Origin of the sequence: Streptomyces flavidovirens DSM 40150, assembly GCF_000429085.1 — a bacterium.
Lineage (GTDB): Bacteria > Actinomycetota > Actinomycetes > Streptomycetales > Streptomycetaceae > Streptomyces > Streptomyces flavidovirens.
The window spans coordinates 1-57501 of sequence record NZ_AUBE01000020.1; the positions used below are offsets into that span (position 1 = coordinate 1).

The 57501-nt window shown below is 70.3% G+C and carries 49 protein-coding genes, 3 pseudogenes and 1 riboswitch (1 of these 53 only partly in view); of the genes and pseudogenes, 18 read left to right on the forward strand and 34 right to left on the reverse strand.

Features of this window, described 5'->3' with window-relative positions; translation table 11 throughout:
* Positions 1-200: 200 nt before the first annotated feature.
* Positions 201-605: pseudogene (locus tag G412_RS35600) on the reverse strand (transposase); the annotation flags it as partial.
* Positions 606-923: 318 nt separating this feature from the next.
* Here G412_RS35600 and G412_RS0122915 point away from each other — a divergent pair.
* From G412_RS0122915 to G412_RS38390, 3 genes and pseudogenes are all read left to right on the forward strand, one after another.
* The gene (locus G412_RS0122915; RefSeq protein ID WP_078607263.1) at positions 924-1457 is read left to right on the forward strand and encodes an HNH endonuclease signature motif containing protein; all 534 of its coding nucleotides are present in this window, start codon (positions 924-926) and stop codon (positions 1455-1457) included.
* A 57-nt stretch (positions 1458-1514) separates the two neighbouring features.
* Positions 1515-2438, forward strand: coding sequence for a transposase family protein (locus G412_RS0122920; protein ID WP_208857921.1), 924 nt, complete (start codon positions 1515-1517; stop codon positions 2436-2438).
* Positions 2439-2548: 110 nt separating this feature from the next.
* Positions 2549-3046 (forward strand): annotated as a pseudogene (locus G412_RS38390) (ISAzo13-like element transposase-related protein); the annotation flags it as partial.
* Here G412_RS38390 and G412_RS35605 read toward each other — a convergent pair.
* The 3 genes from G412_RS35605 to G412_RS0122940 all read right to left on the reverse strand — a co-directional run bounded on the left by G412_RS35605 (position 2985) and on the right by G412_RS0122940 (position 9079).
* On the reverse strand, positions 2985-4790 hold the full coding sequence (locus G412_RS35605) for a type I restriction-modification system subunit M (RefSeq protein WP_244283194.1): 1806 nt from the start codon (positions 4788-4790) through the stop codon (positions 2985-2987). The pseudogene G412_RS38390 and the gene G412_RS35605 sit on opposite strands and share 62 nt — an antisense overlap.
* Positions 4791-5525: 735 nt before the next feature.
* The gene (locus G412_RS35610; RefSeq protein WP_051338551.1) at positions 5526-6917 is read right to left on the reverse strand and encodes a class I SAM-dependent RNA methyltransferase; all 1392 of its coding nucleotides are present in this window, start codon (positions 6915-6917) and stop codon (positions 5526-5528) included.
* Positions 6918-7027: 110 nt separating this feature from the next.
* Positions 7028-9079, reverse strand: a complete 2052-nt coding sequence (locus G412_RS0122940; RefSeq protein ID WP_028814134.1) for an APC family permease — start codon at positions 9077-9079, stop codon at positions 7028-7030.
* A 175-nt stretch (positions 9080-9254) separates the two neighbouring features.
* Between G412_RS0122940 and G412_RS39780 the strand changes: the two genes are divergently transcribed.
* The 3 genes from G412_RS39780 to G412_RS0122955 all read left to right on the forward strand — a co-directional run bounded on the left by G412_RS39780 (position 9255) and on the right by G412_RS0122955 (position 10870).
* Complete coding sequence (locus G412_RS39780) at positions 9255-9386, forward strand: hypothetical protein (protein ID WP_425274502.1); 132 nt, start codon at positions 9255-9257, stop codon at positions 9384-9386.
* A gap of 138 nt (positions 9387-9524) precedes the next feature.
* The gene (locus tag G412_RS0122950; protein WP_028814135.1) at positions 9525-10196 is read left to right on the forward strand and encodes a potassium channel family protein; all 672 of its coding nucleotides are present in this window, start codon (positions 9525-9527) and stop codon (positions 10194-10196) included.
* Positions 10193-10870, forward strand: a complete 678-nt coding sequence (locus G412_RS0122955) for a potassium channel family protein (RefSeq protein WP_028814136.1) — start codon at positions 10193-10195, stop codon at positions 10868-10870. The genes G412_RS0122950 and G412_RS0122955 overlap by 4 nt, the downstream gene beginning before the upstream one ends.
* Positions 10871-10943: 73 nt before the next feature.
* Here G412_RS0122955 and G412_RS0122960 read toward each other — a convergent pair whose 3' ends face one another.
* From G412_RS0122960 to G412_RS0122995, 8 genes are all read right to left on the reverse strand, one after another.
* Positions 10944-11729 carry a DUF3159 domain-containing protein gene (locus G412_RS0122960; RefSeq protein ID WP_028814137.1) on the reverse strand — a complete coding sequence of 262 codons (786 nt, stop codon included), beginning with the start codon at positions 11727-11729 and terminating at the stop codon, positions 10944-10946.
* 3 nt (positions 11730-11732) lie between these two features.
* Positions 11733-12131: an OB-fold nucleic acid binding domain-containing protein gene (locus G412_RS0122965; protein ID WP_078607267.1), complete on the reverse strand. Its 399-nt coding sequence runs from the start codon at positions 12129-12131 to the stop codon at positions 11733-11735.
* A 128-nt stretch (positions 12132-12259) separates the two neighbouring features.
* On the reverse strand, positions 12260-12943 hold the full coding sequence (locus tag G412_RS0122970) for a response regulator (protein WP_028814139.1): 684 nt from the start codon (positions 12941-12943) through the stop codon (positions 12260-12262).
* Entirely contained in the window at positions 12940-15549 is a 2610-nt protein-coding gene (locus G412_RS35615; protein WP_078607269.1) for a DUF4118 domain-containing protein, read from the reverse strand. Before G412_RS35615 ends, G412_RS0122970 begins: the two co-directional genes overlap by 4 nt.
* Positions 15550-15628: 79 nt before the next feature.
* Positions 15629-16363 (reverse strand): ABC transporter ATP-binding protein, encoded by a 735-nt coding sequence (locus G412_RS0122980; protein WP_028814140.1) that lies wholly within the window; start codon positions 16361-16363, stop codon positions 15629-15631.
* Between the two features lie 307 nt (positions 16364-16670).
* Positions 16671-17444: a DUF3710 domain-containing protein gene (locus G412_RS0122985; RefSeq protein WP_028814141.1), complete on the reverse strand. Its 774-nt coding sequence runs from the start codon at positions 17442-17444 to the stop codon at positions 16671-16673.
* Position 17445: 1 nt separating this feature from the next.
* Positions 17446-17961 carry a dUTP diphosphatase gene (dut, locus tag G412_RS0122990; protein ID WP_028814142.1) on the reverse strand — a complete coding sequence of 172 codons (516 nt, stop codon included), beginning with the start codon at positions 17959-17961 and terminating at the stop codon, positions 17446-17448.
* The gene (locus G412_RS0122995; RefSeq protein WP_051338561.1) at positions 17958-18500 is read right to left on the reverse strand and encodes a PaaI family thioesterase; all 543 of its coding nucleotides are present in this window, start codon (positions 18498-18500) and stop codon (positions 17958-17960) included. The genes dut and G412_RS0122995 overlap by 4 nt, the downstream gene beginning before the upstream one ends.
* A gap of 124 nt (positions 18501-18624) precedes the next feature.
* Here G412_RS0122995 and G412_RS0123000 point away from each other — a divergent pair, with 124 nt between their 5' ends.
* The gene (locus G412_RS0123000) at positions 18625-19083 is read left to right on the forward strand and encodes a DUF3093 domain-containing protein (RefSeq protein ID WP_028814144.1); all 459 of its coding nucleotides are present in this window, start codon (positions 18625-18627) and stop codon (positions 19081-19083) included.
* Here the strand turns inward: G412_RS0123000 and G412_RS35620 are convergent.
* The 4 genes from G412_RS35620 to G412_RS0123020 form a co-directional block, all read right to left on the reverse strand.
* Entirely contained in the window at positions 19080-19952 is an 873-nt protein-coding gene (locus G412_RS35620) for a hypothetical protein (RefSeq protein ID WP_037649621.1), read from the reverse strand. The genes G412_RS0123000 and G412_RS35620 overlap by 4 nt on opposite strands.
* A gap of 11 nt (positions 19953-19963) precedes the next feature.
* Complete coding sequence (locus G412_RS0123010) at positions 19964-20260, reverse strand: DUF4193 domain-containing protein (RefSeq protein ID WP_028814145.1); 297 nt, start codon at positions 20258-20260, stop codon at positions 19964-19966.
* 393 nt (positions 20261-20653) lie between these two features.
* On the reverse strand, positions 20654-21895 hold the full coding sequence (locus tag G412_RS0123015; RefSeq protein ID WP_028814146.1) for a sensor histidine kinase: 1242 nt from the start codon (positions 21893-21895) through the stop codon (positions 20654-20656).
* Between the two features lie 6 nt (positions 21896-21901).
* Complete coding sequence (locus G412_RS0123020) at positions 21902-22555, reverse strand: response regulator transcription factor (protein WP_028814147.1); 654 nt, start codon at positions 22553-22555, stop codon at positions 21902-21904.
* Between the two features lie 301 nt (positions 22556-22856).
* Between G412_RS0123020 and G412_RS40280 the strand changes: the two genes are divergently transcribed.
* Positions 22857-23030 (forward strand): hypothetical protein, encoded by a 174-nt coding sequence (locus G412_RS40280; protein WP_167546483.1) that lies wholly within the window; start codon positions 22857-22859, stop codon positions 23028-23030.
* A gap of 92 nt (positions 23031-23122) precedes the next feature.
* On the opposite strand, the gene G412_RS0123030 is transcribed toward G412_RS40280, so the two are convergent.
* Positions 23123-23923: an inositol monophosphatase family protein gene (locus G412_RS0123030; RefSeq protein WP_028814148.1), complete on the reverse strand. Its 801-nt coding sequence runs from the start codon at positions 23921-23923 to the stop codon at positions 23123-23125.
* 21 nt (positions 23924-23944) lie between these two features.
* A complete protein-coding gene (locus G412_RS0123035) occupies positions 23945-25075 on the reverse strand; it encodes a ferrochelatase (RefSeq protein ID WP_028814149.1) in 1131 nt (376 codons plus the stop codon).
* 109 nt (positions 25076-25184) lie between these two features.
* On the opposite strand from G412_RS0123035, the gene G412_RS0123040 reads away from it, so the two are divergent.
* Entirely contained in the window at positions 25185-26441 is a 1257-nt protein-coding gene (locus G412_RS0123040) for an MFS transporter (protein ID WP_028814150.1), read from the forward strand.
* On the forward strand, positions 26392-27729 hold the full coding sequence (locus G412_RS0123045; protein ID WP_028814151.1) for a D-arabinono-1,4-lactone oxidase: 1338 nt from the start codon (positions 26392-26394) through the stop codon (positions 27727-27729). The genes G412_RS0123040 and G412_RS0123045 overlap by 50 nt, the downstream gene beginning before the upstream one ends.
* Positions 27730-27755: 26 nt before the next feature.
* On the opposite strand, the pseudogene G412_RS41095 reads toward G412_RS0123045, so the two are convergent.
* Positions 27756-28471: pseudogene (locus G412_RS41095) on the reverse strand (hypothetical protein).
* On the opposite strand from G412_RS41095, the gene G412_RS39790 reads away from it, so the two are divergent.
* Together G412_RS39790 and sepH are read left to right on the forward strand one after the other, a co-directional pair.
* On the forward strand, positions 28401-28547 hold the full coding sequence (locus G412_RS39790; protein WP_157839151.1) for a hypothetical protein: 147 nt from the start codon (positions 28401-28403) through the stop codon (positions 28545-28547). The pseudogene G412_RS41095 and the gene G412_RS39790 sit on opposite strands and share 71 nt — an antisense overlap.
* A gap of 513 nt (positions 28548-29060) precedes the next feature.
* On the forward strand, positions 29061-30131 hold the full coding sequence (gene sepH / locus G412_RS0123055) for a septation protein SepH (RefSeq protein ID WP_028814152.1): 1071 nt from the start codon (positions 29061-29063) through the stop codon (positions 30129-30131).
* A gap of 83 nt (positions 30132-30214) precedes the next feature.
* Here the strand turns inward: sepH and G412_RS0123060 are convergent, their stop codons facing one another.
* The gene (locus G412_RS0123060; RefSeq protein ID WP_028814153.1) at positions 30215-31042 is read right to left on the reverse strand and encodes a sulfurtransferase; all 828 of its coding nucleotides are present in this window, start codon (positions 31040-31042) and stop codon (positions 30215-30217) included.
* 246 nt (positions 31043-31288) lie between these two features.
* On the opposite strand from G412_RS0123060, the gene G412_RS0123065 reads away from it, so the two are divergent.
* Complete coding sequence (locus tag G412_RS0123065; RefSeq protein ID WP_078607271.1) at positions 31289-32068, forward strand: VOC family protein; 780 nt, start codon at positions 31289-31291, stop codon at positions 32066-32068.
* On the opposite strand, the gene G412_RS35630 is transcribed toward G412_RS0123065, so the two are convergent.
* The 4 genes from G412_RS35630 to G412_RS35635 all read right to left on the reverse strand — a co-directional run bounded on the left by G412_RS35630 (position 32040) and on the right by G412_RS35635 (position 38234).
* Entirely contained in the window at positions 32040-32732 is a 693-nt protein-coding gene (locus G412_RS35630) for a thymidine kinase (RefSeq protein ID WP_051338552.1), read from the reverse strand. The two genes, G412_RS0123065 and G412_RS35630, sit on opposite strands and share 29 nt — an antisense overlap.
* Positions 32733-32784: 52 nt before the next feature.
* Positions 32785-33972, reverse strand: a complete 1188-nt coding sequence (locus tag G412_RS0123075; RefSeq protein WP_028814155.1) for an alkaline phosphatase family protein — start codon at positions 33970-33972, stop codon at positions 32785-32787.
* Positions 33972-34559, reverse strand: coding sequence for a DUF5998 family protein (locus tag G412_RS0123080; protein ID WP_028814156.1), 588 nt, complete (start codon positions 34557-34559; stop codon positions 33972-33974). The genes G412_RS0123075 and G412_RS0123080 overlap by 1 nt, the downstream gene beginning before the upstream one ends.
* A 63-nt stretch (positions 34560-34622) precedes the next feature.
* Positions 34623-38234, reverse strand: a complete 3612-nt coding sequence (locus G412_RS35635) for a GNAT family N-acetyltransferase (RefSeq protein ID WP_051338553.1) — start codon at positions 38232-38234, stop codon at positions 34623-34625.
* A 144-nt stretch (positions 38235-38378) separates the two neighbouring features.
* Between G412_RS35635 and G412_RS0123090 the strand changes: the two genes are divergently transcribed.
* Positions 38379-38660, forward strand: coding sequence for an HPr family phosphocarrier protein (locus G412_RS0123090; protein WP_028814157.1), 282 nt, complete (start codon positions 38379-38381; stop codon positions 38658-38660).
* A gap of 190 nt (positions 38661-38850) precedes the next feature.
* Here the strand turns inward: G412_RS0123090 and G412_RS0123095 are convergent, their stop codons facing one another.
* The 4 genes from G412_RS0123095 to G412_RS0123110 form a co-directional block, all read right to left on the reverse strand.
* Positions 38851-39558, reverse strand: a complete 708-nt coding sequence (locus G412_RS0123095) for a GntR family transcriptional regulator (protein WP_028814158.1) — start codon at positions 39556-39558, stop codon at positions 38851-38853.
* A 176-nt stretch (positions 39559-39734) separates the two neighbouring features.
* Positions 39735-40565 carry a M23 family metallopeptidase gene (locus G412_RS0123100; protein WP_028814159.1) on the reverse strand — a complete coding sequence of 277 codons (831 nt, stop codon included), beginning with the start codon at positions 40563-40565 and terminating at the stop codon, positions 39735-39737.
* A gap of 12 nt (positions 40566-40577) precedes the next feature.
* A riboswitch (cyclic di-AMP (ydaO/yuaA leader) is annotated at positions 40578-40745 on the reverse strand.
* A gap of 223 nt (positions 40746-40968) precedes the next feature.
* Positions 40969-42336, reverse strand: coding sequence for a M16 family metallopeptidase (locus G412_RS0123105; RefSeq protein WP_028814160.1), 1368 nt, complete (start codon positions 42334-42336; stop codon positions 40969-40971).
* 20 nt (positions 42337-42356) lie between these two features.
* On the reverse strand, positions 42357-43745 hold the full coding sequence (locus G412_RS0123110) for a M16 family metallopeptidase (protein ID WP_028814161.1): 1389 nt from the start codon (positions 43743-43745) through the stop codon (positions 42357-42359).
* Positions 43746-43959: 214 nt separating this feature from the next.
* On the opposite strand from G412_RS0123110, the gene G412_RS0123115 reads away from it, so the two are divergent.
* On the forward strand, positions 43960-46413 hold the full coding sequence (locus G412_RS0123115) for a DNA gyrase/topoisomerase IV subunit A (protein WP_028814162.1): 2454 nt from the start codon (positions 43960-43962) through the stop codon (positions 46411-46413).
* 107 nt (positions 46414-46520) lie between these two features.
* Here G412_RS0123115 and G412_RS0123120 read toward each other — a convergent pair whose 3' ends face one another.
* A complete protein-coding gene (locus G412_RS0123120; protein WP_028814163.1) occupies positions 46521-47591 on the reverse strand; it encodes a CobW family GTP-binding protein in 1071 nt (356 codons plus the stop codon).
* A 128-nt stretch (positions 47592-47719) separates the two neighbouring features.
* Between G412_RS0123120 and G412_RS35640 the strand changes: the two genes are divergently transcribed.
* Together G412_RS35640 and G412_RS0123130 are read left to right on the forward strand one after the other, a co-directional pair.
* Positions 47720-49435, forward strand: a complete 1716-nt coding sequence (locus G412_RS35640) for a sensor histidine kinase (RefSeq protein WP_078607273.1) — start codon at positions 47720-47722, stop codon at positions 49433-49435.
* Positions 49432-50109, forward strand: a complete 678-nt coding sequence (locus G412_RS0123130; RefSeq protein ID WP_028814164.1) for a response regulator — start codon at positions 49432-49434, stop codon at positions 50107-50109. Before G412_RS35640 ends, G412_RS0123130 begins: the two co-directional genes overlap by 4 nt.
* Before the next feature lie 110 nt (positions 50110-50219).
* Here the strand turns inward: G412_RS0123130 and G412_RS0123135 are convergent, their stop codons facing one another.
* The 3 genes from G412_RS0123135 to G412_RS0123145 form a co-directional block, all read right to left on the reverse strand.
* Entirely contained in the window at positions 50220-51812 is a 1593-nt protein-coding gene (locus G412_RS0123135) for a solute symporter family protein (RefSeq protein WP_028814165.1), read from the reverse strand.
* Complete coding sequence (locus G412_RS0123140; RefSeq protein WP_078607275.1) at positions 51809-52294, reverse strand: DUF485 domain-containing protein; 486 nt, start codon at positions 52292-52294, stop codon at positions 51809-51811. Before G412_RS0123140 ends, G412_RS0123135 begins: the two co-directional genes overlap by 4 nt.
* Before the next feature lie 289 nt (positions 52295-52583).
* On the reverse strand, positions 52584-54704 hold the full coding sequence (locus G412_RS0123145) for a DNA gyrase/topoisomerase IV subunit B (RefSeq protein WP_028814167.1): 2121 nt from the start codon (positions 54702-54704) through the stop codon (positions 52584-52586).
* Between the two features lie 431 nt (positions 54705-55135).
* Between G412_RS0123145 and G412_RS0123150 the strand changes: the two genes are divergently transcribed.
* A complete protein-coding gene (locus G412_RS0123150) occupies positions 55136-55366 on the forward strand; it encodes a DUF7455 domain-containing protein (protein WP_028814168.1) in 231 nt (76 codons plus the stop codon).
* 108 nt (positions 55367-55474) lie between these two features.
* Here the strand turns inward: G412_RS0123150 and G412_RS0123155 are convergent, their stop codons facing one another.
* Together G412_RS0123155 and G412_RS0123160 are read right to left on the reverse strand one after the other, a co-directional pair.
* Complete coding sequence (locus G412_RS0123155; RefSeq protein ID WP_028814169.1) at positions 55475-56305, reverse strand: serine protease; 831 nt, start codon at positions 56303-56305, stop codon at positions 55475-55477.
* A gap of 153 nt (positions 56306-56458) precedes the next feature.
* A protein-coding gene (locus tag G412_RS0123160; RefSeq protein WP_028814170.1) for an RNA polymerase sigma factor crosses the window boundary here: on the reverse strand, positions 56459-57501 show its 3' portion. The gene runs 535 nt beyond the window's last position; the window shows 1043 of its 1578 coding nt (coding positions 536-1578); the start codon falls outside the window, past its right edge; it ends in the stop codon at positions 56459-56461.

Sequence of the window (57501 nt, forward strand, 5' to 3'; positions counted from 1 at the left end):
CGCATGCCTAGCCTCGAAGTTTCGTGACGGTCCGCCGGCGGAGTCGGTGGACCGTTTTCGTGCTGTGAACTGAGGCTGTGCAGGCTGAGATCCCGAGTGTCGTCTCGGGCGGACGCCGGGTTCCACTGCTCCGGGGTGGAGGGTTCTTTCGCAGGGACGGGTGAATCTGCTGATCAGCCGAGGTTCGGGAGGAGTGCGAGTCAGCCGAGAGCTGCGGTAATGTGGCTGGTCCAGGGCCAGTGCCGGGCCAGGCGGAGGATCCGGCGGCGGCCGGTGGTCACGAGCTGTCCAGCCGTGCTGAGCAGACGAAGCCGCAGGCGGCGGGGCTCCCAGAGTATGGCTTCGCCGGCCAGCGCGAGCATGGGCATCCAGGCCAGCAGGTCGAGACCGATCTGCACGATCTCCAGCCAAACCCGGTTTTGTGCCATGCGCTTGAGGGGCAGGTTGCGCAGACCGGTGGCCCGGGCGGCCCGGATGCGGTCCTCGGCCCTGGCCCGCAGCCGGTGACGGAGCTCGAGCTCGGCGATCGGCCGGCCGGGCGTGTTGGTGGCGAAGCAGGTGAGCCTCATGCCGTCCGCGTCCGTGAGCCTCAACTGGGCCCCAGCCTTCTTGTAGGTGCGAGAGGTCCTCGTGCAGGGAGTAGGCCATGGCCCAGTCGCTCGTCTGGTAAGAGTCGGCCGGCAGGACTCCTTCACGGAGTCCCACAGCCGCTTTGCGATGGGGTGCCAGGGGCGATCGCGGCCGGTATCTCCGTGGGTCGGCGACGCCGCGAGTCACGGACTGGACACCGTTACCCTTGCGCTCTCGGGGTGGGCGAGGTCGGTCTCGCGGTTGGGTACAGGGCAATGCCTCAGCCACCCCTCTGACGCGCAAACGGGCTTGATTTGGGCCTCGTTGTCAGTGGTGCGCGCTAGCCTCACGGCATGGCACAAGGGCGGATGGCTGTTCCCGCAGGGGTGAAGCGTGCAGTGCTGGTTGAGGCAGGGCATCGATGTGCGATCCCTACCTGTCGGGCCAGTACAACGGAGTTCGCGCACATCAAGCCGTGGAGAGTGGTGCGCGAGCACAGGTTCGAGAATCTCATCGCGCTATGCCCCACCTGTCACACACGCTTTGACAAGGGAGAGATCGACCAGAAGGCGATGGCCCAGTACAAGGCCAACCTTGGGATCATCAACGGCCGCTACGGAGAGATCGAGCAGCGAGTGCTCACCCTGTTTGCTGAGAACCCAGACATCAACTCCGTTCCGATGCCGGCTGCCTCCGACGTCATGATGATGCACTTGGTGAAGGACGGTCTGTTCACGCGAGGCTTGAGATCCAACCTCGGAATCCTTATTCCCAACGGCGCAAACGCCGTGATCGACTTCGCGGGCGGAACGCAGGAGTTCTACAGCATCACAGAGAAGGGCCGCGACGTTGTGGCCAGACTCGTCGAGGCACGCTCACTGAGCTGACATCAGAGCGAACCACTTACGAGTTGGTGCGTGATAGCGGGTGGGCATGCTCTGCTGGTGAAGGGCACGGTGGATCGTTCGGTTCTGGCACATCCGTTGTTCACGGGGATCTCGTGGGCTCATTTGTCTTCTCTGACAGTGGAGTTGGCGGGGTCGTGGGTGGCAGAGGTCGAGGGCCGTCGGCACCAAACGCGGGGCGGTGCGAGGAAGCGGGCGCCGGGGGCTGGGGCTCGTCATCGGCTGGTGTTCGTGGACCGGGTGGTGGCCACGCTGATCCACTTGCGCCATGACCTTCCGCACGCGGTGCTGGCCTTGATGTACGGAGTGGACCGCTCCACGGTCACCCGGGCGGTGGGTGAGGTACGTGGTCTCCTGGCCGGGCGGGGGTTCGCTGTCCCGGACCGGCCTGGTGTGCGCCTGCGCACTTTGGAGGATGTGTTCGCGTACGCCCAGGCCGAAGGTGTTGAGCTGCTTCTGGATGCCACCGAGGTTCAGGTCCGCCGCCCGGCGGCAGGCCGCGGCGGCCGGCGGGCGTTCGTCTCGGGCAAGAAGAAACAGAACACGATGAAGGCGACGGTCATCGCCGACGACCAGGGCCGCACTCTGTGGACGGATGCACTGCGGCCGGGCCGGATGCACGACGCGACTGCCGCCCGCACTGCCGGAATCGGCAGATGCTTCGACCACTTCGACCAGGTCCGCGTCCTCCTCGACGACGGCTACCTCGGACTGAGCAAAGATCACCGGGGCCAAGCCCTGACCCAGCCCCGCAAGCTACGGCCAGGCGCAACCCTGCCCTTCCTCGAACACAACGAACGCCGACGACACGAGCACTCCTCGCAGCGGATCACCGTCGAACACGCCCTCGCCGACCACAAACGCTGGAAACAACTCCAGCGCTGGACCCACCGCCGCGACCGCCTCCCCGACACCTACCAAGCCATCGCCACCCTGGTATCCGACCGCACCGCCACCGCCTGACGCAGGACATGAGCAGGGCAAACACGTCTCACCCGCTATCACGCACCAACTCGTTAGGGCTCGCAGAGAATCAACGTGTTGCTTCCCATGGGCGAGCTCGTTCACGTGGTATGCGCATACCTGACGAGACTCGAGATCAACTCGCCATCAAGTTCGGGGTGTTGTTCCCGCATCTGGACGAGCGGCAGCGGCGGCTGGTGATGGGGGCCGAGGCTCGGATCCTTGGCCACGGCGGTATCCGGGCGGTCGCGCGGTCGGCCCAGGTCAGCGAGACGACGGTCCGGAAGGGGGTGGACGAGTTGGAGGCCGGCGAGGCCCCCTTGGGACGGGTACGTAGGCCCGGTGGTGGTCGGAAAAGGGCCGTGGACCTTGATCCGGGTCTGCGGCCCGCGCTGCTGGGACTGGTGGAACCTGACGAGCGGGGCGATCCGACCTCGCCATTGCGCTGGACGGTGAAGTCGACCAGGAATCTCGCGGCCGAGCTCACCCATCGAGGGCACAGGGTGAGCGCGGACACGGTTGGAGACCTGCTGCGTGAGGAGGGCTTCAGCCTGCAGGCCGGCGCCAAGATGCTCGAGGGCAAGCAGCATCCGGACCGTGACGCCCGCACTTGGGGTGCACATCCCAGCCGAAGGGGACGATCTCGGTATCGCGCAGGGGGACATCGGGCTCTGGCTCACCCTTGTTCTTGCCGGACTGGAAGCGGCAGATGTCGGCGTTCTGATCGCGCTCGCCGAGGGTCTGCCACAGAGCCTTGCGCTGCGCAGAGGTCAGGCTGATGCCGCGCGAACCGAGGTGCTTGCCCAGGTCGTTGAGAAAGTCCTCGCGGTTGAGGTACTGGCCCCCGTTGAAGGACTTCAAGGCGCCGATGAGGCCGTCGAGGGTGCCGAGGATCTTGTGCTCAGCGACGAGGGCGACACGCTCGGGTGTGGTCTCGAAGTTCCGCCGCAGTGGGCGCTCGACGGTGATCTGCCAGAAGGCGAAGTCGAGATTGTCGAAGATCTTGGAGGTGTCCGAGGACTCCATGTCCGCGTACTGCTGCAACACGCGCTCACGGGCGGCCTCGTCGATCTCGACTCGCTTGGAGCCCAGGGACGGCATCTTGGCACCCAGGGCGGTGGCGTCGATGAGCTGCACTTTGCCTTTGCGCTCAGGGCGCTTCTTGTTGTCGAAGATCCACAGGTAAGTGGGAATGCCGGTGTTGTAGAACATGTCGTTCGGCAGCGCGACGATGGCTTCGATCAAGTCGTTCTCCAGCAGCCATCCCCGGATGTTGCTGGAGCCGCTCCCGGCGCCGCCGGAGAACAGCGGGGAGCCGTTTAGGACGATGCCGGCGCGGGCTCCGCCGTCCTGGCTGTCAGCGGGGTTCATCTTGGCGATCGCGTGTTGGACGAACAGCAGGGCGCCGTCGGAGGTCGGGGGCAGGCCAGCCCCGAAGCGACCGGTGAAGCCCCTCTTGTGTTCCTTCTCCACGTCCTCGGCGATGTTCTTCCAGTCCACGCCGTAGGGCGGGTTGGAAAGGATGTAGTTGAACCTGTCGTCCGGGAACAGGTCCTTGGTCAGGGTGTTGCCCAGCGCAATGTTCTGGGGGTTCTGGCCCTTGGCGAGCATGTCGGAGCGGCACATGGCGTAGGACTCGGGGCGCAGCTCCTGCCCGTACAGGAGGAGCTCGGCGTCCGGGTTCATGCGGTGCAGGTGCTCCTCTGCCACGCTGAGCATGCCGCCGGTACCGACGGTGGGGTCGTAGATGCTGCGGATGGCATCGCCGGACAGCGCGTTGTCGTCCTCGGCGAACAGCAGGTCCACCAGCAGGTTGATCGCGTCGCGGGGGGTGTAGTGGTCACCGGACTCGGCGTTGGACGACTCGAAGTCCATGAAGATGAGGTGCTCGAACAGCTCGCCCATCTTGGAGTTCGGCACGGCCTCGGGAGACAGGTCCAGGTCGCGGAACTGGCGGACGATCGTAGCGAGGATGCCCCCCTTCCTCATGCGTTCGATGTGCTGGGGAAGATGGAAGTTCGCGAAGACGTCGATGTCGTTGCTGAACCCGCGTACGTACTCCAGCAGGTTGTCGGCCATGTCATCGCCGGAGTCGTACACAGAGGCCAAGGTGTGCTTCGTCGTGTTGTAGAACTTCACACCGCCGGTGGCCGACTTGATCGCCTTGACGCGCAGCACCTCGCTCGGCTCCCGAGCGATGATCGCGGCAACCTCATCTCGGTGGGGTGCCATGACGCACTCCAGGCGACGGAGGATCGTCATCGGCAGGATGATGTCACCCGCCTTGTTGCGGGCATAGACACCGCGCAGAGTGTCGGCAACGGCCCAGACGTCCTTCTTTAGGTCGACCACTTGCGTTGTTGTCCTTCCTGACACGGATGCAGCGGAGCACCTGATGAGAGGCTGACCAGTGACCACGCTGGTCCACACACGGAAATGTAGATGGTGCCACTGACAGGCCCGAAGCCATTCAACAAGTAGCGCCTGCCTTAGGTGAAAAGTCCACTCCACACCCGACCAGCCACGAACGGGAGATACTTGAACATAAAGGGGCAACAGGGGCGCGCACGCCTGACCCGTACGCCCCCGCGGCAATGACCCTGGCCGCACCCCAAGCAGCCCCCGCCGCCGCGCCCCCCAATAGCCAGGCAGCGAAGAGTCCGTCTCCGCCAGGCCATGAATGCCGGTGGCACGAGAGTCCTCCCGCGCCGAGGCGAGGGAATCCATGGCGAGAATCGCCTTGTCGCAGGAGCTACGAGAGTACGAGCGGCCCTCGCACAGTCGGAGCGGGAGCGACAGCGAGCCCGACAGGTGCGCTCGCCTGGGGCCGGAGTAGATCACCACCGCCGGCAGTGAGGCGCAGAACCTGCTGGACGTGCCGCACGGAAGCAGCGAAGCCGCTTGGCGTCACGAAGCTCCCAACAACCTGCACATCTACGTAGGCGGCAGATCTCCTGACCAGCCACACAGGACACCTGACGACCCATCAGAACGAGCGTCAAATGAGCGCCACGAGCGTCATTTCAGCGTCAAGATATCGCCCGTAACGCCCACAACGCACATAATGCGCACGCACAAAACCGCAGGTCAGGAGCCCTTCGCGGCCGGTTCAAGGATGGCGACGCACTCCACGTGGTGGGTCATCGGGAACAAGTCGAAGGCGCGCAGCGTGCGCGGCTTGTAGCCCGCGTCGCGGAAGTACGCCAGGTCGCGGGCCAGGGCTGCCGGGTCGCAGGCGACGTATGCGATGCGGCGGGCGCCCAGGGAGGCCAGGTGCTTCACCGTCTGCTTGCCCGCGCCCGCGCGCGGCGGGTCCAGGACGATCAGGTCGGTCTCGGTGATGCCGGTGCGCGGGAGCACCTGCTCCACCTTGCCCTGCTCGATGCGTACGTACTCCATGTCCTGGAGGTTGTGCCTGGCGTCCTCGACGGCGCGCTTCGAGGTCTCGATGCCGAGCACCGCGCCCTTGTCGCCGATGCGCTCGGCGATCGCGCCCGCGAACAGGCCCACGCCGCAGTACAGGTCGAGCGCCGACTCGCCCTTCCTCGGCATCAGGCCCTGCATGACGGCCTTGATGAGGATGTCGGGCCCCTGCGGGTGGACCTGCCAGAAGCCGCCCATGCCAACGCGGTACGTGCGCCCGTCCGCCCGCTCGCGCACGAAGGCGCGGCCGTGCACCCGGTGTACTCCGCCGTCCTTCTCCTCCACGCGGAGGACCGAGACCGGCTTGTCGAGTTCGACGAGGGGCAGGCGGCCGCCCGGTCGGGGGGTGAGAACCACCTGGCGGTCGTTCGAGCCGGTGGCCGCGATCGCCTCGACCGACGCCATCTGGGGCCAGTCCTGCTTCTCGATGCCGAGCTCGCTGACGCCCGGTGCGGCGATCATGCAATGGTCGATGGGCTGTACATCGTGCGAGCGGTGCTTGCGCAATCCCGCCCGGCCGTCGGGGTCGACGGCGTACTGCACGCGCGTGCGCCAGGCAGGGACCTCACCCTGCGGGAGCTTGTCGCCCGGTGCCGGCATGACGGTGCCGTCCCAGCCGGCCTCCTCCGGCGTGAGGCCCGCGAGGCGCATGAGCTGCTCGGCGATGACCTCGCCCTTGAGCCTGCGCTGCGCGCCCGGCTTTGCGTGCTGCCAGTCGCAGCCGCCGCACTTGCCGGGGCCGGCGAACGGGCACGGTGCCTCGATGCGGTCCTTCGACGCCTCTATGACCTCGACCGCGTCGGCGCGCAGGTACCGGGAGGACTCCCCGCCGTCCGTCACGCGGGCGCGGACCTTCTCGCCGGGCAGCGCGTGCCGTACGAACAGGACGCGGCCCTCGTCGGTGCGGGCGATGCAGTGGCCGCCGTGGGCGACCGGGCCGACCTCGACCTCGTACTCGGTCCCTACGAGCCCTACGAGGGAATCGGCCGATGCGGCCGGTTCAGCCGACTTGACCGACTCCGCCGATTCCTTCGCGTCCTTGGAATGTGACTGCATTGCGGGGTGACTCCAGGGATCAAAGGGGTACGGCCGGACTTCAGCCCACCAGTCTACGTGGGAGTCGTCCGGCCGTTCACCACGTCATTGCGTCAGCGTCGCCCCTGCCGTCAGCGCTTGCCGTTCGGCTCCTTCGGGCGGACCCGGTCCACCGGTCCGCGCCGCACCGCACCCGGCGCGTTCCACTCCTGGCGCTTCTTCGCCCGCTCCTTCGCCAGCTCCGAGGACTGGAGCTGGTACGGCACCGAGGTCACCATCACACCCGGCGTGAACAGCAGCCTGCCCTTGAGCCGCAGCGCGCTCTGGTTATGGAGGAAGTGCTCGTACCAGTGGCCCACCACGTACTCCGGGATGTAGATGCTGATCGCGTCCCGCGGGCTCTCCCGCCGCAGCCCCTTCACGTAATCGATGATGGGCCGCGTGATCTCGCGGTACGGCGAGTCGATGATCTTCAGCGGCACGTTGATGCCGCGCCGCTCCCACTCGTCCTTGAGCGCCTTGGTCTCGGCCGGGTCGACGCTGACGCTGAGCGCCTCAAGGCGGTCGGAGCGCGTCAGCTTGGCGAAGGCCAGGGCCCGCAGCGTCGGCTTGTGGACCTTGGAGACCAGGACGATGGAGTGGACGCGCGACGGGCGGACGCTGTCGTCGGACGGGCCCTCGTCGGCGGCGATCTCCTCGGAGACGCGGTCGTAGTGCTTACGGATCGCACTCATCGTCCCGTAGAAGATCACCATGCCGAGCAGCGCGACCCACGCGCCGTGCGTGAACTTGGTGGCCAGTACGACGACCAGCACAAGGCCCGTGAAGAAGGCGCCGAAGGTGTTGATCGCCCGCGAGCGGATCATACGGCGGCGCGCGGCCGGGTCCCGTTCCGTCCGCAGGTGGCGGTTCCAGTGCCGCACCATGCCGATCTGGCTGAGCGTGAAGGAGACGAAGACGCCGACGATGTAGAGCTGGATGAGCCGGGTCGAGTCGGCGTCGTAGATCCACACGAGCAGGATGGCCGCGCCCGCGAGCAGCACGATGCCGTTGGAGAACGCGAGGCGGTCGCCGCGGGTGTGCAGTTGGCGCGGCAGGTAGCGGTCCTGCGCGAGGATCGAGCCGAGCAGCGGGAAGCCGTTGTACGCCGTGTTGGCGGCCAGGAAGAGAACGAGCGCGGTGGCCGCCGCCAGCAGGACGAAGAAGAACGTACCGTCACCGAAGACGGCCGCCGCGACCTGCGAGATCACCGGGTCCTGGACGTACTCGGAGCCGACGGCGACGCCGTTGTGGAGCAGGTCCTTCGCCGGGTTCTCGGCCATCTTCACGTCGGTGGCCATGGCCAGGCCGATGATGCCGCAGAACATCGTGACGGCCAGGCCGCCCATCAGGGCCAGTGTCGTGGCGGCGTTCTTGCTCTTGGGCTTGCGAAAGGCGGGCACGCCGTTGCTGATCGCCTCGACGCCGGTGAGCGCCGCACAGCCGGAGGAGAACGCCCGCAGCAGCAGGAAGACCAGGGCGAAGCCGGCCAGGCCCTGGTGTTCGGGCTTGATCTCGAAGTCTGAGGTCGGGGCGTGCATGGTGTCGCCCATGACGATGCCGCGGTAGGCGCCCCAGGCGATCATGATGAAGACGCCCGCCACGAAGACGTACGTGGGGATCGCGAAGAGCTTCCCCGACTCCCTCACCCCGCGCAGGTTCATGAGCGTCAGCAGCACGATGATGCCGATCGCGCACATCACCTTGTTCTCGACGACGAAGTGGATCGCCGAACCGAGGTTCTCCACTCCCGACGAGATCGACACGGCCACGGTGAGGACGTAGTCGACGAGCAGGGCACTGGCGACGGTCAGTCCCGCCTTGGGGCCGAGGTTCGTGTTGGCGACCTCGTAGTCGCCACCGCCGCTCGGGTAGGCGTGCACGTTCTGGCGGTACGAGGCCACCACCGTGAACATCAGCACCACGACGGCGACCGCGATCCACGGACTGAAGTGGTACGCCGACACACCCGCGATGGAGAGCACCAGGAGCACTTCTCCTGGTGCGTACGCCACGGAGGAGAGCGGGTCGGAGGCGAAGACGGGAAGTGCGATGCGCTTGGGGAGAAGGGTCTCTCCCAGCCTGTCGCTGCGCAGCGCCCGGCCGATCAGGATCCGTTTGGGCACGTCGGTCAGTTTGGACACGCAGAGGATCGTAAGCGTTCGAAAAGGACACCGCCCACCCACCCACCCCTCTGAGCGGTGGAAACTTCCATATCTGCCACACTCTCCCCGTCTTCGCCATGATCAGGGAGCGTCTGAACGGGATGGCTCTCGCACATCGGCCTCACCGCCGTCCGTCACCGCCGTCCGTCAGGACGTGGTCCGGACGGCCGGGCACGCCGTGCGCCTCGCGGTCGAACGCGTCGACGACAGCTCGCTCGCGCCGCGCGAAACCGTCCTCGACCCCAAGCTGGTGGTACGGGGCACGAGCGGCCCCGCCAGGGCGTGACGCTACGGTGGACGAAGACAGGGGCGAGGCTGTACCGGGCACTGTTGCCCGCGCCACCCCCGGTGAGCCGAGAAGGAAGATGTGAGCAGGGTGTTTGTGCAGGTCAGTGGGGCGACCAGGAGTGCGGGGTAACGGACGATGCACGTCGTCATCATGGGCTGCGGGCGAGTGGGAGCCGCGCTCGCGCAGAACCTGGAGCAACAGGGGCACACCGTCGCGGTGATCGACCAGGACCCCACGGCCTTCCGCCGCCTGGGGTCCGGCTTCGGTGGCCGCAGGGTCACCGGGGTCGGTTTCGACCAGGACACCCTCCGCGAGGCGGGGATCGAGGACGCCGGCGCGTTCGCCGCGGTGAGCAGCGGCGACAACTCCAACATCATCGCGGCCCGGGTGGCCCGCGAGATGTTCGCGATCGAGAACGTCGCGGCCCGTATCTACGACCCGCGGCGCGCCGAGGTGTACCAGCGCCTGGGCATCCCCACCGTCGCCACGGTCCGCTGGACCGCCGACCAGATGATGCGCAGGCTGCTGCCGTCCGGGGCCGAACCGCTGTGGCGCGACCCGAGCGGCGGTGTGCAGCTCGCCGAGGTGCACACCTCCCCCGCCTGGATCGGGCACAAGATCAGCCGGCTCCAGGAGGAGACGGGCGTACGGGTCGCCTTCCTCACCCGGCTGGGCGAGGCCGTCCTGCCGACCTCCCAGACGGTGCTGCAGGAGGGTGACCTCGTCCACGTGATGATGCGTACGGAGGACATCGCGAAGGTCGAGGCGGCCTGCTCGCACGGCCCCGAGGAAGGCGGTCAGGGATGAGGGTCGCTATTGCCGGAGCCGGCGCGGTGGGACGTTCCATCGCGGGCGAGCTGCTGGAGAACGGTCACGAGATCCTGCTCATCGACAAGGCGCCGACCGCCATCTCGGTGGAGCGTGTGCCGCTCGCCGAGTGGCTGCTGGCCGACGCCTGCGAGATCACCTCGCTCGACGAGGCGGCGCTCCAGCGCTGCAACGTGGTGATCGCGGCGACGGGTGACGACAAGGTCAACCTGGTCGTGTCCCTGCTCGCGAAGACCGAGTACGGCGTGCCGCGGGTCGTGGCCCGCGTCAACAACCCCAAGAACGAGTGGCTGTTCACCGAGGCCTGGGGTGTCGATGTCGCGGTCTCCACACCGCGTCTGATGTCGGCGCTGGTCGAGGAGGCGGTGAGTGTCGGCGATCTCGTACGGCTGCTCCGCTTCAGCCACGGCGACGCCAACCTCGTCGAGCTGACGCTGCCGCCCGAGTCGGCGCTGGCCGGCACGCAGGTCGGGGACGTGGACTGGCCCGAGGACACCTCGCTGGTCACCATCATCCGCGGTACGCGCGTGCTCACGCCGAGCCAGGAGGAGACCCTGGAGGCGGGCGACGAGCTGCTGTTCGTGGCCGCTCAGGCGCGCGAGGAGCAACTGGAGGACCTGCTGTCGGTCCGCAAGACGGACGCGGCGAGCTGAGTCGGTACGTACGTACGTGTGTGGGGCCCGGAACCAAGACGGTTCCGGGCCCCACACACGTACGTACCGGAAATCAGGCCTCGCGCCGCGCCGCCGCGGCAGCCGCCTTGCGCTCCTTCTCGGCCTTCTCCTGCGCCTCCATCTCCGCGAACACGTCGATGGGCGGCGGGGCCTTCGCCAGGAAGACCCACGTCAGGTAGACCGCGAGCAGGAACGGCGGGATCTTCAGCGCGACCAGGACCCAGCCGAGCTGGGTGGTGTCGGCCCACCAGTACAGCGGGAAGAGGATCGCGCACTTGGCGAGCAGGATCAGGCCCCAGGCCCAGCTCGCCTTGGCGTACGCCTTCTTGCGTCCCGGGTTCCGCGTCCGCCAGGAGAGGTTCTCCTTGAAGATCGGGCCGAGGATGAGGCCGATCAGCGGAACGCCCGCGAGCGTGGTCAGGATGTACGCGAGGGCGAGCCCCAGGGTGTAGATCATGCCCGGCAGGTAGAAGTCCTTCGCGTTGCCGGTCATCATCGCGAAGACGACACCGAAGGCGACTCCGAAGACGCCGCTGAAGGCGTGCTTGACGGTGTCCCGGCGGATCAGCCGTACGGCGACGAGCAGCAAGGACACCGCGAGAGCGGCGATGGCCGAGATGTGCAGGTCCTTGTTGATCGTGAAGATGGTGACGAACAGCAGACCGGGAAGCACGGTCTCCACCATGCCGCGCAGGCCGCCGAAGGCCTCGAACAGGGCCGCCTCGGTGACGGCCTTGGCTGCCTGGTCACCTTGGGCACCCTGGGCGCCTTGGGCGTCTGCGCCTTCGGTCTGTTCGCTGTCGTGGTCCGTCGCGGTCGGCTTGTCGAGAGACGTCACCGGCTACTCCTGTCCGAGCGGTCGGAGCTCGTATTTGGGATTGAAAAGCACCCGGCGGCCGTGGCTCATGGAGATCCGGCCCGAGGCGATGAGCCTGCGGCCCGGTTCTATGCCCACGATGGAACGGCGGCCCAGCCACACGACGTCCAGGGGCGCGGTGCCGTCGAACAGCTCCGCCTCCAGGGCGGGCACACCGGCCCGCGGACGCAGGGTGACCGTGCGCAAGGTACCAGTCACCCTCACCACCTGGCGGTCGTCGCAGTCGCAGATGCGTGAGCAACCCGCGGCCTCAGCGTCTTCCTGCAGCTCCGCGGAGTGCAGGTCCTGCTGCGAGGTGGACAGCCGGTCAAGCATCCGGCGGAACCGGCCGGCAGGCTTCTCCGAACGTGGTACGGCACTCATACACGAAGCCTACCGGGGAGCGGGCCGCCCCGGATCACCCCGGATTCCGGTCGTCGCTGCCGCTGCCGCTGCGGCTGCGGCTGCGGCTGCGGCTGCGGCTGCGGCTACGGCTACGGCTACGGCTACGGCTACCGCTCGAAGCGGTACCCCATGCCGGGTTCGGTGACGAAGTGCCTGGGGTGCGAGGGATCCGCCTCCAGCTTGCGGCGCAGCTGAGCCATGTAGACGCGCAGGTAGTTGGTCTCGGTGCCGTACGAAGGGCCCCAGACCTCCTGGAGCAGCTGCTTCTGGCTGACCAGCCGGCCCGTGTTCCGTACGAGCACCTCCAGGAGGTGCCATTCGGTGGGGGTCAGCCGTACGTCCCTGCCGTCACGGTTCACCTTCTTGGCGGCCAGGTCGACGGTGAAGTCGCCCGCGTCGACTATCACGTCGTCCTCAGCCCCGCCCGTCGGCTCGGCCCTGCGGACCGCGGCGCGGAGCCTGGCCAGCAGCTCGTCCATGCCGAAGGGCTTGGTGACGTAGTCGTCGGCCCCGGCGTCCAGCGCCTCGACCTTCTCGTCGGAGGTCTGGCGGGCGGAGAGCACCAGGATCGGTACGCGGGTCCAGCCGCGCAGGCCCTTGATCACCTCCACACCGTCCATGTCGGGCAGGCCGAGGTCAAGGACGACCACGTCGGGGTGGCGGGCGGCGGCGAGCTGGAGCGCGGTCGCCCCGTCGGGGGCCGCGTCCACTTCGTACTTGCGCGCCTTCAGGTTGATCACGAGGGCGCGTACGATCTGCGGCTCGTCGTCGACCACGAGCACCCGGGTCATGGAGTGCCTGCCTTTCTGCTGGATGTACGTGGGGAGGTCCGTGTGGAGGTACGTGTGGAGGTACGTGTCGATGCACGGGCGGGGAGACCGGGTCGTACCGGCGTGTGCCCTGCGACCGCCTTGAGGGTGAGGACCATCGTCATGCCGCCGCCGGGCGTGTCCTCGGCGGTGAGCGTGCCGCCCATGGCTTCGGCGAAGCCGCGGGCGACCGCGAGCCCGAGGCCCACTCCGGCGCCGCGCGGGGCGTCGCCGTAGCGCTGGAACGGCTCGAATATCCGGTCCTTCTCGTCGTCGGGGACACCGGGGCCGCGGTCCGCGACGCGCAGTTCGACGCGGTCGCCGAGCGCGCTGGCGGCGACGGAGACGGGGACGCCGACGGGGCTGTACTTCACGGCGTTCTCGACGATGTTGGCGACGGCGCGTTCGAGGAGGCCGCGGTCGACGGCCACCATCGGCAGGCTCTCCGGGATGTCGAGGCCGACGCTCTCGGCGGGTACGCCCACAAGCGCCATCGGGACGACCTCGTCCAGGTCGGTCTCGCGGATGAGCGGAGTGACGGTTCCGGTCTGGAGCCTGGACATGTCGAGGAGGTTGCCGACCAGGTGGTCGAGGCGGTCGGCGCCGTCCTCGATGCCCGCGAGCAGTTCGGCCTCGTCGGCCTCCGACCAGGACACGTCGTCGGAGCGCAGGGACGAAACGGCGGCCTTGATGGCGGCGAGCGGCGTACGCAGGTCATGGCTGACGGCGGCGAGCAGGGCGGTGCGGATGCGGTTGCCCTCGGCGAGTTTGCGCGCCCCCTCGGCCTCGCCCACCAGGCGCTGCCTGTCGAGTACGACGGCTGCCTGGGCGGCGAAGGCGCCGAGCACCCGGCGGTCCTCGGCGGGCAGGACGCGGCCGGAGAGCGCGAGCGCCATGTGGTCGCCGACGGGCATGTCCACGTCGGCGTCCTCGGGGCGCGTGACCGGGTCGGGGCCGACGCTGCCCGCGCAGGTCCAGGGGTCGACGTCGCTCGCCCGTTCGAGCAGGGCGACCGACCGCATGGCGAAGGTCTCGCGGACCCGCTCCAGCAGGGCGTCCAGGGTCGTCTCGCCGCGCAGGACACTGCCCGCGAGGAACGAGAGGATCTCGGACTCGGCGCGCAGCCGGGCGGCCTGGTGGGTGCGGCGGGCCGCCAGGTCGACCACGGAGGCGACCGAGACGGCCACCGCGAAGAAGATCACGATCGCGACGATGTTCTTCGGGTCGCTGACCGTGAGGGTGTGGGTGGGCGGCGTGAAGTAGTAGTTCAGCAGGAGCGATCCCACGGCGGCCGATGCGAGCGCGGGCAGCAGCCCGCCGAGCAGGGCCGCGAGCACGGTGAGGAACAGGAACAGCAGGACGTTGTTGGCGAGCCCCGGACCGTGCTCCATGCTCGTGAGCAGCAGCGCGAGCAGGGCGGGAGCCACGACACCGACCAGCCATCCGGAGACGATCCGGGCCCGGCCGAGGCGGGCGCCGCGGGCGACGGGCAGGCCCCGGCCCTTGGCGACGTGGTCGTGGGTGACGATGTGGACGTCCAGGTCGGGCCCGGAGTCGCGGGCCACGGTGGCGCCGACTCCGGGCCCGAGGACGTACTGCCAGGCCTTGCGGCGGCTGGAGCCGAGCACGATCTGCGTGGCGTTGACGCCGCGCGCGAATTCGAGCAGGGCGTGCGGTACGTCGTCGCCTATGACGTGGTGAAACGTTCCGCCGAGGTCCTCGACGAGCGTGCGCTGTACGGCGAGTTCCCTGGGCGAGGCCGAGGTCAGGCCGTCGCTGCGGGCGATGTAGACGGCGAGGATCTCGCTGCCGGACCCCTTGGCGGCCATGCGGGAGGCGCGGCGGATGAGCGTACGGCCCTCGGGTCCGCCGGTGAGGCCGACGACGATGCGTTCGCGCGCCTGCCAGGTGGAGCGGATGTTGTGCTCGCCGCGGTACTGCTGGAGGTACTCGTCGACGCGGTCGGCGACCCACAGGAGCGCCAGCTCGCGCAGCGCGGTGAGGTTGCCGGGGCGGAAGTAGTGGGACAGAGCCGCGTCGAGTCTGTCCGGCTTGTATATGTTGCCGTGGGCCATGCGGCGGCGCAGGGCCTGGGGCGACATGTCGACGAGCTCGATCTGGTCGGCCCGCCGTACGACCTCGTCGGGCACGGTCTCCCGCTGCCGTACGCCGGTTATCGACTCGACGACATCGCCCAGGGACTCCAGGTGCTGGATATTGACCGTGGAGATGACGTCGATGCCGGCCTGGAGCAGCTCTTCGACATCCTGGCAGCGCTTGGCGTTGCGTGAGCCCGGAACGTTGGTGTGGGCGAGTTCGTCGACGAGGGCGACGGCGGGGCGGCGCCGGAGGACCGCGTCGACGTCCATCTCGGTGAAGACCGCGCCGCGGTACTCGATCTCGCGGCGCCCCACCTGCTCCAGTCCGTGCAGCATCACTTCGGTGCGGGGACGGTCGTGGTGCTCGACGAAGGCGACGACGCAGTCGGTGCCGCGCTCGACCCGCCGGTGGGCCTCGGCGAGCATGGCGTACGTCTTGCCGACACCGGGCGCCGCACCCAGGTAGATCCGAAGTTTGCCACGTCCCATGGCCCCATTGTCATCGCTGTCTCCAGGCAAAACGGACGCGGGGGGCGACTTCAGGTGCGTATTGACGAAGCCCTGATGCTCAGACGTGTTCGACGAGGTGGCCGTCGCCGAGTTCCAGGACCCGGTCGGCGAGGTCCAGGAGCTGGGCGTCGTGCGTGGCGACGAGCGCGGTCACGCCTTCGCTCCGTACGACCGCGCGCAGCAGCTCCATCACCGCGAGGCCGGTCTGTGCGTCGAGCTGGCCGGTGGGCTCGTCCGCGATCAGCAGCGCCGGCTTGTTGGCGAGTGCGCGGGCGATGGCGACGCGCTGCTGCTGGCCGCCGGAGAGCTCGCCGGGGCGCTGCGCGGCCTGGCCGGCGAGGCCGACGAGGGCGAGCAGCAGCTCGACGCGCTCCTCACGCACCTTCGGGTCGGTCCTGCGCAGCCGCATCGGTACGCCGACGTTCTCGGCGGCGGTGAGGATCGGGATCAGGCCGAAGGACTGGAAGATGAAGCCGATGCGGTCGCGGCGCAGTTCCAGGAGGCCGTTCTCGCCGAGGCCCGCCAGTTCGGTGCCGTCCACGGCGATGCGGCCGCGGTCGGCGGTGTCGAGGCCGCCGACCAGGTTGAGCAGGGTCGTCTTGCCGGAGCCCGACCGGCCCTTGAGCGCGACGAGCTGACCGCGCGGCACGGTGAAGGAGACGCCGCGCAGCGCGTGGACGGCCGCCGCTCCCGTGCCGTAGGAGTGGTGCAGATCCGTCACCTCGACCATGGGTCGCCCGGCCGATTCGCCAACGACCGCGGCGCCTGCGGCGCCCCTGGTGTTCTCGTTCACGCGTGCTCCCCCGTACGGTCGTTCGGCCGGGCGTCAGTATGGTCACCGCGCGCCCGGCCCCGCAACGGTCAGCCCGTGACCACGAGCTCCTTGAGCGCGATGTCGAGTGCGAGGACGTTCACCGCCGACAGGACGAGGGTCCAGCAGCGACCGGCCGTCCGTTGACGCCTCCCTTACGGCGACGGCCGCCGTCTTGACGAGTTTCGTACGGGCCCGCCCACTGGCCCCTGACCAGCAAAAAGCCGGTGGGCCGTACTCCCGCTCGGGGAGTACGGCCCACCGGCCACGTCAGTTTCGGGTCAGCGCGTCAGCGCACTTCGGTGATCTCCGGGCCACGCTGGAGCTGTCCCATCCCGCCGGAGAAGCGCGAGCCTTCCTGCTCCTCCTGCTGGACGCCCTCGGGCACCATCTGCGCGTCGTCCGGCAGCTTGAGGACGATCGGGTCACGCGGCGCCATCGGCCCCTCGCCCCGTACGACCACGGTGTCCTTGAAGACGTGCTCCAGCACACCCGCGGCCTCCGGCTGCACCGCGCCCTGACCGGAGATCACTCCGCGCAGGAACCAGCGCGGCCCGTCGACGCCGACGAAGCGCACCATCTGCACGCCACCCGTGCCGTCCGGGAGCTGTACGGGCACCTGGGCCCGCAGCTCCCAGCCGAGCGGGCCCTCGATCTCGTCGATGACGCCGCCCTGCTGGGTGATGCCCGACGCGATCTCCTCGCGGACCTCGCCCCAGATGCCTTCCTTCTTGGGCGCCGCGAAGGCCTGGAGCTGGACGGCGCTGTCGCGCAGTACGACCGTCGCCGCGACGATCGCGTCGCCCGCGACCTCGACGCGCAGTTCCATGCCCTCGACTCCGGGCACGAACAGTCCGCCCAGGTCGACCCGGCCCTCACCGGGCTCCCTGACCTCGGACACGTCCCACGGACCGTCCGGTCGGGGTGCCGGCGGCAGGTTCACCCTGCGCGGCGACCCGTCGCCGTCCGCGGCCTCGTCAGGCTCGACGTCGTCGACGACCTGCTCGGCCTCGCCCGCCACCACATCCGCGGCGGTTTCGCTCTTCTTGCGACGTCCGAACACGTCACTGTCCTTCCCGGTCGGATACGACCGATGCGTATCGATTCCCACCCGCCCGGCCGTCCACGGCGGCATGACCGCCGGTGGAACCGAAGCCCCCCTCGGCCCGCGCCGAGCCGGGAAGCTCCGCGACCTCGTGGAAGCGCACCTTCTCGACCTGCTGGACGACCAGTTGGGCAATCCGGTCGAAGCGCTCGAACCGCACGCTTTCGCGCGGGTCGAGATTGACCACGATCACCTTGATTTCCCCACGGTACCCGGCATCCACCGTCCCCGGGGCATTCACGAGGGCGACTCCACAGCGGGCGGCGAGACCGGATCGCGGGTGCACGAAGGCCGCGTACCCGTCGGGCAGCGCGACAGACACCCCGGTGGGCAGCACCGCACGCTCGCCCGGCGCCAGTTCGGCGGCCTGCGTGGTCACCAGGTCGGCTCCCGCGTCGCCCGGATGCCCGTACGAAGGCAGCGGTACGTCGGGGTCGACCCGGCGGATCAGCACGTCTACAGGGTCACGGCTCACGGGTTCACCTCGAAGGCGCGGGTGCGCCTGACCTGATCGGGGTCGGCCATCGCCGCCCGGATCTCCTCCGGGCGTCCGTTCTCGATGAAGTGGTCGACCTTGACTTCGATGAAGAGGGCGTCGGCGCGGACGGCGACGGGCCCGTCGGGGCCCCCGATCCGTCCGGTCGCCGTGGAGTAGATCTTCCGGCCGTGCACCGCGGTCACCTCGGCGTCGAAGTGCAGCACGGTGTCCACCGGCACGGGACGTACGAAATCGGTCTCCAGCCGGCCGGTCACCGCGATCACCCGCAGCAGCCAGTTCAGCGAGCCGAGCGTCTCGTCCAGCGCCGTCGCCAGTACGCCGCCGTGCGCGAGGCCGGGGGCACCCTGGTGGGCGGGCCTGACCGTGAACTCGGCCGAGACGCGCACGCCTTCACCCGCGCGGGCCTGGAGGTGCAGCCCGTGGGGCTGGCCGTCACCGCAGCCGAAGCAGTGGTCGTAGTGCGCGCCGAGCAGCTCTCCGGGCGGCGGTGCGTCGGGGTGCCTGACCGGGGCTATGGCGTCGGCCGGGGGCTTCAGGGCCGCAGACCCGGGGGCCGTCTCCCGGAAGTTCTCAGTACTCACAGGCGCAGACCTTACCCGCGCGGTTACGCGCAGGTCGCACCGTGCCAAGCTTGGTTTCATGCAGCCTTCCGCCCCGCAGTACGCAGAAAGTCTCACCGCACCCCGCTCCTGGTGGATCATCGCCGGGCTCATCGGCATCGCGGGCGGGCTGATGCTGCTGCCCCTGGGTCTCCTGCCGATGCTGGGCGGTCTGGTCGCGGCCGGAGCGCTCGCCGCGGCGGGCGTGAGTGCATACGGCTCGCAGCGGATCCGGGTGGTCGGGGACGCGCTGATCGCCGGTGACGCCCGTATCCCGGTGTCCGCGCTGGGCGAGACCGAGGTGCTGGACGCGGAGCAGGCCCGCGCCTGGCGGACGTACAAGGCCGATACGCGCGCCCACATGCTGCTGCGCAGCTACATTCCGGGAGCGCTGCGGGTGGAAGTCACCGACCCGGCCGACCCGACGCCGTACCTCTACCTCTCGACGCGCGATCCCGAGGGCCTGGCCGCGGCTCTCGCGGCCGTACGGGCGGCCTAGCCGCCCAGCTCCTTGCCACCCGACCCCGGCCCGGTCGGGGGCTGTGCCGGCTTTTCGGGCTCGTCGAGGGGCGGCAGCTCGGGCAGCGCGTCCCAGGGGATCTGGGTGCTGCGCAGGTCCTTGCGGACCCGCTCGGCGAGCTTTCTGGTGTCGCGGCGGTTCATCACGGCGCCGACGGCGGCGCCGACCATGAACGGCATGAGGTTCGGCAGATTACGGACCATGCGTTTCATGATCTGCTGCCGGAGCTGGCGCTTGAGCTGCGTGCCGAGCGCCGTGTTGTACGTGGCCGGTTTGGTCACGTCGATCCCCCGCTCCTGGGTCCAGGAGGTGAGGTAGGCGGTGCTGCGCTGGGTCAGCCCGCCGGGCGGCCGCATGCCGTAGACCTCGTGCAGCTCCGCGATGAGCTTCAGCTCGATCGCGGCGACGCCGGTGATCTCGGCGGCCAGCTCGGCCGGCATCGCGGGGGGTACGGGCAGCATGGCCGCCGCGCCGATGCCCGCCCCCACGGTGGAGGTGCCGTTGGCCGCACCCGCCACCAGCTTGTCCGCGATCTGCTCCGGGCCGAGGCCCGGGAACTGCTTGCGCAGGGTCGGCAGGTCACGCACGGGAACGCGCGGCGCCAGCTCGATGACCCGGTCGGCGAGATAGCCGATACCGGCCTTCGCGCCCTGGCCACCCTTCCGTACGCCCTGCCTGACAGCCGCCAGGCGCCGGGCCCGCGCAGTGGGCCCTTCCGCCGTTTCGAGCGAGGCCGGCAGGCCTCGCTCGTCGTCACGTGCGCCGACGGCCGCGCTCACGCCTTGCGGCGCCTCCGGGGAATCCTTGCGCCGGAAGCGCTTCTTCCTGGACGGTGTCGCGCCTGCCATGGCCGGCCTGCCTAGTCGCAGTCGCGGCAGATCGGCTGACCGTTCTTCTCCCTGGCCAGCTGGCTGCGGTGGTGCACCAGGAAGCAGCTCATGCAGGTGAACTCGTCGGCCTGCTTGGGCAGGACGCGAACGGCGAGCTCTTCGTTGGACAGGTCGGCGCCGGGCAGTTCAAGCCCTTCCGCCGCCTCGAATTCGTCCACGTCAACGGCCGATGCCGTCTTGTCGCTACGACGTGCCTTGAGCTCTTCAAGACTGTCGGAATCGACGTCGTCATCGGTCTTGCGTGGGGTGTCGTAATCCGTTGCCACTGTCGCTCTCCCCCTCTGGGTAGTTGCGGTGTCTCAGCGCACGTAACGCGTGAGAGGCCGGACTTGTGCCCGACCTGAGGCGGAGATTTTGCCTCACATCAAGGTCTGTTACTCAATCGACACCCAACCGAGCCCCTCAGGGTTGATCGGTTTGGATGGCGATCGGGACCGTACACGGTCCGAATGTCGCACTTCACGAGCGCCACCTCGTGTACTTCCCGTTATCTCACCCCTAGGAAACCCGGACTTTTCCCGGTTTTCCGGGGAAGTCCGTGATCACGCAGAGTGGGTGGCCGGAAATTCGAGCCTGTGATCGATCACACACAGGCCGACCCCTGCCGGGTCCAGAAAATTCCGCTTAAAGCGAACAGCCGCGTGGCTGCGTGAAACGTCTCAGACCGGGAGAGTGACATGCATCACGAGGCCGCCGCCCTCGCGGGGCTCCGCGATGATACGGCCTCCGTGGGCCCTCGCGACGCTGCGCGCGATCGAGAGCCCGAGACCGACGCCCTTGTCGCTGCCGGTGCGCTCGGTACGCAGGCGCCGGAACGGCTCGAAGAGGTTGTCGATCTCGTACGCGGGAACCACTGGACCCGTGTTCGAGACCACCAGGAGTGCCTGGCCGTGCTGAACCTCGGTGGTGACCTCGACCCAGCCGTCCTCGGGGACGTTGTAGCGCACGGCGTTCTGCACCAGGTTAAGGGCGATCCGCTCCAGCAGAACGCCATTGCCCTGCACGACGGCGGGCGCCCGCTCACCGCGGATCTCCACACCCTTCGCCGCCGCCTCACCGTGCGCCTGGTCGATGGCGCGCGAGGCGACCTCGGCCAGGTCCACCGGCTTGCGCTCGACGATCTGGTTCTCGCTGCTGGCGAGCAGCAGCAGGCCCTCCACCAGTTGCTCGCTGCGCTCGTTGGTGGCCAGCAGGGTCTTGCCGAGCTGCTGGAGCTCGGGGGGCGCGCCGGGGTCCGACAGGTGGACCTCCAGCAGCGTCCGGTTGATCGCGAGCGGCGTGCGCAGTTCGTGCGACGCGTTACCCACGAACCTCTGCTGGGCGGTGAAGGCCCGCTCCAGACGGTCGAGCATCTCGTCGAAGGTGTCCGCGAGCTCCTTCAGCTCGTCGTCGGGCCCGTCCAGCTCGATCCGCCGGGTCAGGTCCGTGCCGGCCACCCGGCGGGCCGTGCGCGTGATCCTGCCGAGCGGCGACAGGACGCGCCCGGCCATCGCGTAACCGAAGGCGAAAGCGATGACACTGAGCCCGAGCAGGGCGAGCAGGGAGCGGCTGAGCAGCTCGTCGAGCGCCTGCTGCCGCTGGTGGTTGACGCAGGCGTTCATCGCCGCGTTGAACTGCTCGGGCGAGGGGTTGCTGGGCAGGTCCCGCAGGTCGCACACGGTGCTCTCGACCCGGCCGCTCACGATCTTGAAGGGCAGGTCGCTGCCGACCGCGAGGGCCTGGGCCGCGAGCAGGTAGATGATCGAGAGCAGCAGAATGCCCGCGATCAGGAACATCCCGCCGTACAGCAGGGTGAGCCGTATCCGGATGGTCGGGCGCAGCCACGGGAACGAGGGTTCCTGCTCCCTCGGGTCCCAGGTCGGTTTCGGCGGCGCGCCGGGGGGCGCCGGGGTGGAAGCCATCGCGCGTCAGATCCGGTAGCCGGAACCGGGCACGGTGACGATGACCGGCGGCTCACCGAGCTTGCGGCGCAGCGTCATGACGGTGACCCGCACGACATTGGTGAACGGATCGGTGTTCTCGTCCCACGCCTTTTCGAGGAGCTGCTCGGCCGACACGACGGCACCTTCGCTGCGCATCAGCACCTCCAGCACCGCGAACTCCTTCGGCGCGAGCTGGATCTCCTGGCCGTCGCGGAAGACCTCACGGCGGTTCGGGTCGAGCTTGATGCCGGAGCGCTCCAGGACCGGCGGCAGCGCGACGGTCGTACGGCGCCCAAGGGCCCGTACCCGCGCGGTCAGCTCGCTGAAGGCGAAGGGCTTGGGCAGATAGTCGTCGGCGCCGATCTCCAGGCCCTCCACGCGGTCGCTGACGTCACCGGAAGCGGTGAGCATCAGGACACGGGTGGGCATGCCCAGCTCGACGATCTTGCGGCAGACGTCGTCACCGTGGACCAGCGGGAGGTCACGGTCGAGCACGACGACGTCGTAGTCGTTCACCCCGATACGTTCCAGGGCGGCCGCTCCGTCGTACACGACGTCGACGGCCATGGCCTCCCGGCGCAGTCCGGTGGCCACCGCATCGGCGAGCAGCTGCTCGTCCTCGACGACGAGTACGCGCACGTCGTAATTCCTTCCGCTGACTGCCCTGGCGAGCAGGTGTATCCGATGGGCTGTGTGCAGCCATCCTGCCCCTTTCGGCCATAAACCGGCGGTAAGGCGATACGGGCGGAAGGCGACGGCCGAGGGCCATGAGTGGGGATTTCCATGATTCCTGGGCGAGTTGAGGTTTTCCTGAGGCGGGCTGTGGGGAGGACGACTGAACACCCCGCGATCACGCCCTGTATTCGGCACGCCACGTGATCGACCCACCCACCCCCGGCACACCCCCGTGCCGCCGACCCATGACGAGGGGGCGCAACCCATGGACGCTTTCACCGCAGGCCTGCTGCAGCGCATAAAGGCCACGGAATCGGACCTCACGATGGCTCGAGAGACGGGCGACGACTTCCTGGCGGAGGTGGAGCAGGCGGAGCTGGAGGACCTGCACCGCCTCGCCGCGGAGCACGGCGTAAAGGTAACCGCCGCGAGCGTGTGACCTGCCGGTCCTCGACCGTACGGAGTGCGACAGGGCCCCGGCGCCGGGGAAGGCGCCGGGGCCTTCGCGACCCCTGATCCGCCGGACAGGCCCTAGTCGTGCCAGGCGCCGAACTCCTCCAGCAGTGCCTGCAGCGGCTCGAACACCCCCGCCGGCGCGGCGATCGTCAGCTCACCCGACGGCCGCTCACCAGGTCGGCCACCCGTCACGGCCCCCGCCTCCCGCGCGATCAGGTCACCGGCCGCCAGGTCCCAGGGGCTGAGTCCCCGCTCGTAGTACCCGTCCAGCCGCCCCGCCCCCACATCGCACAGATCGATCGCCGCCGACCCGCTCCTGCGGATGTCCCGCAGCCTCGGGATCAGCCGCTGTACGACGTCCGCCTGGTGGCTGCGGACCGTGGCGACGTAGTTGAAGCCGGTGGAGACCAGCGCCTGGTCGAGCGGCGGCGCGGGCCGTACCCGCAGCGCCGTGCCGTTGGCGTACGCGCCGCCGCCGCGCACCGCCTGGTACGTCTCACCACGCATCGGCGCCTCAACGACCCCCACCACCGTCTCGCCACGCAGCTCGGCCGCGATGGACACCGCCCAAGTGGGCAGCCCGTACAGGTAATTGACCGTGCCGTCGAGCGGGGCGATCACCCACCGCACCCCGCTCGTGCCCTCGCTGCTCGCGCCCTCCTCCCCCAGGACCCCGTCATCGGGCCGGTGTTCGGCGAGGAAGCCGGTGATCAGCTTCTCGGCGGCGATGTCCATCTCGGTGACGACGTCGATGGGGCTCGACTTGGTGGCGGCCACGCCGAGATCGGCCGGCCGCCCGTCCCGCAGCAGCGCACCGGCCCGCCGTGCGGCCTCCAGGGCGAGTTCGAGCAGCTCGGAGGTGAGGGGATCGGTCACGGCTCTCCTTGTGCGTAAGGGTTACGGGTACGGACTGTCGGCGCCCGCGGCTGCGGGCTTCGGAGCCCTGGCCGGGCAGCACCCGACCGGGCAGAGGTCGTGGCTCGCGCCCAGCGCCCCCAGCGCGCACCGCTCCACCACGAGCCCCCGCTCGGCGGCCGCCCGCTCCAGCAGCAGATCGCGTACGGCGGCGGCGAAGCGCGGGTCGGCGCCGACGGTCGCGGACCGCCGCACCGGCAGACCGAGTTCGGCGGCCTTGGCGGTGGCCTCGGTGTCGAGGTCGTACAGCACCTCCATGTGGTCCGAGACGAAGCCGATCGGCACCATCACGACCGCCGGCACACCCGCGGCGTGCCGCTCCTCCAGGTGGTCGCAGATGTCCGGCTCCAGCCACGGAATGTGCGGCGCGCCGCTGCGCGACTGGTAGACGAGCTGCCAGGGATGCGCGACGCCGGTCTCCTCGCGCACGGCCTCGGCGATCACGTGGGCGACGTCCAGGTGCTCGGCGACGTACGCGCCACCGTCACCGTGCGCCTCCACCGGCCCCGACGTGTCCGCCGCCGCCGTGGGGATGGAATGCGTCGTGAAGGCGAGGTGCGCCCCCGCCCGTACGCTCTCGTCCAGCTCCGCCAGGGACGTGACGACCCCGTCGACCATGGGACGTACGAAGCCCGGATGGTTGAAGTAGTGCCGCAGCTTGTCGACGCGCGGCGGCTCGATCCCCTCGGCCTCCAGCGTGGCCAGCGCCTCGGCGAGGTTCTCGCGGTACTGGCGGCAGCCGGAGTACGAGGCGTACGCGCTCGTGGTGAGCACGGCGATACGGCGGCGGCCGTCCGCGGCCATCTCGCGCAGGGTGTCGACGAGGTACGGCGCCCAGTTGCGGTTGCCCCAGTAGACCGGCAGGCCGTCCAGACCGTGCTCGGCGAAGTCCTTGCGCAGGGCGTCGAGGAGCGAGCGGTTCTGCTCGTTGATCGGGCTGACTCCGCCGAAGAGGAAGTAGTGCTGCCCCACCTCCTTGAGCCGCTCCTTGGGGATGCCGCGGCCACGGGTGACGTTCTCCAGGAAAGGAACCACGTCGTCCGGGCCTTCGGGACCGCCGAAGGAGAGAAGCAGCAAGGCGTCGTACGGGGCTGGATCGCGCTGATCGGGCATGGGAACGATCCTGCCACTCGCGCGCGGCGGCGGAGAAACCGCAGTGCGGCACGCCGCCCGGCGGCCGTAAGATGCAAGTTCCACCTATACGCCTTACCGGAGCGCCCTCTTGCCCAGTCCCTACCGCGCGATTTTCGCCGCCCCAGGCACCAAGGCGTTCTCCGTCGCCGGTTTCTTCGGCCGGATACCGATTTCCATGATGGGAATCGGCATCGTCACCATGATCTCCGAGCTCACCGGCCGGTACGGGCTGGCGGGCGCCCTCTCGGCGACCCTCGCCATGGCGGCCGCCGTGATGGGCCCCCAGATATCGCGGTACGTCGACCGGTACGGGCAGAGCCGGGTCCTGCGCCCCGCCACCCTGGTCGCGGTCGCGGCGATCGCGGGGCTGCTGATCTGTGCCCAGCAGGGCGCGCCCGACTGGACGCTCTTCGTGTTCGCGGCGGGCGCCGGCTGCGTACCGAGTGTCGGCTCGATGGTCAGGGCCCGCTGGGCGGAGATCTACCGGGGCTCCCCGCGCGAGCTGCACACGGCGTACTCCTGGGAGTCGATCGCCGACGAGGTGTGCTTCATCTTCGGCCCGATCATCTCCATCGGGCTCTCGACCGCGTGGTTCCCCGAAGCCGGTCCGCTGCTCGCCGCCGTCTTCCTGACCATCGGCGTCTTCTGGCTGACCGCCCAGCGCGCCACCGAGCCCATCCCGCACCCGCGTCACGAGCACACCCGCGGCTCCGCGCTGAGCTCCCCCGGCCTCCAGGTGCTGGTGGCCACGTTCGTCGCCGTCGGCGCGATCTTCGGGGCGATCGACGTGGTGACGGTGGCGTTCGCGGAGGAACAGGGCCACAAGGCCGCTGCCAGCCTCGTTCTCGCCGTGTACGCGCTCGGTTCCTGCCTGGCGGGAGCCGTCTTCGGGCTGCTGCATCTCAAGGGGCGGGCATCCACCAGGTGGCTGGTGGGCGTCTGCGCGATGGCCGTGAGTATGATCCCCCTCCTACTGGCCGGGAACCTGCCGTTGCTGGCCGTGGCGCTCTTTGTCGCGGGCCTTTCCATCGCACCCACGATGGTGACCACAATGGCTCTCATCGAGCAGCACGTACCGCGCACCAAACTGACCGAGGGCATGACCTGGACAGGGACCGGGCTCGCCGTCGGCGTCGCTCTCGGTTCCTCGGCCGCAGGCTGGGTGGTCGACGCGGCGGGGGCGGACGCGGGGTACGCGGTGCCCGTCGCGGCGGGAGTTCTCGCGGCCGTCGTGGCGTTCCTGGGGTTCCGCCGGCTCCGCACGCCGGCACCGACGCGGGGAGGACACGGAACAGATGGCCGGCACATCGAGAACGGCGTCCAGGACAGCGAACACGTGGCGTAACTGGGCGGGCAACGTCACCGCCCGTCCGGTGCGGGAAGTCATGCCCGCCTCGGCCGAGGAGCTCGCCGAGGCCGTGCGCGAGGCAGCCGCGGACGGCCTGAAGGTGAAGCCGGCCGGCACGGGCCACTCCTTCACGGCGGCCGCCGTGACCGACGGTGTGCTGATACGCCCCGACCTCCTGACCGGCATCCGCCAGATCGACCGCGCGGCCGGGACCGTGACCGTGGAGGCCGGCACTCCGCTCAAGCGCCTGAACGTGGCCCTCGCTAGGGAAGGCCTGTCGCTCACGAACATGGGCGACATCATGGAGCAGACGGTGGCCGGCGCGACCAGCACCGGAACGCACGGCACGGGCCGCGACTCGGCGGCGACGGCCGCGCAGATCCTCGCGATGGAGCTGGTACTGGCCGACGGGTCGCTGCTCACCTGCTCCGACAAGGGGACCGCCGAGGAGCGAGCCGTCTTCGCGGCCGCCAGGGTCGGGATCGGCGCGCTGGGCGTCGTCACGGCGATCACCTTCGCTGTGGAGCCCCTTTTCCTGCTGACGGCCCGCGAAGAGCCGATGAGCTTCGACCGGGTCACAGCCGGCTTCGACGCACTGCACGCCGAGAACGAGCACTTCGAGTTCTACTGGTTCCCGCACACCGGCAACTGCAACACCAAGCGCAACAACCGCAGCGCGGGCCCCGCCGCCCCGCCCGGCCGGGTCAGCGCCTGGGTCGAGGACGAGCTCCTGTCCAACGGTGTCTTCCAGGTGGCCTGTTCGGTGGGCCGGGCCTTCCCCGCGGCAGTCCCCGCGATCGCCAAGGTGTCCAGCCGCGCGCTCTCCGCTCGTACGTACACGGACATCCCCTACAAGGTCTTCACAAGCCCGCGCCGGGTGCGCTTCATGGAGATGGAGTACGCCGTTCCGCGCGAGGCGGCGGTGACGGCGCTGCGTGAGGTGAAGGCACTGATCGAGCGCTCGCCGTTGCGCGTCAGCTTCCCGGTGGAGGTACGCACGGCTCCGGCGGACGACATCACGCTCTCCACGGCGTCCGGCAGGGACACGGCGTACATCGCGGTGCACCTGTACCGGGGGACGCCGTACCAGGCGTACTTCACCGCGGTGGAGCGGATCATGATCGCGCACGGCGGCCGGCCGCACTGGGGCAAGGTGCACACGCGCGACGCGGAGTATCTGGCCGGGGTGTACCCGCGCTTCGCCGAGTTCACGGCGCTGCGCGACCGGCTGGACCCGCAGCGCCTCTTCGCCAACGACTATCTGCGACGGGTCCTCGGCGAGTAGGCGGCCGTTGGGCAACCCGTCACGGCCTACGGCGCAGGGGTTTCGCCCCGCGCGCCGCTGTCCGCCGCGTCGGCGTCGCCCGTCGCGGGGGCCTCACCGGTGCCGGTGCCGGTGTCGCTGCTGGTACTGCCGGACGGCGTCGGGGTGGGGGCCGGCGGGGTCGTCTCGCCGGTTGAGCCGCCGTCCGTCGTGGGTGGCGTCCTGCCGGGGCCGGGCGAGGCGTCGGTATCTCCGGTGCCCGTGCCGGGGGTAGCGGAGTCCTCGCCGGCGGTCCCGGTACCGCCCGGCGTCGCTGAGCCGCCGTCAGAGGGTTCCGCGGGCGGCGGTGTCCGCGCCGGCGGGGTCTTCTCCCGGTGCTGGTCGCTTCCGCTTCCGCTGCCGCTGCCGCGGAAGACGTTGCCGACCGTACTGCCCCTGCCGCCACTGAGGTCGCCGCCCGAGAGCAGCTCGTACGCCGTGAGCCTCCCATGGCCACGACGAAGACGACGACGGCCGCGATGGCGGAGCGCTTCCAGCCCCGCACCCGCGTGCCGTGAGTGGTGGCCTCGCCGAACTCCCCGTTCGACAGGTCCGCCGGCACCGTGACGGTACGCGGCACCCGACTCTCCGTCACCTGACGGGACGCCGCCTTCGGCTTCGCGTGCACCGTGACCTCACGGATCTGCTCCCCGGTGCGCCGGAACAGATGCTGGAAGACCGTGCCGCCGCTGGTCGCGACGACGCTGACCACTCCCGCGCCGATGATCGTCCCGTACACGCCGAGCTTGGACGCCAGCACCGCCGCCACGACCGCGGCCACCGCGCTGCCCGCCACCTGAGCCACGCTCAGATCGAGTCGCGCGCTCTTCGGTTCCGCCCTGTCGGTTTCCCGCTTCCCGTCCATGCTCGGCCTCTGCCTACCCATCTCACCCATCTGGCCCATCTGTTCCACCCCGCAACATGAAGGGACATTTGGGCGAAGTGGATAGTTCCGCTTCCGCTGATTCTGTGAAACAGGCCACGTGAGAGTGGTTGCGGCAGCGATCCGGCGGACTCAACTCCCGTACCCCACGAGAACTTCGGTGGCGCGCCGGTCCACCCCCATGGCCCGAATGGAGTACTGTGGCGAGCCCTGGGTCCGGGCTTCACCACGGGCGCCCGCCGCTCAAAGTGACGTGGCGGTCACTATGAGTGGCGAAACGGTAACCGTGCCATAACGGCGATCCTGGGCTGATGCCCGACACACCGGGCAACTGGGCAAGGTTGTGGCAGGCTGCACCCGGGCAGGCCACACTCGACTAGCGGAAGCAGCGACGCACGTGACGTCGGCAGGCACCACCCGGGAGGTTCCCATGCCCGAACTGCGTGTCGTGGCCGTCTCGAATGACGGCACACGACTGGTGCTGAAGGCTGCTGACAGCACGGAGTACACGCTTCCGATCGATGAGCGGCTGCGTGCCGCGGTGCGCAACGACCGCGCCCGTCTCGGCCAGATCGAGATCGAGGTGGAGAGCCACCTCCGCCCTCGCGACATCCAGGCCCGTATACGCGCCGGAGCCTCCGCCGAGGAGGTCGCTCAGCATGCCGGCATCCCCGTCGACCGGGTCCGCCGCTTCGAAGGACCCGTGCTGGCCGAGCGCGCCTTCATGGCCGAGCGCGCCAGAAAGACGCCCGTACGCCGCCCCGGTGAGAACACCGGAACCGGACCCCAGCTCGGCGAGGCGGTGCAGGAGCGGCTGCTGCTGCGCGGCGCCGACAAGGAGACCGTGCTGTGGGACTCCTGGCGGCGCGACGACGGCACGTGGGAAGTGCTGCTGGTCTACCGCGTGGCGGGCGAGCCCCACTCCGCGAGCTGGACGTACGACCCGCCCCGCCGGCTCGTACAGGCCGTGGACGACGAGGCGCGGGCGCTGATCGGCGAGACGGACGACACGTCCCTTGCGGCCGCGCCCGAGCCGAGCTTCCCGTTCGTACCGCGGATCGCGCGGCTGCCGCGGGACCGGCCGCTGGACCGCGCGCTCGACCGGCAGATGGAGCGGCCCGGCGCACCGCCGCCCGCGCCGGATCCCGAGGAGGGCACCGGCAACGAGCGTGATTCGCTGACCAGCCTGCTGGAGGCGGTGCCGAGCTTCCGTGGCGACATGGTCGTGCCCGAGCGGCCCGCGCCGACCGAGCCGCCGACGACCGAACCCGCGTCGGCGGAGGAGCCGGAGGCCGAGGAGCCCGCGGCGTCCGCCGCCTCCGGAGCCGGTGCGGCGTACGCCGATGTGCTCATGCCGCGCGCCGTCGCAGGTCACCGCGACCGGCTCACCGGCACGACGGACCGCCAGGCCGAGGCCGACGGGGTCCGTCCCGGACGGCGGGCGGCCGTACCGAGCTGGGACGAGATCGTCTTCGGTACGCGCCGCAAGAAGCAGGAGTAGACGCTTTGCGCGCAGGGGCCCGTACGGATGGCGTACGGGCCCCTCGGCATGCCGAGTTGTCGGAGATACCCGGATTGTCGGAGTTATCGGGGGTCGGCTCCGGTGGCCACGGGACGGGACTCGTCGGCGGACCACTCGGACCACGACCCCACGTACAGCGCCGCCGGGATGCCCGCGACCTCCAGGGCCAGCACCTGCTGGGCCGCGGAGACACCGGATCCGCAGTAGACGCCGACCGGCCGGTCCTCACCGGCGCCGAGCGACTTGAAGCGGGCGGCCAGTTCGGGCGCCGGGAGCAGGCGGCCGTCGGGGCCGACGTTCTCCATGGTGGGAGCCGAGACCGCGCCGGGGATGTGGCCGGCGACCCGGTCGATCGGCTCCACCTCGCCCCGGTACCGCTCGCCCGCCCGCGCGTCGAGCAGCAGCCCGGTGCGGGCCAGTTCGGCGGCGCCGTCGGCGTCGAGGAGCGGTACGGCGCCCGGGACCGGCTGAAAATCGCCGGTTGCCGGCGCCGGGACGTCGGACTCGACCGGGCCGCTCCACACCGCGAGACCGCCGTCCAGGACCCGTACGGCGGGGTGGCCCGTCCAGCGCAGCATCCACCAGGCCCGCGCCGCCGCCCAGCCCTGTCCGCCGTCGTACACGACGACCGGGGTGTCGTGACAGACGCCCGCGCGGCGCATGACGGCGCCGAAGGCCTCGACGTCGGGGAGCGGGTGGCGGCCGCCGGAGCCCGGCGGACCGGCGAGTTCCGCTTCGAGGTCCACGAAGACGGCGCCGGGGATGTGACCCGCCTCGTAGGCGGCGCGGCCGTGCGGTCCGCCCATCTGGTAGCGGACGTCCAGGAGGACCGGCGGCCGGTCCCCCGTCAGCTCGTCGGCGAGTTCGGCTGCGCTGATGATGGCATTCATACGAGCCATCCTCGCGCAGCCCGCAGTGCGACCGACACCGTACGGCCACCGGGGTCGAAACGGGTGGGGAATGCCAAATCGGGCATTCTCCTGCGGGAACCCCAGAGAAAGCGGCGCGGCCGGGACGCGCGGCACGACAGGTGGTGCAAGCATCTGCACGGGCGCGCCCCTTCACGGCTTCACAGCCTCGCAACGGGGCCGCCCGTTCCCGCACGACCACCACGATGGTCCGAGGAGAGAGTGACGATGACCGAGGCAGCGACCCGGCGGCGAACGCCAGGTGCGCCCTGCTGGGTGAGCCTGATGGTGCACGGCCTGGCCACCACCCAGGAATTCTACGGAGCGCTGTTCGGCTGGGAGTTCCGGCCGGGACCGCAGCAGCTCGGCCCGTACGTACGGGCGATGCTCGACGGCAAGGAGATCGCCGGCATCGGACAACTGCCGCCCGACCGGCATCTGCCCATCGCCTGGACGCCGTACCTGGCCACCGATGACGCCGATGTCACCGCCGAGTCGATCAGGAGCCACGGCGGCACCGTCGGGGTCGGCCCGCTCGACGCGGGCGACGCCGGCCGGATGGCGATCGGCTCCGACCCGTCGGGCGCGGTCTTCGGCGTCTGGCAGGCCGCGGCCCATCTCGGCACGGCGCTCGCCGGCACCCACGGCACCCCGGTCTGGAACGAGCTGCTGACGCGCGAGACATCGACGGTCGGCAAGTTCTACGCGGCTGTCTTCGGCTATGAGGTTGAACCCGGCGCCTCGGCCGACTTCGACCAGTTGACGCTGCGCCTCGACGGCCGCCCGGTGGCCTCGGTGCGGGGCGTGGGCCAGGCTCTGCCACGCGACAGGGGGGCGCACTGGATGACGTACTTCGAGGTGGCGGACACCGATGAGTCGGCCCGGCTGGTGCGGGAGCTCGGCGGGCAGGTGCTGCGGCCGCCCCACGACGCCGCCACCGGCAGGACGGCGGCCGTCTGCGACCCGGAGGGCGCGGTGTTCACGCTCGTGACGACGGCGAGCGGCTGACGGAGTCGGCGGGGGAGGACGGGTCGACGGGCAGCACGTCGGGCGAAAGGGCCGCGGCGTGCGCGGCCGCGGCCGTCATCCGGCGCCGGTGGTGGCGGCGGCACAGCACCTCGTAACCGACCTCGTCCGGCGACTGGTTGACGTCGCCGACGACGACCTGGGCGCCCTCGACGACCATTTCGCCGCCTATCGTGCGGGCGTTGTGCGTGGCGCGCGCGCCGCACCAGCACAGCGCCTCCACCTGAAGCACCTCGACCCGGTCGGCGAGTTCGACCAGGCGCTGCGAGCCGGGAAAGAGCTTGGAGCGGAAGTCGGTGGTGATACCGAAGGCGAAGACGTCGAGTTCCAGGTCGTCGACGACGCGGGCGAGCTGGTCTATCTGCTCGCCCGCGAGGAACTGCGCCTCGTCCACGATCACGTAGTCGGCGCGGTTGCCCTGGGAGAGGTGGGCGACGAGGTACGCGTAGAAGTCGAAGCCCTCGGCGGCCTCGACGGCGTCGGTGACCAGGCCGAGGCGGGAGGAGAGCTTGCCCTCGCCGGCCCGGTCGTTGCGCGTGAAGATCATGCCCTGGAGGCCGCGGGTCGACCGGTTGTGCTCGATCTGAAGAGCGAGGGTGCTCTTTCCGCAGTCCATCGTTCCGGAGAAGAACACCAGCTCGGGCATGAGAGGTTGAGGACCTTTCGGTTCGGTGCGGGGGCGGCGTGCGGTGCCGGGGTTACGAGCGGACTTCGAGGAGCGGGACCAGCTGCTCGGCGGCCGTCATGGACCCGTGCATGCCCACCATCTCGGACTCGTGCGGCTCCCGGCGCGACGCGGTGACCACGACGTCGTCGCAGGCCGCGGCGACGACGTCACCGATGCGTCCGTACACCCGCTCGTCGACCACCGGGCCGAACCAGCCGGCGGCGATCGCCTCGTCCCTGCTCGCCACCCAGAACTGCTCGCCGAGCACCTCGCGCCAGACGGTGAGTACGTCGGCCTCCGCGCCCGGGACGGCGTACACGTGACGGGCGCGGCCCTCGCCGCCCAGCAGGGCGACGCCGGCGCTCAGTTCCCAGTCCTCGTCGAAGTCGATGCGCGACTCCTCGTCGAAGGGGATGTCGATCATGCCGTGGTCGGCGGTGATGTAGAGCGCCGCGCGGGGCGGCAACTGCTCGGCGAGGCGCTGGGCGAGCCGGTCGACGTACATCAGCTGGCCACGCCAGGCGTCGGAGTCCATGCCGAAGCGGTGACCCTTGCCGTCTACCTCGCTGTAGTACGTGTAGACGAGTGAGCGGTCGCCTGCGGCCAGTTCGGCGGCGGCCAGGTCCATCCGTTCCTCGCCGGTGAGCTTGCCGCGGAACGTGCCGCCGCTCAGCGCGATCTTGGTGAGCGGGGTGTGCTGGAAGTCCGGCGAGGACACCTGCGCGGTGTGCACGCCCGCGGCGTCCGCGAGCTGGAAGACCGTGGGGTACGGCTGCCAGAGGTGCGGGTCGGTCCACGGCTTCCAGCGCAGCTGGTTCATCAGCGCGCCGGTGTCGGGGTCTCTGACGGTGTAGCCGGGCAGGCCGTGCGCGCCGGGCGGCAGGCCGGTGCCGACGGAGGCGAGCGAGGTCGCGGTGGTGGCGGGGAAGCCCGCCGTGAGCGGGCGGCCGGTGCCGCCGCGCGAGCTGCCGAGGAGGGAGTGGAGGTAGGGGGCCTCTTCGGGGTGCGCCTTGATCTGCTCCCAGCCGAGACCGTCTATCAGGAACACGCAGTTCCGGTCGGCGGGCGTCAGCTCGGGGATCGTGGCGGTCGTGCCGGGTACGTCCATACCCGCCGCCAGGGTCGGCAGCAGGTCGGCGAGGGAGCCGGCGCCGTACTCGGGGACGGGCGCAGTGTCCAGGGCGAGCGGAACCGGGTCGGACCAGGCGGGCTGCGCCATCAGCGGTCGGCCGCGGCGGTCGCTTCGGAGAGCGCCTGGGCGAACGCGAGGGTCTGGCGGACGGTGTCCGGACCGTCGCCGGCCTCGCTGACGCGCAGGCTCAGGTCGTCGGCGGTGGTGTTGCCCGTGTAGCCGTGGTCGGCCTCGCAGTTGGGGTCGCCGCAGGCGGCGGGCTCCAGGTCGATGCGGGATACGGCGCCCCAGCCGATGGTCAGGACGACCTCGCGGGGCAGCGTGCCCGGTACGTACTTCTCCGGGTTGGCGACGACGCGGCTGACCACGACGGACGAGATCCGGTCCAGCTTGACCGACTCGGTGGAGGTGGTGGCGTACGGCGCCGGGGAGGTGGTGTCGGCGGCCTGCTCGTCGGTGTGGCTGACGATGAAGCGGTTGCCGGTCAGGACGAGGACCGTGACGTGCCGGCGGACCTCGTTGGAGTCGAAGGTCGTCTCCTGGTGCACCAAGTATGAGGAGACCGGCTCGCCGCCTACAGCGGCCTCCACCGCTTCGGCCACAAGGGCCGGGTAGTAGCCGCTGCGCTCGATCGCCGCGCGCAGCCCCTGGGTCGTCGTACCGGTCTTCGCCATGCCCTCCATCCTACGGGGCGCGGGAGGCCGCGATGCCGGGCCTGTGGACGGCTCAGTAGCGGCTCAATAGCTCGGCAGGCGGCGGGGGCCGAGGTCGTCGCGGGCGGGCGGGGGTGCGAGACGTACGGTCGCGCCGAGTACGGACAGGCCGTGCGGGGCGACGACCACGGGTTCCAGGGCGACCGCGACGACTTCCGGGTGGTCGTCGACGAGTCGTGAGACGCGCAGCAGGAGCTCTTCGAGTGCGGCGGTGTCGACCGGGTCGGAGCCGCGCCAGCCGAAGAGGAGGGGCGCGGTCCGGATCGACCTGATGAGTTCGGCGGCGTCCCGGTCGGTGGCCGGAACCAGCCGGTGCGCGATGTCCCCGAGCAGCTCGGACGCGGCTCCGGCCAGCCCGAAGGAGAGCACGGCGCCGGCGGCGGCGTCGATGGAGGCCTTGACGACGGTGTCGACGCCGCGCGGAGCCATGGCCTGGACGACGAGCTGAAGCTCTTCCGGCTTGCCGAGGGCGTCGGTCAATTCGCGGTACGCCCGCCGCAGTTCCGTCTCGTCGGCCAGATCGAGGCGTACGGCGCCGAGGTCGGGGCGGTGGCGCAGGTGCGGGGCGGTGGTCTTGAGCGCGACGGGGTAACCGAGCCGGCCGGCGGCTTCGACGGCGGCGTCGGGCCGGGGCGCGGGCAGGGTGGGCCGTACGTCGATCCCGTACCGCCCGAGGAGCTCGCGGACGGCGTCGCCGGTCAAGGGCACGGACCGGGGCCCGACACGCCCCCTTCCCTCACCCTCACCCAGCAGCGCGCGGATCTGGCCGGCGGCCCCGGCCTCGTCGATGTCGTCGTACTCGGGCACCCGTCCGGGCTCGGCGGCCTGCCGGCGCCACTGCGCGTACTTGACCGCCTCAGCGAGGGCGCGAACGGCGCGCTCGGCGGCGGGGTAGGCGGGGATACGCCGCCCGGCGTCACCGGCTCCGCCACCCTCCGGCTGCGACTCGGCTCCGGGCTGCGGGCTCCCTGGACCGCCTCTTTCCCCTACCCGCCCCTCCCCGAAACCGGGGGCAAGCCCCCGGCCCCCCGGACGCCCTCCGGGCATGTCCTCAAACGCCGGACGGGCTTGATTACGCCGACCAGCGTCCGGATACGGCGCCGCAGCCACATCCCGCCCCACGGGCACATCCGCCCCGACGGACACGTCCCGACTCACGGACACATCCGGCCCCACGGGCACACCCCGGCCTGCGGACACCTCCCGCTCCACGGGCACGTCCGGGCCCGCGGACGTGCCCCGACCCGCGGACACATCCCGGCCCGCAGGCATATCCGGCCCCGCGGACGTGTCCCGACCCGCGGACACATCCCGGCCTGCGGGCGCATCCGGACCCACGGGCGCATCCCGCCCCGCGGACACCTCCGGGCCCACGGGCACCTGCCGACCTGCGGGCGCATCCGGACCCACGGGCCTGTCCGGCCCCAGGGGCACATCCCGCCCCGTGGGCACATCCCAGCCCGCGCTCCGACCTCGTCCCGCGGCCGAATCCAGCCCGTCCGGCGTTTGAGGACCGGGGTCCGGGGCAGCGCCCCGGTTCGGGAAGGGGCGGGTAGGGGAAGAGCTCCGCGCAGCGTCCCCCCGGCCACGCTCCCCCGGCGCCGGGTGCGCGTCCGGGTGCGCGTCCGGGCCCAGGTCCGGGGCCGCGTCCAGGCCTGGGCCCAGGTCCTGGCCTAGGACGGGGGACCCCGGTTCGGGGCCCTGGGCCGGGGCGGCCGAGGGCGGCGGCGGGGGCGAAGGGCGGGCCGTGTTTGTCGCTGCGGCTAGGGCGTCGGCCAGCGCGCCCATCTCCACGTGCACGACCGCCACCGGCTTCGCCGGCCCCGCCGCCGCCCCCTCCCGCAGCGCCGCCGCCAAAACCTCCCCGTCGCCAGATTCCGTCGCTCCGCTCTCGCCGACCCACGGGATCGCCGTGACCACGACCGCGTCGCACGCCCCGTCCCGCAGCGCCTCGGCCAGCGCCGCACGGAAGTCGGCCGGTGTCGCGGCCGTCGTCAGGTCGAGCGGCGGCAGCGGGCGAAGGCCCTGCGCCAGGCAGGCGTCGTACGTCAGGAGGCCCAGGGACTCGGAGTTGCCGAGGATCGCGACCCGCGGCCCGGCGGGCAGGGGCTGGCCCGCCAGCAGCAGCCCCGCGTCGACGAGCTCGGTGACGGTGTCGACGCGGATCACCCCCGCCTGCCGCAGCAGCGCGGACACCGTCGCGTCGGGAATGCGCGTGGCGGGCACCGCGTGCCCCGGCGGCGTACTCCCGCTGTGGCGCGCGCCCTTCACCACCACGACCGGCTTCTCCGCCGCCGTACGCCGGGCGAGGCGCGTGAACTTGCGCGGGTTGCCGATCGACTCCAGGTAGAGGAGGACGACATCGGTGTCGGGATCGTCGTACCAGTACTGGAGGAAGTCGTTCCCCGAGACGTCCGCCCTGTTGCCGGACGAGATGAAAGAGGACAGCCCGGCCCCCCGCCGGTACAGCCCCGACAGCAGCGCGATCCCGATCGCGCCCGACTGCGTGAAGAGGCCGATGCGGCCCCGCGCCGGCGGCTCCGGCGCGAGGGAGGCGTTGAGGCGTACGGCCTCCGACGTGTTGATGACGCCGAAGGCGTTCGGGCCGATGATGCGCATACCGTACGAGCGCGCCTGCCGCACCAGTTCACGCTGGAGCGCCCGCCCCTCGGCCCCGCTCTCGGCGTATCCGGCGGAGAGGACGACCAGCCCCTGGACGCCGCTCTCGCCGCAGTCCGCGACCACCTCCGGGACCCGTTCGGCCGGTACGGCCACGACCGCGAGGTCGACCGCCTCGCCGATCCCGGCGACGGAGCGGTGCGCGGGCACGCCGTCGATCTCGGTCAGGTCCTCGGGGAAGGCCCGGTTCACGGCGTACGTACGCCCGGTGAATCCGGCGGCGAGCAGATTGCGCAGGACCGTACGCCCCACCCCGCCCGGCGCGCGCCCCGCCCCGACGACCGCGACCGAGCCGGGGCCGAGCAGGCGCTGCACGGAGCGGGACTCGGCGCGGTGCTCGCGGGCGCGCTGTACGGCGACGGAGCGGTCGGTCGGCTCCAGGTCGAATTCGAGGTGGACGACGCCGTCCTCGAAGCTGCGCTTCTGGGTGTAGCCCGCGTCCGTGAAGACCTTGATCATCTTGGTGTTGGCGGGCAGCACTTCCGCCACGAAGCGCCGGATGCCGCGCTCCCGCGCGACCGCGCCGATGTGTTCGAGGAGGGCGGAGGCGACGCCGCGTCCCTGGTGTGCGTCCTGGACCAGGAAGGCGACCTCGGCCAGGTCCGCGCCGGGGCCGGACGAGGGGCGCCCCTGGGCGTTGATACGGTCGTACCGGACGGTGGCGATGAACTCGCCGCCGACCGTGGCGGCCAGACCCACGCGGTCCACGAAGTCGTGGTGGGTGAAGCGGTGGACATCCTTGGCGGAGAGTCGTGGGTACGGCGCGAAGAAGCGGTAGTACTTCGACTCGTCCGAGACCTGCTCGTAGAAGCTGACCAGGCGCTGCGCGTCGTCGGCGGTGATGGGGCGGATGCGCGCCGTGCCTCCGTCGCGCAGCACCACGTCGGCTTCCCAATGCGCCGGGTACGCGTGGTGCCCGTTCTGATCCGGCGGGACCTGCTCCAGCGGAGGCTGCATGACGAAAGCCTACGGGTCGCGGGCCCGCTCAGGGCAAGGCAGGCTGAGGCGGCGGCGCGGGGCCGGCGCAGGGTCGGCGGCCGGCGGCTCCACGCGGCGTGAGAGACTGGTCTAGACAACCGTTAGAACATGAAGGGCAACACCATGGTTGAGCGCCGTGTCACCGTCGGCTGGGCCGAAGGCCTGCACGCCCGGCCCGCCTCCATCTTCGTTCGCGCCGCGACCGCCTCGGGTGTCCCCGTGACGATCGCCAAGGCCGACGGCAAGCCGGTCAACGCCGCCTCCATGCTCGCGGTGCTCGGCCTGGGCGCGCAGGGTGGCGAGGAGATCGTGCTGGCTTCCGAGGCCGACGGCTCCGAGGCCGCTCTCGACCGCCTGGCGAAGCTGGTCTCCGAGGGCCTGGACGAGCTTCCCGAGACCGTCTGACCACTCGGGCCGACCACTCGGACCGACCACTCGGACGGGCGAATTCTCACGAAGGAGCCGTGGCAACCCGAATTCGGGGCGCCACGGCTCCTTTTGTTTTACGTCGCTTTATGCGGTGCCGTACGCCGCGAAATGCGGGCAGCAGAAATAGGCCCCCGCTAATTCCTCCTCTTTGTATACGGCGCGGCTGTTAATGGCGGCCACTCCCGGTGTTTACGGCACGTTGCGAAGTCCTCACGCGTTCCGGCCCGCGCTCCCGCTCGCGCTCAGGGCCGGGGTGCCGCAACCGGTGCGCGGCCACCGCCCGTTCGGCGTGCAGGGCCGTCAGCGCGCGGGCCCGTTCGGCGTCGCCGCGCGCCACGGCGTCGACGATCGCGCCGTGTTCGGCCCAGGCCTCGGCGGGCCGGGCGGCCTGCTCGACGGCGTACATCCAGGCGATCTTGTGCCTGAGCTGGGTGAGCAGGGCCGTGAGGCCGGGGCTGCCCGACGCCTGGGCGAGCGTCTCGTGGAACCAGCTTCCCAGCGAGCGCAGGTCCTCCCCCTCGCCCCGGCGAGCCCGCTCCTGGCCCAGTCTGACGAGGCCGCGCAGCACCTTGAGGTGGGCGTCGGTGCGCCGCTGGGCGGCGCGGGCGGCGCCCAGCGGTTCGAGCAGCGTCCGTACCTCCAGCAGGTCGGCGGCCTCCCGCTCGGTGGGCTCGGCCACGCAGGCGCCGGCATGCCGGCGGGTGGTGACGAACCCCTCGGACTCCAGCGTGCGCAGAGCCTCGCGCACCGGGACGCGGGAGACGCCGTAACGTCGCGCCAGCAGCTCTTCGGTGAGCCTGCTGCCCCGCGCGAACACACCGGAAACGATGTCGTCACGGATTGCCGTGCATACCGATTGCGCGGGAATGCGCATGACCGAACCTCCGCCTTAATCCCCGCGAAACGCGGTCGATCGACGCCTGTTCGGTGACTCTATTGCAGCATTCCTCAGTTTCCGACGGGGAGCCGGAATTCATGGGCGGCTTTTGGACATACTGAAGGCCCCGGCGCACAAGCCGGGGCCTTCAGTACGAGTGAGCGCCCGGCCCGTCAGACGTTCACGCCGTGCGCGCGCAGGTACGCGACCGGGTCCATGTCGGAGCCGTACTCGGGGGACGTGCGGGCCTCGAAGTGCAGGTGCGGGCCGGTCGAGTTGCCGGTCGAGCCCGAGAGGCCAATCTGCTGACCGGAGGCGACGGTCTGGCCGACGGAGACACCGAGGGACGACAGGTGGCCGTACTGCGTGTACGTGCCGTCGTTCATCCTGATGACGATGTTGTTGCCGTACGCCCCGCCCCAGCCGGCCTCGACGACGGTGCCCGCGCCGACGGCGACGACGGAACTGCCGGACGCGGCGCGGAAGTCGACGCCGGAGTGGCTGCCGGAGGACCAGAGGTTGCCGCCGGTCTTGTAGCCGGTGGTCACCACGGAGCCGGCGACCGGGAGGGTGTAGCCCAGGCGCTTGCGCTCCGCCTCGCGGGCGGCGCGCTCCTTGGCCGCGCGCTCCTCGCGCTCCTTCTTGGCCCGCGCCTCGGCCTCGGCCTTGGCCTTGGCTTCCGCCTTGCGCTTGGCTTCGGCCTTCCGCTCGGCCTCGGCCTTGCGTGCGGCCTCCGCCTTGGCGGCGGCGCGCTTCTGCTGCTCGGCCTGGGCGGCGATCTGGTCGGCGAGGGAGTCCCCGATGACGATGGCCTGGGTCAGGCCGGTGTCCTGGACGGCGTGGGCCGAGTCGGCGCTGATGTCGCTGTCGGCGGCGAGGGCCGGAGAGGTCAGGCCTCCGATGACGCCGGTGGTCGCGAGGGCGGCGACGCCGGCCATGTTCGCGCCCTTGCGCGTCAGGCGGCTCGGACGACGGTGCTTCCCGGTGGCACGGGTGAACGCCATGAAGTGGCTGATCCTTTCCTTCCTTCTCGCCTACCGGGTTAGCTGACGGGTTCGGAGCAGGAAGGTCTCCTACGGACGCCTCCGTACGTACGCACAGAGGACATCCGATTCACCCCAGGGACTGATTGGGTCCCCGGCTCCCCAGGCTCGCGCCTGACGGGGACTCGGCGATGGCTGCCCGGTGCCGCGGATGCGGCTCACTGCTGACGGACAGCCGGACAGACGCTAAACGGGACATCTTTTAATCACCAAACAGACACGGCGTTTTGTAACGCACCCCACAGGCCAGACAGGCAACCTCCACAACAAAACGGACATACGAGAAGGACCCCGGCAGCCTTTCGACTCCCAGGGCCCCTCTATCGCCCGCTTTGGGGCGAGTTGCACAGTCGGCTGTGACGGGTCAGCCGCTGACCACCGTCACGTCACCGATACCGAGCGCCCTGACGGGCTCCTCGATCTGCGACGCGTCTCCGACGAGGACCGTGACCAGGTGGTCCTCGGGGAAGGCGCTGACGACCGCCGCGGTGGCCTCCACGGTGCCCGTCTCGGCGAGCCGGGCGTACATCTGGGCCTGGAAGTCGTCCGGCAGGTGTTGCTCGACCTGGTCGGCGAGCGTGCCGGCGACGGCCGCCGCGGTCTCGTACTTGAGCGGCGCGACACCCACCAGGTTCTGTACGGCGACGTCCCGCTCGGCGTCGGTGAGGCCTTCCGCGGCGAGGGTGCGCAGCACCTTCCACAGGTCTTCGAGCGCCGGTCCCGTGGACTCCGTGTCCACCGAGCCGCTGATCGCCAGCATGGAGGCGCCCGACCCGTCGGGAGCGGAGCGCAGCACCTGGCCGAAGGCGCGCACGCCGTACGTGTAGCCCTTCTCCTCGCGCAGGACGCGGTCCAGGCGGGAGGTGAGCGTGCCGCCCAGGCAGTACGTGCCGAGGACCTGGGCCGGCCAGACGCTGTCGTGCCGGTCGGGGCCGATCCGGCCGATGAGCAGCTGGGTCTGGACCGCGCCGGGACGGTCGACGATGACCACACGGCCCGTGTCGTCGGCGGTCACCGGCGGTACGGGGCGGGCCTCGGCGGTGTCGCCCTTCCACGCGCCGAGGGTGTCGGCCAGGATCGCGTCCAGGTCGGTGCCTTCGAGGTCGCCGACGATCACGGCGGTGGCGGTCGCGGGGCGCACATGTGCCACGTAGAACGCCCGCACGGCGGCGGAGTCGATCTGCGCGACCGTCTCCTCGGTGCCCTGGCGCGGCCGCGACATGCGCGAGGTCGCCGGGAAGAGCTCCTTGGAGAGCTGCTTGGCGGCGCGGCGGGACGGGTTGGCCGTCTCGTGCGGGATCTCGTCGAGCCGGTTGGCGACCAGTCGCTCGATCTCGCTCTCCGAGAAGGCGGGGGCGCGCAGCGCGTCGGCGAGCAGGCCGAGCGCCTTGGGCAGCCGGGAGACGGGGACCTCCAGGGAGACCCGGACGCCCGGATGGTCGGCGTACGCGTCGAGCGTGGCGCCGCAGCGCTCCAGCTCGGCGGCGAACTCCTCGGCGGAGTGCTTGTCGGTGCCCTCGGAGAAGGCCCGCGCCATGATCGTCGCGACGCCGTCCAGACCCTCCGGCTCGGCCTCCAGGGGCGCGGCGAGGAAGACCTCCACCGCCACGACCTGCTGGCCGGGGCGGTGGCAGCGCAGCACGGTCAGGCCGTTGGGCAGGGAGCCGCGCTCGGGGGCGGGAAACGCCCACGGCGTGGGGGTGCCGGCCTGCGGCTGGGGGTGGAACTTCATGCTCACGGCTGCGGTGTCGGTCACTTGTCCGCCCCTTCCTGCGCTGCGGTCTCACCGGCGGCGGTGGTGGTGGTGGTGTCGTCGGCTGCCCCGGCTTCGTCGGCCGCGTGTGTCGGCTCGTACACCAGGACCGCGCGGTTGTCCGGGCGCAGGCGCGCCTTGGCTGCCGCCTGGACCTCCTGCGCCGTGATGTCCAGGACGCGCTGCACGGCGGTCAGCGCCAGCTGCGGATCGCCGAACAGGACGGCGTACCGGCACAGTTCGTCGGCGCGGCCCGCGACCGTACCGAGCCGGTCGAGCCACTCGCGCTCCAACTGGGCCTGCGCGCGCTCCATCTCCTCGGGCGTGGGGCCCTCGGCGGCGAAGCGGGCCAGTTCCTCGTCGACGGCACGCTCGATGTCGGGCACCTCGACGCCGGCCGATGTCTTCACGTCCAGCCAGCCGAGCGAGGGCGCGCCGGACAGGCGCAGCAGCCCGAAGCCGGCGGCGACGGCCGTACGGTCGCGGCGGACCAGGCGGTTGTGCAGCCGGGAGGACTCGCCGCCGCCGAGGACGGTGAGGGCCAGGTCGGCGGCGTCGGCCTCGCGGGTGCCGTCGTGCGGCAGCCGGTAGGCGGCCATCAGGGCGCGGGCGGGGACCTCTTCGCGGATCTCCTCGCGCAGTTCCTGCCCGATGATGTCGGGCAGCGTCCCGTCGCGCGGCGGCTGCTTGCCGTCGTGGGACGGGATGGAGCCGAAGTACTTCTCGATCCAGGCGAGGGTCTGCTCGGGGTCGATGTCGCCGACGACCGAGATCACCGCGTTGTTGGGCGCGTAGTACGTACGGAAGAAGGCGCGCGCGTCCTCGAGGGTCGCGGCGTCCAGGTCGGCCATCGAGCCGATCGGGGTGTGGTGGTACGGGTGGCCCTCGGGGTAGGCAAGGGCGGTCAGCTTCTCGAACGCGGTGCCGTACGGCACGTTGTCGTACCGCTGGCGGCGCTCGTTCTTGACGACGTCGCGCTGGTTCTCCATGGACTCCTCGTCGAGCGCGGAGAGCAGCGAGCCCATCCGGTCGGCTTCCAGCCACAGGGCCAGCTCCACCTGATGGGCGGGCATCGTCTCGAAGTAATTGGTGCGCTCGAAGCTGGTCGTGCCGTTGAGCGAACCGCCCGCACCCTGCACCAGCTCGAAGTGGCCGTTGCCCTTGACCTGCGCCGAGCCCTGGAACATCAGGTGCTCGAAAAGGTGAGCAAGGCCGGTACGGCCCTTGACCTCGTGGCGCGAACCTACGTCGTACCAGAGGCAGACCGCGGCGACCGGGGTCAGGTGGTCCTCGGAGAGCACCACGCGCAGGCCATTGGCCAGCCGGTGCTCAGTCGCTGTCAGGCCGCCGGAACCGGCCTGCGCTGTGGCCGTGTGACCCATGGGCATGTACGTCCCTTCGATCGCGATATGGAGAAGTCCTGCCACTGTATGCAAGCTCACGGACACCTGGCGAAGTTCCCGGCCGGTGTACGCCCTCAGGGAACGCCCGAGCAGGCGCTACGGACGGGTCGAGGTCGGCGTTGTCAGTGCGCAGGTCCACAATGGTCGGCATCAGACCCAAGAACTCGCCCTACAGAACCGCGAAGGAGCCGCAGCCGCGATGGCCCGCCGCAGCACGAAGACCCCGCCGCCGGACGATGCGTTCGAGGAGAAGATCCTCGATGTCGACGTCGTCGACGAAATGCAGGGCTCCTTCCTCGAGTACGCGTACTCGGTGATCTACTCGCGAGCGCTGCCCGACGCCCGCGACGGCATGAAGCCGGTGCACCGACGCATCGTCTACCAGATGAACGAGATGGGGCTGCGGCCCGACCGCGGCTATGTGAAGTGCGCCCGCGTCGTCGGTGAGGTGATGGGCAAGCTCCACCCGCACGGCGACGCCTCGATCTACGACGCGCTCGTACGGATGGCGCAGCCCTTCTCCATGCGCCTGCCGCTCGTCGACGGGCACGGCAACTTCGGCTCGCTGGGCAACGACGACCCGCCGGCGGCCATGCGGTACACGGAATGCCGGATGGCCGACGCCACGTCGCTGATGACGGAGTCGATCGACGAGGACACGGTCGACTTCAACCCGAACTACGACGGGCAGGAGCGCGAGCCCGTCGCGCTTCCCGCGGCGTACCCGAACCTGCTGGTCAACGGCGCGTCCGGGATCGCCGTCGGCATGGCGACGAACATGCCGCCGCACAACCTGGGCGAGGTCGTCGCCGCCGCCCGGCACCTGATCAAGCACCCCGGCGCGGATCTTGAGACGCTGATGCGTTTCGTGCCGGGACCCGACCTGCCGACCGGTGGCCGTATCGTCGGCCTCGGCGGGATCAAGGACGCGTACGAGAACGGCCGCGGCACCTTCAAAATCCGCTCCACGGCCACCGTGGAGAACGTGACGGCGCGCCGCAAGGGCCTGGTCGTCACGGAACTGCCCTTCACCGTCGGCCCGGAGAAGGTGATCGCCAAGATCAAGGACCTGGTCTCGTCGAAGAAGCTCCAGGGCATCGCGGACGTCAAGGACCTCACGGACCGCGCGCACGGCCTGCGTCTGGTCATCGAGATCAAGAACGGTTTCGTCCCCGAGGCCGTCCTGGAGCAGCTCTACAAGCTGACGCCGATGGAAGAGACCTTCGGCATCAACAACGTAGCGCTGGTGGACGGCCAGCCGCTGACGCTGGGCCTCAAGGAGCTGCTGGAGGTCTATCTCGATCACCGCTTCGAGGTCGTACGCCGCCGCAGTGAATTCCGCCGCACCAAGCGGCGCGACCGGCTGCATCTGGTCCTCGGCCTGCTCGTCGCGCTGCTCGACATCGACGAGGTCATCCGCCTCATCCGCTCCAGCGACAACTCGGCGCAGGCCAAGGAGCGGCTGATCGAGCACTTCTCGCTGAGCGAGATCCAGACGCAGTACATCCTGGACACGCCGCTGCGCCGGCTCACCAAGTTCGACAAGATCGAGCTGGAGGCCGAGCGTGACCGGCTGACCGCCGAGATCGACGAGCTGACGGCGATCCTGGAGTCGGACACCGAGCTGCGCAAGCTGGTCTCGGCGGAACTGGCGGCGGTGGCGAAGAAGTTCGGCACCGACCGGCGCACCGTGCTGCTGGAGTCGGGAAGTTCACCGGTCGCCGCGGTGCCGCTGGAGGTCGCGGACGACCCCTGCCGGGTTCTCCTGTCCTCGACCGGTCTGCTGGCCCGTACGGCCAACGGCGAGCCCCTCGCCATGGACGAAACCCGGCGCGCCAAGCACGACGTGATCGTCTCGGCCGTGCCCGCCACGGCGCGCGGCGACGTGGGCGCGGTGACGTCCTTCGGCCGTCTGCTGCGGCTGTCGGTGATCGACCTGCCCCAGCTGCCCGACACGGCGTCCGCGCCCAGTCTCTCCGGCGGGGCGCCGGTCACGGAGTTCCTCACCCTGGGGCCGGACGAGACGCTGATCTGCCTCACCACACTCGATGAGTCCTCGCCGGGACTCGCGCTCGGCACCGAGCAGGGCGTGGTCAAGCGGGTGGTCCCGGACTATCCGGCGAACAAGGAGGAGCTGGAGGTCATCACCCTCAAGGAAGGTGACCGGATCGTCGGCGGCGCCGAGCTGCGCACCGGCGAGGAGGACCTCGTCTTCATCACCGACGACGCCCAGCTGCTGCGCTACCCGGCGGGGCAGGTCCGGCCGCAGGGCCGGGCCGCGGGCGGTATGGCGGGCATCAAGCTCGCCGACGGCGCCAAGGTGATCTCCTTCACCGCGGTCGACCCGGCCGCCGACGCCGTGGTCTTCACGGTGGCCGGTACGGCCGGCACGCTGCTCGGCGACACGGAGACGTCGGCGAAGCTGACGCCGTTCGACCAGTACCCGCGCAAGGGCCGGGCCACGGGCGGCGTGCGCTGCCAGCGGTTCCTCAAGGGCGAGGACATCCTCATCCTGGCCTGGGCGGGCGCGGCGCCGGCCCGCGCGGCGTCGAAGAACGGCGCACCGGTGGAGCTGCCGGAGCAGGACCCGCGCCGCGACGGCTCGGGCACCCCGCTGGCCACGCCGGTGGCGGCGCTGGCGGGGCCGGTGTAACAACGCCGCCACTCGGCCGCCGGGTCTGCCCGCCCGGCGGCCGGGAACGGGCCCTCGGGAAGGGGCGGGGTGAAGGGGCGGGGTGCGGAACAGATCGCTCCGCGCCCTCAGCCCTCGCCCTCGCCCTGCACGTACCGCAGGACGCCCCACATGCTGTGCTCATCGGCAGCGGCGGCGGCATCGGCGCCCCGCGCCCCGTCCCGACGGCAGGCCGCGAGTTCCTTGCCGAGCGCTTCGGCGTCGGTCCCGGACCCGATGAGCACGAGCTGCGTGATCCGCGGCTCGTCGCGCCCCCACAGCTCGGGGTAGAACCGCAGGAACCGCCCGACCGCATGCACCCCGTACCGGTTGCGGACGTCGGCCGTACCGAAGTCGACATACCCCTTGATCCGGTAGAGCCCCTCCGGTCTGGTGTCGAGGAACTCCATGAGCCGGCGCGGGTCCATGGGCACGTCGGAGGTGAAGGAGACGCTCTCGTACGTCGCGTGCAGATGACCGCCGTCGCAGTCGTGCGCTTCCTCCTCGCTCCGCAGATCGTCGAAGGACAGCTGCCGCGCCTTCTCCTCGCCGTCCGGCCGCACCACCGGGTCGAAGAGCAGCTCAGGATCGATCCGCCCGTACGACGCACGGACGACGGCCGTACCGCCGCTGAGGCCCGCGACGGTGTCGAGGACACGACCGAGCCGCTCCTCCCCCACCCGGTCCGTCTTGTTCAGGACGACGAGATCGGCGATGGCGAGATGCCGCTCCAGCTCGGGATGACGCTCCCGCGTCGCGTCGAACTCGGCGGCATCGACGACCTCGGCGAGCCCCCCGTACACGATCCGCTCGTTCTCGCTGGCCAGGATCATCCGGACCAGCTCCTGCGGCTCGGCCAGGCCACTCGCCTCGATCACGATCACGTCGAGACGGGCGGCGGGCCGGGTCAGCTTCTCCAGATACTCGTCGAGCTCACTGGCGTCCACAGCGCAGCACAGACACCCGTTGCCGAGCGAAACGGTGGAGTCCCCGAGCTGCCCGGCGACCGCCATGGCGTCGATCTCGATGGCGCCGAAGTCATTGACGATCGCACCGATCCGGGTGCCCCTGCTCTGGGCGAGCAGGTGGTTGAGCAAGGTGGTCTTACCGGATCCGAGGAAGCCCGCGAGGATGATGACCGGGATCTGTTTCGTGCTCACCAGGGGCCTTTCTCTCGGCACGGCAGGGGGCTGACCCAGGATATTGGCACGGTGGGAGCCCCGGACGGCCGCAGGAGCCGGAGGGGGGATTTCGGAAAGGCGTGCCGGGCGCTCTACCGTTCGTAGACATGAGCGCCGCACCGACCACCTCCGGCAGACGACTGCGTCTGGGCTGGCCCCAGCGCGTCTTCTCGCAAGTGCTCCTGATGCAGCTGGCCATCGCCACCGGTGTCACCGTGCTCGCCACCGGCCTCTTCCTGGCCCCGCTCAGCGCCCAGCTCGATCAGGAGGCGATGCGGCGCGCGCTCGCGATCGCGCAGACCACCGCGGCCCAGCCGCAGCTCGCCGGCGCGGTGACCGGTTCGCGGCCCGCCGCGGACGGGCCCGTACAGGCCGAGGCGGAGCGCATCAGGCGCTCCACCGGCGCCGAGTACGTCGTCGTCATGGACGAGCGCGGGGTCCGCTGGTCCCACACCGACCCCCACCAGATCGGCAAGATCGTCTCCACCGACCCCAGCGACGCGCTCGCCGGACAGGAGGTCATGGAGATCGACGAGGGTACGCTCGGCCGCTCCGCCCGCGGCAAGGTCCCGCTGCGCGCCACCGACGGTGAGATCGTCGGTGCCGTCTCGGTCGGCATCGAGTACGACAGTGTCCGCGCCCGGCTGCTCGCGGCGATCCCCGGTCTGCTGGCGTACGCGGGCGGCGCACTCGCCGTCGGCGCGGTGGCGGCGTATCTCATCTCCCGAAGACTCCAGCGGCAGACCCACGACCTGGCCTTCTCCGACATCTCGGCGCTGCTGGCCGAGCGCGAGGCGATGCTGCACGGCATCCGGGAAGGGGTCGTCGCCCTCGATTCCGGGGGCAGGATCCGGCTGCTGAACGACGAGGCCCAGCGGCTGCTCGGCCTCGGCCCCGAGGCCACCGGGCGCCCGCTCGACGACGTCCTGGGCGCGGGGCGTACGGCCGACGTGCTGGCGGGGCGCGTGACCGGTGACGACCTGCTGACCGTGCGCGGGCAGCGCGTCCTCGTCACCAACCGGATGCCGACGGACGACGGCGGCGCGGTGGCGACCCTGCGCGACCGTACCGAGCTGGAGCGGCTCGGGCGCGAGCTGGACTCGACGCGCGGTCTGATCGACGCCCTGCGCGCCCAGGACCACGAGCACGCCAACCGGATGCATACGCTCCTGGGGCTGCTTGAGCTGGGCATGCACGAGGAGGCGGTGCAGTTCGTGACGGAGGTCGCGGGGGTGCACCGTGCCACCGCCGAGCAGATCACCGAGAAGATCCACGACCCGCTGCTGGCGGCGCTGCTGGTCGGGAAGGCCACGGTCGCAGCGGAGCGCGGGGTCGCGCTCCGGCTCTCCGACGCGACGCTGCTGCCGGACCGGCTGGTGGACCCGCGCGGTCTGGTGACCGTCGTCGGCAACCTGGTGGACAACGCGCTGGACGCCTCGGCCGGCTCCCCGGACGCCGTGATCGAGGTCGAGCTGCGGGCCCGCGGGCGTGCGGCCGTGCTGAGGGTGACCGACAGCGGGCCCGGTGTCCCGGCGCAGCAGCGGGAGCTGATCTTCACGGAGGGGTGGTCGACCAAGGAGCTGCCGGCCCACGGCAAGCGCGGCCTCGGCCTCGCGATGGTGCGCCGGCTCGCGGAGCGGCAGGGCGGCAGTGCCCGGGTCGGTGAGGGGGCGGAGGGCGGCGCCGAATTCACCGTCGTACTGCCGGAGGCACTGACCGACGCCGGGCTGGGCGAGGCGGAGCCGGCGGACGCCGGGCCCATGGACGCGGGCACGGTGGGCCCGGCCGCGGCGGCGCTGGACACGGCGGGAGAATCGCGATGATCGACGTACTGGTGGTGGACGACGACGTCCGCGTCGCGGAGATCAACGCGGCGTACGTGGCCAAGGTCGCGGGCTTCCGCGTCGTCGGCCGGGCACATTCGGCCGCCGACGCGCTGGCGCAGCTCCAGGCGGCCCACGTCGACCTGGTGCTCCTGGACCACTATCTGCCGGACCGGAACGGACTCGCGCTCGTCCAGGAGCTGCGCGCGCTCGGCCTCCAGACCGACGTGATCATGGTGACAGCGGCGCGCGACATCGGGACCGTGCAGGCCGCGATGCGCCAGGGGGCTCTCCAGTACCTGGTGAAGCCCTTCAACTTCGCCGGGCTGCGCACGAAGCTGGAGGCGTACGCGGCGCTGCGCCGGACCCTCGACGGCGGCGGCGAGGCGGAGCAGGCCGAGGTGGACCGTATCTTCGGGGCGCTCTCCGTGGCCGGCTCCCCCGACCTCCCCAAGGGACACTCGCCCACCACAGCGGCCATGGTGCGGCAGGTGCTGCTGGCCGCCGGAGGACCACTCTCCGCCCAGGAGATCGCGGAGCGGGCGGGCATGAGCCGGCAGACCGCGCAGCGCTATCTGAAGCTGCTGGAACGGTCGGGGCGGGTACGGCTCAGCCTCAAGTACGGCGAGACGGGCCGCCCGGAGCATCGCTACGCCTGGACGGCCAGCCACTGAGGACGCGGAGCCGCATCCGGCCGGACCGCGCCCCGGACCGCGCGCAGCCCGGTTCGCTCGTCGGTGTCCACCGACGCCGCGCCGTCCGTCACCGCGCCCCGGACGGCGCCTCAGACCGCGCCCGCGCCCGTCAGCGAACGCACCTCCGTCTCCGCGTGCTTGGCCTCGTCCGGTGGTTCGGGTGACAGCGCCGTACCGGCCCAGCCCGCGAGGAAGCCCAGGGGGATCGAGACCAGGCCGGGGTTCTGGAGCGGGAAGAGCTGGAAGTCGGCTCCGGGGAACAGCGATTCGGGGCTGCCGGAGACGACCGGCGAGAGCAGCACGAGCACAACGGCCGGGATCAGGCCGCCGTACACGGACCAGACCGCGCCGCGGGTGGTGAAGTTCCGCCAGAACAGCGAGTAGAGCAGCACCGGCAGGTTGGCGGACGCGGCGACCGCGAAGGCCAGGCCGACGAGGAACGCGACGTTCAGGTCGCGGGCGAGCAGGCCGAGGGCGATGGCCACAGCGCCGATTCCCGCCGCCGCGACGCGGGCCACCGCGACCTCGCTGTACTGCCTGGCGCGGCGGCGCCTGAGCGAGGCGTACAGATCGTGGGCGACAGAGGCGGAGGAGGCCAGCGTGATGCCCGCCACGACCGCGAGGATGGTGGCGAAGGCGATGGCCGCGACGACGGCGAAGAGAATCGTTCCGCCTGTGGAGCCCGCGCCGCCGCCCAGGTCGAGCGCGAGAAGCGGAACCGCCGTGTTCCCGGCCGCGTTGGACGCCCGTACCTCGTCGGTTCCCACCACTGCCGCCGCACCGAAGCCGAGCACGATGGTCATCAGGTAGAAGCTGCCGATGAGACCGATCGCCCAGACGACCGAACGGCGGGCGGCGCGCGCCGTCGGCACGGTGTAGAAGCGGGACAGGATGTGCGGCAGTCCGGCCGTACCGAGGACCAGGGCGAGGCCGAGGCTGATGAAGTCGAAGCGGGCCGTCCAGTCCCCGCCGTACCTCAGACCGGGTGAGAGAAAGTCCTTGCCGTGCCCGCTGCGCTCGGCGGCCGAGAGCAGCAGCTGATTGAAGTCGCCGTGGAAGCGCACCAGGACAAGCACGGTGAGCGCGACCGTGCCCGCCATCAGCAGCACTGCCTTGACGATCTGGATCCAGGTGGTGGCCCGCATCCCTCCCAGCGATACGTAGATCACCATCAGCGCGCCCACGCCGATGACCGTCCAGGAGCGCGCGGCCTCGCTGCTCCCGCCCAGCAGCAGCGCGACCAGGCTGCCCGCCCCCACCATCTGCGCCACCAGATAGAGAACGGACACGGTGACCGAAGAAGTTCCCGCCGCGATACGGACGGGCCGCTCCCTCATGCGCGCGGCGACGACATCCGCGAGCGTGAACCGGCCGCAGTTGCGGACGAGTTCGGCGACGAGGAACAGGACGACGAGCCACGCGACGAGGAAGCCGACGGAGTACAGCATGCCGTCGTAGCCGAAGAGCGCGATCAGCCCCGAGATGCCGAGGAAGGAAGCGGCGGACATGTAGTCGCCCGCTATGGCGAAACCATTCTCCATGGGCGAGAACAGCCGTCCCCCCGCGTAGAACTCCTCCGCGGATCCGCGCCGGTTGCGGCTCACCCACGTCGTGATCGCCAGCGTTGCCGCGACGAACGCGCAGAACAGCAGCAACGCGAGTGTCTGGTGATCGTCGGTCACCGCTTGATCTCCTTGATCCCCCGGGTCAGTTCCTGGGTGTCCCAGCGGAGATCGAGCGCCGCACGGTCCCTGCGCAGCCGGGCGTGACGCGCGTACGCCCAGGTGAGCAGGAAGGTGGTGACGAACTGCCCGAGTCCGGCGACCATCGCGACGTTCACCGCGCCGACGACGGGACGGGCCATCAGGTCGTGCGCGGTGGTCGCCGCGACGACGTAGACGACGTACCAGGTGAAGAACGCGAGGGACGCGGGAACGACGAACCGCCGGTAGCGGCTGCGCACTTCCCGGAAGGCGGCGCTGCGCTGCACCTCCAGATAGATCTCAGCGGCGCTGTGACCGGGCGCGGGGCCCGCGGGCACGGGTGGCGTGAGCGGCGCGGGTGCGCCCGTACCGTCCACTTCACCCCAGCCGGAGGCAAGCGCGTCGTACCAGGGATCGTCGAACCGCACCGCTGCGGCTTCTCTGCCTTCCTGCTTCTCCACGGAACAGCTCTCCTTGTCCGCGAACGAATGGTCCGCGCGCCCAAGGATGGACAGAGTGGAAGATCCCGGACTCTTCAATCCCCGCGCTTCACCCCATCAGGTGACCGATGTCCCGAGCGGCTGTGCGACCCCGCGCCCAGGGCGGCGGACTCGGCCTCCGTCGTACGGGCGGCCCGCTCCTGCGCCGGCAGCCGGAAGCCCGCGCGGGCGCCCGTAGCGGATCGGCGCGTGGGTGGAGCTGCGCGCTCCACCCACGGGTGGACTCCGTGGAGCCGGCCCCAGCCCGGCCTCAGGCGTCGATGCGCGAGCGGTCCAGCGTGGCCGCCGAGCTGGTGATGAATTCCTTGCGGGGCGCCACCTCGTTGCCCATGAGGAGGTCGAAAACCTGCTCGGAGGATTCCAGGTCGCCGATGTTGATGCGGCGCAGCGTGCGGTGGCGCGGGTCCATCGTGGTCTCCGCCAGCTGGTCCGCGTCCATCTCGCCGAGGCCCTTGTAGCGCTGGATGGAGTCCTTGTAGCGCACGTTCTTGCGCTGGTACTCCAGCAGCGTCTGCCGCAGCTCGCTGTCCGAGTAGGTATAGACGTACTTGTCCTGGCCCTTCTTGGGCTGGACGAGCTCGATCCGGTGCAGCGGCGGTACGGCGGCGAAGACGCGTCCCGCCTCCACCATCGGCCGCATGTAGCGCTGGAAGAGCGTCAGCAGCAGGCAGCGGATGTGCGCGCCGTCGACATCGGCGTCCACGAGGAGCACGATCTTGCCGTAGCGAGCGGCGTCGAGGTCGAAGGTCCGGCCGGACCCCGCTCCTATGACCTGGATGATCGCGCCGCACTCGGCGTTCTTGAGCATGTCCGACACGGACGACTTCTGGACGTTGAGGATCTTGCCGCGGATGGGCAGCAGCGCCTGGAATTCGGAGTTCCGGGCGAGCTTGGCCGTACCGAGCGCGGAGTCTCCCTCGACGATGAAGAGCTCGCTGCGCTCCACATCGTCGCTGCGGCAGTCGGCGAGCTTGGCCGGCAGCGAGGAGGACTCCAGCGCGGTCTTGCGGCGCTGAGCCTCCTTGTGCTGGCGGGCCGCGATGCGCGTCCGCGCGGCGGCGACGATCTTCTCCATGACGGAGCGCGCCTGCTGCTTTGCGTCGCGCTTGGTGGAGGTCAGGAAGGTCTTGAGCTCCTTGGCGACGACATTGCCGACGATCCGCGCGGCCGCCGACGTACCGAGCACTTCCTTCGTCTGGCCCTCGAACTGCGGCTCCGCCAGTCGCACCGTGACGACCGCGGTGAGGCCTTCCATGGCGTCGTCCTTGACGACGTCGTCCTCGGCGACGCGCAGCAGCTTGGCCGAGCGCAGCGCTTCGTTGACGGTCTTGGTGAGGGACCGCTCGAAGCCGGAGATGTGGGTGCCGCCCTTGGGGGTGGCGATGATGTTGACGAAGGACCGGACCGTGGTGTCGTACCCCGTGCCCCAGCGCAGCGCGATGTCCACGCCCAGCTCGCGGGTGACCTCGGTGGCCGTCATGTGCCCGCGGTCGTCGAGGACCGGCACGGTCTCCTTGAAGGTGCCCTGTCCGCTCAGCCGCAGGACGTCGCAGACGGCCTTGTCCTGCGCGAGGTACTCGCAGAATTCGCTGATGCCGCCGTCGAAGCGGAAGACCTCCTCCGTCTTGCCCTCGCCGCCCAGGGCGCGCTCGTCGCGTACGACGATGGTCAGGCCGGGCACCAGGAAGGCCGTCTGGCGGGCGCGCTGGTACAGCGTCTCCAGGTTGAGCTTGGCGTCCTTGAGGAAGATCTGGTGGTCGGCCCAGTAGCGCACGCGCGTGCCGGTGCGCGTCTTGGGGACCCGCTTGCCCTTGCGCAGCCCGTTCGCCGGGTCGAAGGGGGCATCGGGGCCGGATTCGGTGAACATGCCGGGGACGCCGCGCCGGAAGCTGATGGCGTGCGTCGCGCTGTTGCGGTCGACCTCGACGTCCAGGCGGGCGGAGAGGGCGTTGACGACGGAGGCGCCGACGCCGTGCAGGCCGCCGGAGGCCGCGTACGAGCCGCCGCCGAACTTTCCGCCGGCGTGCAGCTTGGTCATCACGACCTCGACGCCGGACAGGCCTGTTTTGGGCTCGACGTCGACCGGGATGCCTCGGCCGTTGTCCCGGACCTCGACGGAGTCGTCGTCGTGGAGGATGACCTCGATGTGGTCGCAGTAACCGCCGAGGGCTTCGTCGACGGAGTTGTCGATGATCTCCCAGAGGCAGTGCATGAGACCGCGGCTGTCGGTGGACCCGATGTACATGCCGGGACGTTTGCGGACGGCCTCGAGCCCCTCGAGTACGAGGAGGTGCCGCGCGGTGTAGTTGGAGCCGTCACGGTCTGCACCGGTCAGAAGCGCAGTGGACGGCACGGACGTCTCGGCGGTCACGCGGTTCGCTCCTCGCTGAATTTCAAATGTGTCCCGATGGGGTACGGGCCCGGCGTGGGTCGCCGGTCAGAGGGTACCGAGGCCTGGTAGAGCCGATGTAACGCCACCCTCAGGAAAACTCATGCTAGTCCAGAGTCGCATGCGCGTTCGATCCCTCGATGGGGTGACGTGGACATCACGTTCCCTTCTAGGCATGAACCATTTAGGCTCCGGGCACGTCCTCATGAACAACCGGCAGCCAGCCGGGAGGGCAAATATCCAATAATCGACGCGAAACCGTAGAGCGACGCAATACGGCTCCTTCGCCGCTAACCGGCAGCAGACAGCCACCTCGGAAGATTTTTCAAGGAAAAGCCACGAGCGGGAACGTTTTCGGCCTGGTTGGATGTTGACCCTGGTACGACAGCTCGTCGAGCTAGAGAAGAGGCGACGTGACTACTGTTCTGACCCCCGCGAGCCCCCTGACGGCCGCTGACCGATGCGACCGATGCGGCGCCCAGGCCTACCTGCGCGTTGTCCTGGCCAGCGGCGGCGAACTGCTCTTTTGCGCCCACCACGGACGCAAGTTCGAGCCGGAACTCAAGAAGATCGCCGCTGAAATACAGGACGAGACCGACCGGCTGACCCCCGTGCCGCCGTCCCCGGAAGACGAGGAACGCTGACACCTCCTCGCGACCCCGACGAGCCAAGGGCCGGTCCCGGACCGGCCGACGGGCGGTCTCCCCGGCCAAGCTGGGAAGGCCGCCCGTACTCGTACGCTGCAAGCGTAATCAGTTTCTTTCGGCCCATGTTTCAGGGGCCGCGGAGAGGCGTGCGTACACGCCGGGATTCTTAGCCTGACCGCAGCCGCTCCCCCAGGAGACGAGCCCGATCAGCCTGCCGTCGGCCACCAGCGGCCCGCCGCTGTCTCCCTGGCAGGCGTCGTGACCGCCGTTCTCGTCCCCGGCGCACAGCATGCTGTCCGCGCGGTACGTGCCGCCCGCGTGCCCCGGATAAGCGCGCTCACAGGCGCTGTCGGGCAACACCTTCACCGCCGCGGCCCGCAGCTCATCGGCGTACGAGCCGGCGCCGGTGGTATCGCCCCAGCCATAGACGACCGCGCCCGTCCCAGCGGTGTAGGCCGCGTGGCCCGGCCCCGCCGCCTTGATGGTGTCGGCCGCGGGGAGCGGGCTCGACAGCGTCAGCAGCGCGAAGTCCCCCGCGTTGGTCTTGGTGTCGTACGCCGGGTTCAGCTTGACGTCACTCACCGCGATTTCCCGGCCACCCGCGCCCTTCAGTTCACTGCGGCCCGCGATGACTTCCAGGTCGCGCACCTGCCCGAGCGGTACGCCCAGCACCTCAGAACTCACGCAGTGTGCCGCCGTCAGCACCTTGGCCGGTGCCACCAGCACTCCCCCGCAGAATTGCCCCGCTCGCGTACCTCCGAACCGGTCACGGCTCGACAGGGCCACCACCCACGGCGACTGCGAGATCTGTACCGGCTGGCCCCCGACGACGACACCGTCCGGGGTGGTGGTCCCTCCTGAGGCCTGTGGCGCCGCAACGGCCATGGCCGTCAGGGCCAGCGCCCCTGTCAGTGATCCGGCAAAAGAGCGACGCATGCGGCCTCCTGGCTCGGTCGTGCAATGGCACTCCCAGCCTCAGCCGGACACCTGCGCGCCGCACCCGCGAAAGGCGGCGAAAGACCGGGGGCCCGGAGCCTCGTACGTGAGACTCCGGGCCCCCGGCCCGAACGGCGAACGACGGGGTATGCCCTAGTCGAGGTAGTCGCGCAGGACCTGCGAGCGCGACGGGTGGCGCAGCTTCGACATGGTCTTCGACTCGATCTGACGGATGCGCTCACGCGTCACGCCGTAGACCTTGCCGATCTCGTCCAGCGTCTTCGGCTGGCCGTCCGTGAGACCGAACCGCATGGACACGACACCCGCCTCGCGCTCGGACAGGGTGTCGAGCACCGAGTGCAGTTGCTCCTGCAGGAGGGTGAAGGAGACCGCGTCGGCCGGGACGACCGCCTCGGAGTCCTCGATGAGGTCACCGAACTCGCTGTCGCCGTCCTCGCCGAGCGGGGTGTGCAGCGAGATGGGCTCGCGGCCGTATTTCTGGACCTCGATGACCTTCTCGGGGGTCATGTCGAGTTCCTTGGCCAGCTCCTCCGGGGTGGGCTCGCGGCCCAGGTCCTGCAGCATCTGACGCTGGACACGGGCCAGCTTGTTGATAACCTCGACCATGTGCACCGGGATACGGATGGTGCGGGCCTGGTCGGCCATCGCGCGGGTGATCGCCTGCCGGATCCACCAGGTGGCGTACGTCGAGAACTTGTAGCCCTTGGTGTAGTCGAACTTCTCCACCGCGCGGATCAGACCCAGGTTGCCCTCCTGGATCAGGTCCAGGAAGAGCATGCCGCGGCCGGTGTAGCGCTTGGCCAGCGAGACCACCAGGCGAAGGTTGGCCTCCAGCAGGTGGTTCTTGGCCCGGCGGCCGTCCTCGGCGATGATCTCCAGCTCGCGCTTGAGCTTCGGCGCCAGCTTGTCGCTGTTGGCCAGCTTGTCCTCGGCGAACAGGCCCGCCTCGATGCGCTTGGCGAGCTCCACCTCCTGCTCGGCGTTGAGGAGCGGAACCTTGCCGATCTGCTTGAGGTAGTCCTTGACGGGGTCGGCGGTGGCGCCGGCGACGGCGACCTGCTGCGCGGGCGCGTCGTCCTCGTCCTCGTCGGAGAGAACGAAGCCCTTCTCCCCGCCCTCTTCCTCTTCGTCGGCGCCCGGCTTGACCGGGGTCTCCTCGGTGGAGTCCTCAGCGT

Excerpts from the sequence above, each read along its gene's own strand:
- G412_RS0122915 (WP_078607263.1), top strand. The coding sequence starts at position 924 with ATGGCACAAGGGCGGATGGCTGTTCCCGCAGGGGTGAAGCGTGCAGTG.
- G412_RS35610 (WP_051338551.1), bottom strand. The coding sequence starts at position 6,917 with ATGCAGTCACATTCCAAGGACGCGAAGGAATCGGCGGAGTCGGTCAAG.
- G412_RS0122950 (WP_028814135.1), top strand. The coding sequence starts at position 9,525 with ATGCACGTCGTCATCATGGGCTGCGGGCGAGTGGGAGCCGCGCTCGCG.
- G412_RS0122955 (WP_028814136.1), top strand. The coding sequence starts at position 10,193 with ATGAGGGTCGCTATTGCCGGAGCCGGCGCGGTGGGACGTTCCATCGCG.
- G412_RS0122965 (WP_078607267.1), bottom strand. The coding sequence starts at position 12,131 with ATGAGTGCCGTACCACGTTCGGAGAAGCCTGCCGGCCGGTTCCGCCGG.
- G412_RS0122970 (WP_028814139.1), bottom strand. The coding sequence starts at position 12,943 with ATGACCCGGGTGCTCGTGGTCGACGACGAGCCGCAGATCGTACGCGCC.
- G412_RS35615 (WP_078607269.1), bottom strand. The coding sequence starts at position 15,549 with ATGGGACGTGGCAAACTTCGGATCTACCTGGGTGCGGCGCCCGGTGTC.
- G412_RS0123000 (WP_028814144.1), top strand. The coding sequence starts at position 18,625 with ATGCAGCCTTCCGCCCCGCAGTACGCAGAAAGTCTCACCGCACCCCGC.
- G412_RS35620 (WP_037649621.1), bottom strand. The coding sequence starts at position 19,952 with ATGGCAGGCGCGACACCGTCCAGGAAGAAGCGCTTCCGGCGCAAGGAT.
- G412_RS0123015 (WP_028814146.1), bottom strand. The coding sequence starts at position 21,895 with ATGGCTTCCACCCCGGCGCCCCCCGGCGCGCCGCCGAAACCGACCTGG.
- G412_RS40280 (WP_167546483.1), top strand. The coding sequence starts at position 22,857 with ATGGACGCTTTCACCGCAGGCCTGCTGCAGCGCATAAAGGCCACGGAA.
- G412_RS0123035 (WP_028814149.1), bottom strand. The coding sequence starts at position 25,075 with ATGCCCGATCAGCGCGATCCAGCCCCGTACGACGCCTTGCTGCTTCTC.
- G412_RS0123045 (WP_028814151.1), top strand. The coding sequence starts at position 26,392 with ATGGCCGGCACATCGAGAACGGCGTCCAGGACAGCGAACACGTGGCGT.
- sepH (WP_028814152.1), top strand. The coding sequence starts at position 29,061 with ATGCCCGAACTGCGTGTCGTGGCCGTCTCGAATGACGGCACACGACTG.
- G412_RS0123060 (WP_028814153.1), bottom strand. The coding sequence starts at position 31,042 with ATGAATGCCATCATCAGCGCAGCCGAACTCGCCGACGAGCTGACGGGG.
- G412_RS0123065 (WP_078607271.1), top strand. The coding sequence starts at position 31,289 with ATGACCGAGGCAGCGACCCGGCGGCGAACGCCAGGTGCGCCCTGCTGG.
- G412_RS35630 (WP_051338552.1), bottom strand. The coding sequence starts at position 32,732 with ATGCCCGAGCTGGTGTTCTTCTCCGGAACGATGGACTGCGGAAAGAGC.
- G412_RS0123075 (WP_028814155.1), bottom strand. The coding sequence starts at position 33,972 with ATGGCGCAGCCCGCCTGGTCCGACCCGGTTCCGCTCGCCCTGGACACT.
- G412_RS0123080 (WP_028814156.1), bottom strand. The coding sequence starts at position 34,559 with ATGGCGAAGACCGGTACGACGACCCAGGGGCTGCGCGCGGCGATCGAG.
- G412_RS35635 (WP_051338553.1), bottom strand. The coding sequence starts at position 38,234 with ATGCAGCCTCCGCTGGAGCAGGTCCCGCCGGATCAGAACGGGCACCAC.
- G412_RS0123090 (WP_028814157.1), top strand. The coding sequence starts at position 38,379 with ATGGTTGAGCGCCGTGTCACCGTCGGCTGGGCCGAAGGCCTGCACGCC.
- G412_RS0123095 (WP_028814158.1), bottom strand. The coding sequence starts at position 39,558 with ATGCGCATTCCCGCGCAATCGGTATGCACGGCAATCCGTGACGACATC.
- G412_RS0123100 (WP_028814159.1), bottom strand. The coding sequence starts at position 40,565 with ATGGCGTTCACCCGTGCCACCGGGAAGCACCGTCGTCCGAGCCGCCTG.
- G412_RS0123105 (WP_028814160.1), bottom strand. The coding sequence starts at position 42,336 with ATGAAGTTCCACCCCCAGCCGCAGGCCGGCACCCCCACGCCGTGGGCG.
- G412_RS0123110 (WP_028814161.1), bottom strand. The coding sequence starts at position 43,745 with ATGCCCATGGGTCACACGGCCACAGCGCAGGCCGGTTCCGGCGGCCTG.
- G412_RS0123115 (WP_028814162.1), top strand. The coding sequence starts at position 43,960 with ATGGCCCGCCGCAGCACGAAGACCCCGCCGCCGGACGATGCGTTCGAG.
- G412_RS35640 (WP_078607273.1), top strand. The coding sequence starts at position 47,720 with ATGAGCGCCGCACCGACCACCTCCGGCAGACGACTGCGTCTGGGCTGG.
- G412_RS0123130 (WP_028814164.1), top strand. The coding sequence starts at position 49,432 with ATGATCGACGTACTGGTGGTGGACGACGACGTCCGCGTCGCGGAGATC.
- G412_RS0123155 (WP_028814169.1), bottom strand. The coding sequence starts at position 56,305 with ATGCGTCGCTCTTTTGCCGGATCACTGACAGGGGCGCTGGCCCTGACG.